The organism is Dactylosporangium darangshiense (genome assembly GCF_039537565.1).
Lineage (GTDB): Bacteria > Actinomycetota > Actinomycetes > Mycobacteriales > Micromonosporaceae > Dactylosporangium > Dactylosporangium darangshiense.
Genome location: NZ_BAABAT010000009.1, coordinates 55823 through 113037 on the forward strand (window position 1 = coordinate 55823; position 57215 = coordinate 113037).

Genomic DNA, 57215 nt, shown 5'->3' on the forward strand with positions numbered 1-57215 from the left:
AGGGTCACGGCGAGCGTGGTGGCCAGCGCCGAGGTGGCGACGGCGAGTGCGGCGACGAGCAGGCGTCTGGTCATGGCGTCACCCCGCGCTGCACGAGACGGTGGGCCAGGTCCAGGTGCCGTTGGCCATGATGGTCACCCCGAAGGTGTTGCCGCTGCCGTTCGGCTTGGCCACCATCACCTGCGCGCTGGGCCAGGTGGCGCTCGTGTTCCACGTCGCGCTGATCTTCTCGGGGCTCGGCACGTTCATCGTCACGGTCCAGTTGCTGCTGCCGGTGACCGCGACGTTGAGGTTGTACCGGTCGCTCCACTTCTGCCCGGCCGAGAGGGTGGCCGTGCAGCCGCCACCTCCGCCTCCGCCGCCGCCGGGGGTCGTCGGCGGCGGGGTGGTGCCGCCGATGGTGATGTTGGAGCTGCCGCTGCTCTGGTAGCCCTCGGTGGCCAGGATCATGTAGTTGAAGCTGCCGAGGTTCATGCCGTAGCGGGACCAGGCGTCGAAGTGGTTGCCGGTGGTGATGGTGCCGCCGGTGCGCTTGCTCTGCCGGACGCTCCAGTACTGGTTGAACGTCGCCGTGCCGATGATGGACGGCGCGTTGTACCGGGTCGTCTCGTAGATGTCGTAGGTGCCGCCGTCGGAGGTGACGGTGCCCTTGTACGTCCCGGTCGGGCGGTAGGTGCCGTAGTTGTCGACGATGTAGTACTCCACCAGCGGGTTCGTCGTCCAGCCGTACAGCGACAGGTAGGCGTTGCCGGACGGGTTGAAGCTGCCGGAGTAGTTGACGCTCATCCGCCCGCCGGTGCTCCAGCCCTTGCCGGCGACGAAGTTCCCGGCGTTGCTCCACGACGTGCTGTAGTTGCCGCCGGAGCCGAGGTTCATCGAGACCGAGCCGCTGCCCTCGGTCCAGAACGAGTAGAAGTAGCCGTTGTTGGTGCCGGTCTGGTTCGTGGTGATGGCCGCGTGGGCGGTGCCGGGGGCGAGCACGGCGGCGCAGGCCAGCGCCGCGACGGCGGCGCCGGTCAGCAGCCGGGCCCGGCGCCTCGGTCGGACAGGGGTGTCGTGCATGTGCGCGCTTCCTCCTCGTGCGCAGGGTGACGGGAGGCCCAGGCGGGGCGGCATGGTGCGGCACGGCGTGGGCGAAGCGGTCATGGCGGGTGACCGGATCGACGCCTCGTTCGAGGGCCGTCGATGGCGTCAGTATTCGACCGCTGTGGACGGCTGTCAATGTTTTCCGGAAGTCTTTCAGGCGGCTTCCGGCTGTTGCCGACCGTTGCGCACCCGTATGGTGCAAGCGTGAGCCAGGGGATTTCCGGAAGTCTTGCGGGCCGGGTCACCATCACCGCGATCGCGCGGGAGGCCGGCGTGTCGGTGCCGACCGTGTCGCGGGTGCTCAACGGCCGCGCCGACGTCTCGCCGGCCACCCGCGAGCGGGTCGAGGCGATCCTGCGCGAGCACGGGTACCGCCGCCGCCCCGCCCGCGGCCGGGCCTCCTCCGGCCTCATCGACCTCGTCTTCAACGACCTCGACAGCCCGTGGGCGGTGGAGATCATCCGCGGTGTCGAGGAGGTCGCGCACGCCACCGGCATCGGCACCGTCGTGTCGGCGATCCACGACCAGTCGGCCTCGGCCCGGCAGTGGCTGTCCAACCTGCGCGCCCGGGCCACCGACGGCGTCATCTTCGTGACCTCCGACGTGACCCCGCCGCTGCACGCCGAGCTGCGCCGCCTCGACATCCCGGTCGCGGTCGTCGACCCGGCCGGCGGCCCGGTCAACGACGTGCCCACGATCGGGGCGACCAACTGGGCCGGCGGCCGGGCCGCGACCGAGCACCTGCTCTCGCTCGGGCACCGGCGCATCGGCTTCATCGCCGGCCCCGAGCGGCTGCTGTGCAGCCGGGCCCGTCTCGACGGCTACGGCGCGGCCCTCGCCGCCGCCGGCGTCGCGGCCGATCCCGAGCTTGTCCGGCCGGGCGACTTCTACCACGAGTCCGGCTGGGCCGGCGCCGACGCGCTGCTGCGCCTGGAGCGGCCGCCGACGGCCATCTTCGCCTCCAGCGACCAGATGGCCTTCGGCGCCTACGAGGCGGTGCGCCGCCGCGGGCTGCGTGTGCCCGACGACGTCTCCGTGGTCGGCTTCGACGACCTGCCGGAGTCGCGCTGGGCCTCCCCGCCGCTGACCACCGTCCGCCAGCCCCTGGCCGAGATGGGCCTGCTGGCCGCCCGCACCGTGCTGCGCCTGGCCCGGGGCGAGGACCTCGAGACACAGCGGGTCGAGCTCGCCACGGAGCTCGTCGTGCGCGACAGCACCGCGGCGGCCTGAACGGCCAGGACCATCCTCGCGTTCGCGGCCGAGCTCAACCAGGTCTGGACGAACGGTCAGATCGCGAAGCCCTCTTCGAGCGCCGCCGGGCGCAGGGCCTCCAGCGCGGCGACGATCTCGTGGCCGACGTGCTCCGCGGGGCGCATCGCGTCGACCGGCAGCAGGATGCCGCGCAGCGCGTACCACGCCTTCAGCGGCGAGGTCGTCTCGTGGTAGCGGCGCAGCCGCTCCCGGATCACCGGCGCGGTGTCGTCGCTGCGCCCGCCCGTCGAGCCGCGGGCCAGCAGGCGGCGGGTCAGCTCCTCGTCGTCGGCGTGCAGGTGCAGGGCGACCTGCGGCAGCCGGCCCAGGTCCACCGCGAGCTGGTGCAGCCGTTCGGCCTGCGGCACCGTGCGGGGCATGCCGTCGAGGATGTAGCCGCCGTCCACCTCGCACAGCGCATGGCCGAGCGCGTCGAACACGATCTCGTCGGGCACCAGCCCGCCACGGTCCAGGTGTCCCTGAGCCGCCCGGCCGATGGCCGTGCGCCGGGCCACGTGGCCGCGCAGGATGTCGCCCGCGCCGATGTGCGGGACGTTGAAATGCGCGGCGATCCGCGCGCCCTGGGTGCCCTTGCCGGAACCTGGTGCACCGATCATCAGGACTCGCATCCGTCGGTTCTCCTCGTCGAAATGGCGACTGGTCGGGTGATGTCCTCGAAGCTACGGGCGGCGCAGAGCCCCACCATCGGCACAACTGCCGAACCTGGGCGTACGCGGCCTACTAGGCTGTTACGCCTACGCGCTACGGTCGATGGGTGCTGGAGCAAGAGGTTCTCCCGGCTGTCCCGGCATCCCCGGCGGCGCCGTCGGTGGCCTTCACCCCGCTGCTGCGCAACAAGCTCGTAGCGCCGCGGCTGTGGCCCGGCCATCTCGAACGCCCGCAGCTCGTGCGCCGCCTGGCCGACAGCGTGGCGCCGGGCCGCCTCACGTACGTCGGCGCGCCGGTCGGCTGCGGCAAGTCGACCCTGCTGGCCCTCTACGCGCGGCAGATCGCGCCGCAGGCCCGCCTGGCCTGGTACACCGTCGACGCCGCCGACAACATCGCCACCTCGTTCTGGGCCTACGTCATCGCCGCGCTCACGGAGGCGGTCGGCGACGCCGCCAGACGCGCCGGGCGGGTCCTCGCCGCGCCCGGCACCACCATCATCGACGACGTGCTGCCGACGCTCATCAACGACCTGACGCCGCTCGCCGACCCGGTGACGCTCATCATCGACGACTACGACGCGGTCACCGCCCTGGAGATCCACCGCACCCTGGGCTTCCTGGTGGAGCACCTGCCGCCGTCGCTGAGCCTCATCGTGGCCAGCCGCCAGCAGCCGCCCGCCTGCTGGCCGACCAGCCGACTGGTCGGGCGCAGCGTGCTGCTCGACCTCGGCCCGAAGGACCTGCGCCTGAGCCGCGAGGAGGCCGCCCGCCTGCTGGAGCAGGAGGTCGGCGCGCCCCTGCCCGTCGCCGACGTCGACCTGCTCTACGACCGCACCGAGGGCTGGTGCGCGGGGCTGCACCTGGCCGCGCTGTCGCTGCGCGGGCGGACCGACACCGACAGGCACGAGTTCGTCCAGGCCTTCTCCGGCACCGACCGGGGCATCGCGGAGTACCTGATGACCGAGCTCCTCGACCGCGAGCCGGCGCCGGTGCGCACCTTCCTGCGCCGCACCTCGATCCTGGACCGCTACTGCGCCGAGCTGTGCGACCACGTCACCGGCGACCGCGACGCCGGGCAGTACCTGCAGCGGGCCGAGCACGACCACCTGTTCGTCATCGAGCTGGACAACCGCGGCGCCTGGTTCCGCTACCACCGCCTGCTGCGCGACATCCTGCTGCGAGAGCTGCACCGCAGCGAGCCGGACCTCATCCCGCTGCTGCACAGCCGCGCCGCGGACTGGCTGCAGGAGCAGGGCCTGCTCATCGAGGCGGTGCGCCACGCCGTGGCCGCCGGCGACACCGACACCGCCGGCCGGCTCATCCGCGCCGACTACTTCCGGGTCGCCAACGACGGGGACCTCTCCACCGTCGTGTCGTGGTTCGACTCGATGGGCAGGTCGATCCTGCAGGCCGACGGGCGCCTGCTGGTGGCCCGCTCGATGACCGCGGTGCTGGCCGGCGACCTCGACGGCGCCCTGGCCTGGCTGGACGAGGCCTCCGGGTCGGACTCCATGAACGCCCGCCTGCGCAAGCGGGTCGACGCCAAGAAGGCGCTGCTGCACCAGATGCGCGGCTACGCCGCGGGCGACGTCGCCGAGGCGCGGCGCTGGTCGAACACCGCGCTGCACGACCTGCCTCGCGACACCGTCTGGTACGACCTGTCGCTCGTCCACACCGCCCTCGCCGATCGGCGCCGTGGCGAGTGCGAGGCGGCGCTGTACGGGTTCCGCCGGTGCCTGGCCCGCGCCGACGCGGGCGACCTGCACCTGCTGGCGGTGCAGGCCAAGGGCGGCCTCCTCCTCGCGTACTGCGACCTCGGCCGCCTCGAGACCGCCCGGGACTGGACCGAGCGCACAGCCCACGACGAGCGCTGGCGCCGCCTCGACGAGCATTGCATGACCTACGCCCGCCACTACGTCGCCGGCTGGCTCGACCTCGGCGACGACCGCCCCGACACGGCCGAGCCGCACCTGCGCCGGGCGCTGGAGCTGGTCCGCCGCGGCCCGTACCGCCTCGAGCTGGTCGAGGTGCTCACCGCCCTGGCGGAGGCCCGCGACCGGCTCGGCGACGACGAGTCCGCCGCCGCGTTGCGGGCCCGCGCCGGCCGGATCCTGGCCCGGTGCCCGGACCACGGCCGGTTGATGGGCCCGCCGACGCCCGCCGTCGAAGAGGAGCCCGCGCCGACGCCCGCCGGCCAGGCGCAGGGGGCGCAGGGCGACGGCCACGACCACGGCCTGACCGAGCGCGAGCGGATGGTGCTCGGCATCCTCGCCGAGGGCCTCACCAGTGCGCAGATGGCCCGCCGCCTGCACGTCAGCGAGCGGACCATCGCGGCACACCTGCGGGCGATCTACCGCAAGATCGGCGTCGGCAACCGCAGCGCCGCCACCCGCTACGCCCTCGATCACCACCTCGTTGCCGGCCGTTAACCGGGCCTGCGGCGCGCTGTCCTCTATCGGAACCTGGTGGGCGGCGCGGCGGCGGCCTCCGTCATGATGGGCCCATGACGGTGGACCGCACGCGTGCCGAACGCCTCGGCGACTTCCTCACCGCCTGGGTCGACCGGCTGCCGCCGCGGCTGCGCCGCTTCCTGCCGCGGGAGCTGGTCGGCTTCGCGATGCTCGGCGCGTTCACCTTCGCCATCGACCTGGGGGTCCTGACGGCGCTGCGGCACTGGACGCATTTGCCGATCGCCGTCGCGGTCGCCATCGCCTACATCGGCGCGTTCGGGCTCAACTTCGCGCTGAACCGGACCGTGAACTTCCGTTCGCACGCGCCGGTGGGGCGGCAGTTCCTGCGGTACGCGGCGGTGATGGTCGGCGACTTCCTCATCACCGTGTACGTCACGACCGGCCTGACCATGGTGGGCCTGGACTTCCGCGTCGCCCGGGTCGCCGCCTCGGCCGTCGTGGCCGTCTTCACCTACTCGGCGTCGCGCTGGTGGGTCTTCCGCGACCGCCCGGCCGCCGCGGTCCTCGCCCAGGACCAGGACACCGACCTGGACGCGGTGGGGGATCCGGTCGCCTGACGCCCGGGACAAGACCCTCTGGCAGGGCTGGTACGGCTACGCCTCCGTGATCATCGCCCCGATCACGGTCCTCATCAACCTGGCGCGCCGTGGGAAGGTCGCCAACCTGCCGGCGCGGCAGCTCGCGCCGGACGGCAGCGGCAAGGCCCCGATGGACCCGGGCAAGCCGCTGCTGGCCCGGCCGGGCACCATCATCGGCATCCTCATCCCGTTCGCGGTGGTCGCCCTGGTGCTGGTCGCGGCGACCCTCAGCGCCATGTCGGAGGCCTGAGCGCAGACGCTCAGACCGACAGGAGCCGGTCGAGCAGCCGGTGGTACTGCAGCACGGCGTCGCGCTTGCCCTCGGTGCTGTCCGAGCCCCGGGCGCCGGCGCGCGCCAGCTGATCCTCGCGCTCGTGGACGTTGTCGGCGAGGGACTGCACCGCCTCGTCGACCAGCTGCCGGGCCTCGGAGACCGTGGCCGACGGGTCCTCGACGAACCTGGTCTGCATCTCGCCCCAGCGCCGGCGTAGCTCGTCGGCCCGGCCCTGGTCCCAGATGGCCTCGTCGGCTCCCGTTTCCGTCCTGGTCGCGTTCACCGTCGTCGTGGTCGCCGGCTGGGTCCCGGTCTGCGGCTGAGCCGTGGTCGCCGGCTGGGCCCCGGTCTGCGGCTGCGCCTGAGTCTGCGGCTGGGTCCCGGTCTGCGGCTGGGCCTGAGTCTGCGGCTGGGTCCCGGCCTGCGGCTGGGTCCCGGTCTGCGGCTGGGCCTGAGTCTGCGGCTGGGCCCCGGTCTGCGGCTGGCCCTGGGTTTGCGGCGTCGGTGTCGCCGGTGGCATGGGGATCGCGGTTCCCCGTTCGTCCTGCATGGCGGATCCGCCTTTCCGGATTGGGTTCAGCGGCTTGGGTTTCAGCCGTGGCGCGGCACCGGGCCGCCGCCCGAGGCGTCGCCGACGAGCTCGGCGAACAGGATGCGGTAGTGCATCAGCGCCTGTCGCAGCTGCTCGGTCGAGGCCTGGCCGCGCTCGTTGACCTGGTTGATCTCGTGGGCCTCGCGGTAGTGGCCCAGGGTCTCGGCGTGCTCGACGCTGAGGTCCTGCACCTGGGTGTCGAAGTCGCCGACGGGGTACCCGCGATCGGCCATTACCTTCGTGACGAGCTCGTCGGCCTCCCGGGTGGCGATCTCCGGCTGCTCGACGAAGTGCGCCTGGGTGCGCTGCCACTGCTCGGCGTACCGCTGACGCTGATCGGGTTCGAGCTCCTTCAGCGACAGTTCGGCGTGCCGGCGCTCCCGGCCCTGCAGGTCGCGTTCGGCCGCTCGGCGGCTGGGCTGCTCGGCGACCACCCGCTCGTACTCCGGGCCGAAGCGCTTGCGCAGCTCCCGTGAGCGGCGGTACCGCCCGATGCCGACCACCACGGCGGCGATGACGATGAGCACGATCACGATGACCGCGAGTGCGGTCGTGGTCGACGACATAGCGACTCCCCTTCCGACTCTCCCACCTGCGACGCTAGCCCGGCCACCTTGCACCCGCCCTCACCCGCCGAGCCCGGGGAGTCCCTACCTAGTTTCCTAGGATGCGGTACACCCCGTGACGCGGCCGACGACGCTCACACCGACGACGACGGGGGAGAAGGCCCGGCAACGGCCGCCCCGCGCCCGCGGGACGGCCGTTGTGGTGCGGCGGGGTGTTACGCCCAGGAGCCGGTGACGACCCAGCTCACGTCGTCGGCCCAGAGGCCGGTGGCGTCGAAGGCGTTCGAGCCGCCGTTGCTGGCGATGTAGACAAGGTTGTTGTAGTGGCGTATGTAGCGGGTCGAGTAGTTCGACGAGGCGAACGAGTTGCCCTGGCCGTTCTTGCCGGCCTGCGGGCAGAACGTGGCGTCGGAGGCGAACAGGGCGCTGCCGTCGTTGGCGTGGACGTACAGCTGGTAGTTCTGGTGGCGCAGGTAGCTGCCGGCGGTGTTCTTCGACTCGAAGGAGACGCAGGAGCTGTTGGCCAGGCCGGCGCGCACGATCCAGGAGGCGTTGGCCTTGGCGGTGGCGGAGCTTCCCGAGTCGACGACGGCGGTGTTGACGCTGGCGCCGGAGTGGTTGATGTACCGCGTGGTGCAACAGGCGGTGGTGGCGCGCAACGAGATGCTGGAGCCCGGCGTGAGCAGGTTGTTGCCGGAGCCGCCCGGGGCGTAGCCGGCGGCGACGATGTTGGCCTGCACGGAGTTCTCGGTGGCCTCGGACGGGTAGCCCGACGTCATGACGCCCTCGTAGAAGGTGCCGGCGGAGCCGTTGCTGTTGTCGCCGCCGATGCCGAGGATGATGGCGCCCTCCTTCTTCATCGGGTTGTAGCCGGCGACGTTCGGGCGGGCGCCGTTGTAGTAGGTGGACAGGGAGCCGGTCTGCGCGTTGCCGGCCCGGATCGACCAGTGGTTGGGCTCGCCCTTGACGATGGCGGTCAGGAAGCGGTGGGTGACCGTCGGGTCATTGGCGTTGTAGCCGGCGTTGACGCCGGAGAAGAGGCCGTTCTCGAGGTCGGCCATGACCCAGGGGCCGTTGCCGGTGCCGTAGCCCCAGGCCTTGATGTTGCCGAAGTAGATGGCCTCCATGGTGCCGTTGCCGTTGTCGCGGCTGTTGCGTTCGGCGTTGCCGTAGTCGAAGCAGCAGCCGCCGTTGTAGTGGGTGCCGTCGAAGATGACGTACATGCCCTCGGGCTGGTCGCCGGTGGCGATGCCGTTGGTGCTGTTGTTGCGGTAGCCGGTGCCGGGTGCGACGAAGACGCCGTAGGCCTTGTGGCCGGCGACGGTGATCGGGGCGGCGGTGGCGTCGGCGAGGTCGTCGTAGCCGCCGGCAGCGGGGCCGTTGAAGCCGCCGGGGGGCGCCTGGGTCAGTCGGTTGTTGCGGCCGGTCTGGTCGTAGATGATCGTGATGACGCAGCTGGTGCCGGCGCAGAAGGAGTCCTGGGTGGCGGCGTTGACGTAGCCGCCGGCGCTGAGCAGGCCGATGTCGCGGGTGGTGTTGTCGGAGGCGCGGCGGACCTGGTAGAGCGCGCCGTTGTACGTTCCATAGAGCGCCCGGGTGGTGCTGTGCGCGGCGACGCAGGGCGTGCCGCCGGCGGCGTAGATGTCGCATGGCTGCGACGTGGCCGCCTGTGCGGTGCCGGAGCCCATGAGGACGCCGACGATGACCGCGCTCGCGGCGGTGAGGGCCATGGCGGCGGCCCGCAGGCGCCGGCCGGTCAGCCGTGGTGGCATTGGTGTCGACCTCTTCCATGTTGGCGGGCTGGCGACCGCGCCCGGGCACGGTGCATCGGCGCGCCGGGGCGCGGCGCGCGGGGAGAGGGCGGTTCGTCAGCATGGCGGTGCCGGGTAGCGCGCGGCGCGCCTCCTCTCGACGATGCCCATCGACCGCGCGCAATGTGAGCGCTAACATAGCGCAGCCGTGACGGGCCCGCAACGGCCGTGGCACGAAACCGGGAGCCGCGAAGATCAATCCGGCGGTACCGTCGCGGCATGGACGACACCGACACCTTCGACCCCTACGAGGGCGCCGAGGACTTCGACTGCGGCGACCTGCTCGCCGACGTCGCCGGCAACGACGTCGCCCCCGACGCCGCCGAGGACTGAGCCCGCACCGCCGCGAGGGTCAGCGCCCGGCGGCCCGTGCTGGAAGAATGCCGGGTATGGACTTCGATCTTGACGCCGCCGTGCGCTTCATGACGACCCATGCCCGCCTCCTCGACCGCCGCCGCCTGCAGTTCGCCCTCGGCGCCGGCGACCCCGACGACGTGCTCGCCGCCCTCGATCCCTACCGCAACGCCGACGGCGGCTACGGCTGGGCCCTGGAGCCCGACCTGCGCTCTGCGACCAGCCAGCCGGTCGCCGCCATGTGCGCCCTCGAGGTCCTCGCCGACGTGCGCGACACCAAGAGCCGCCGCCCGGTCGAGCTGTGCGACTGGCTCGCGCGCCAGACCCGCGCCGACGGCGGCATGCCCTTCGCCCTGCCGTTCACCGACACCGAGGGCAGCTCGCCGCACTGGGTCGGCGCCGACCCCGACGTCTCCACGCTGCAGATGACGGCGCAACTGGCCGCGCAGGCCCACCGCATCGCCCGGCACCGCGCCGACGTCGCCGAGCACCCGTGGCTGGCCGCGGCCACGGACTACTGCCTGCGCGAGATCGAGGGGCTCGACGAGGCACCGCACGCCTACGTGCTGATGTTCGCGATGCACTTCCTCGACGCCGCCGCCGGCCGCGAGCCGCGGGCCGAGCGGCTGATCGAGCACCTCGGGCAGTTCGTCGTCCACGACGGGCCGACGCCCGTGGCCGGCGGCGACGAGGGCGAGGTGCTGCGGCCGCTGAGCTTCACCCCGCACGCCGACGGGCCCGTGCGCGCCCTGTTCGACCCGGCCGCCATCGCCGCGGAGCTTTCGCGGGTCGCGGCCGAGCAGCAGCCCGACGGCGGCTGGCAGGTCGGCTTCCCCACCAACTCCGCGGCCGCCGCCGTGGAGTGGCGCGGCTTCGCCACCCTGCAGGCCCTCGCCGCCCTGCGGGGCGCCACCCTGTGAAGGAGCCCGGTCAGGTGACGACAACAGCGTTCGACGATCATGAGCGGTTGCAGTGGGCGGATCGGGCGGCGGCATACCAGGACAGCCTGGCTTCCTTGTGCGCCCAACCCGCCGCGGCCCTGCTGGACGCCGCCGGCGTCATGGCCGGCACCCGGCTGCTCGACGTCGGCACCGGCACCGGCACCGTCGCCGCCCTGGCATGCTCGCGCGCCGCACACGTCACGGCCATCGACGCCGAGCCCAGCATGCTCACGCTGGCACGCCGGCACGCTCCTGACGCCGACGTCCGCCACGCGACCCTGCCCGATCTGCCCTTCACCGAAGACTCCTTCGATGCGGCCGTGGCCAACTTCGTCATCAACCACGTCGGCGATCCCGCAGCCACCCTCGTCGAACTGCAGCGCGTCGTGCGCCCCGGCGGCCGTATCGCCGTGACGATCTGGCCGTACCCGCCACCTCCGGCCCAGCGGCTCTGGGGCCAGATCTTCGACGCCGCCGGCGTCGAGCGCCCGCTCGACCTGCCCAGGCTCGCACCCGACAAGGACTTCTCCAGAACCCGCGACGGACTGTCCGAGCTGCTGCATCGCGCCGGCCTCGACGACGTGCGCTGCGACACGATCACCTGGATCCACCGGACCGACCCCGAGGCGTGGTGGAACGGACCGGTCAACGGCATCGGCGCAACGGGAGCGCTCATGCGACGTCAGGATCCGGGCACGATGGAGCGCATCCGGCACCAGTACGAGCAGCACAGCACCGCCTACCGCGACCCCGACGGCAGGCTTGCGCTTCCCACCGCCGCCCTGCTCGCCTCCGCCTCAGTGGCCTGACCTGGATCCCGCGTGACGGCGGGGGTGACATCTGCCGTCACGGGGGAAGACGATGGCGGTGGAAAAGTCAACACCCGGTCGCACGACCCGGCGAATGAAAGCGCCGGCACTGCGTAGATGCGGTGGTGGAGCGCTCGCCGTGGTGCTGGCTTCGGCGCTGGTCGCCGGGTGCACGTTCGACCGGGCGGCGAATGCCGATGCGCAACGGGGACTGCGGCCATTCGCAGGTGGCGTGCGAGATTCGCCGGCCGAGCCGGATCCCACGGACTTCCGCGACGGACCGGCTGATCCGTCCGCGCGCGGTGATGCGCTGGTATCGGTCACCACACAGGTGCGGCACCTCGACATTCCTTGGGGCGTGACGTTCCTGGCGGACGGCGGCGCGCTGGTGACCGAGCGGCGCACGGCACGCATCCTCAAGGTCGGACCGGGTCGACAGCACGACGGCGAGCTGACGGTGGCGGTGGTGGCCACGATCACCGAAGCGAACTCGGACACCGAAGGCGGCCTGCTGGGCATCGCGGCCTCGCCGGCCTTCACCAGGGACCGGACGGTGTTCGTCTACTACTCCACGAAGACGGACAACCGCATCGCGAAGCTGCGATTGGGCGGGCGTCCCCAACCGATCGTCACGGGCATACCGAGCGGTGGCGTCCACAATGGTGGCCGGCTGGCCTTCGGCCCGGACGGGTACCTGTATGCCGGTACCGGCGACGCGTCGCACACGGAGGATGCGCAGAACCTGGGCAACCTCGGCGGGAAGATCCTCCGCATGACGGCCGACGGCAAGCCCGCTCCGGGAAACCCGTTCCCTGGCTCGCTGGTCTGGTCCTACGGGCATCGCAACCCGGAGGGCATGGCCTGGGACGGCCGCGGCAACATGTACGTCGCCGAGATCGGCGAGGCGGTGTGGGATGAGCTGAACGTGGTCCAGCCGGGCCGCGACTACGGCTGGCCGATGGTCGAGGGCATCGGCGGCAACCCGAAGTACGTGGACCCGGTGGTGACCTGGCACCCCGAGGTCGGCGTCAGCGCCGACGTGGCAATCAGCGGCCGGATCGCCGTCGTCACGTGTCTGCGAGGGCAGCGCATATACCTCGTCCTCCTCGACGGAGGGGTGGCGAGAGGCGCCGGCAGCCGGGCGGTCGAAGGTGGCGGGAACGACGTGGCCGGCATGCGGTGGCGTCCGGGGGCCGGAGTGGCGGGGCGCCCCACGGAAGCCCTGACGGCCGAGTACGGCCGGCTCCGGACCGCGATCACCGCCCCGGACGGCAGCATCTGGCTGACCACGTCGAACCGCGACGGACGCAACGATCGGGGGCCGTCGCTCGAGGATGACCGAATCCTGCGGCTGACATTGCGACCGGCCTCCGGTGCCGCAGGCGGCTGAGGCCGTCTGCGGCACCGGACCGTCAGTGGCCGGCGGTGACCAGCGGGCGTTGCGCCCCCGTCGTGGCCGGGAGGTCGTGCGAGACCCGCGGCAGCCAGCCCAGCCAGCGTGGCAGCCACCAGTTGCGCTCGCCGAGCAGCGCCATCACGGCGGGTAGCAGCACCGCCCGGACGATGGTGGCGTCGAGCAGGACCGCCGCGGCGAGCCCGACGCCGAGCTGCTTCGTGGATGCCAATGGCAGCGTGGCGAACAGCGCGAACACGGCGACCATGACCGCGGCGGCGCTGGTGATGACGCCGGCGGTACGGGTGATGCCTTCGGTCACGGCCCGTCGGGTGGGCAACCCGCGGTCGTGGCCCTCGCGGATGCGGCTGACCACGAAGACGTGGTAGTCCATCGACAGCCCGAACAGGATCACGAAGAGGAACAGCGGCATCCAGTTGGTGATGCCGTCGGCGGCGCGGAAGTCCAGCGCCTTCTCGAAATGGCCGTCCTGGAAGACGAAGACCAGCATGCCGTACGCCGCGGCGACGGACAGCAGGTTGAGCACCACGCCGGTGATGGCGACCACGATCGAGCGGAACGACACCAACAGCAGCAGGAACGCCAGGCCGAGTACGAAGGAGAAGACCAGTGGCATGCTCCGGGCGAGCTTGTCGTTGAAGTCTTTCGAGCCGGCGGTACTGCCGGTCACCCCGACCTGCGCCCCGGGCAGCCGCTCGAGCGTGGCCGGCAGGACGGTGCCGCGCAGCGTGGCGAGTGCCCGCTCGGAGGCCTGGTCGCCGCCGGTGCCGGACAGCCCGACGCTGATGACGGCGACCGTGCCGGCCGGGTTGACCTCGACGGTGATGGGTTCGTGCAGCTGGCCGGTGGCCAGGGCATCCCGCTTGAACGTGACGAGCGCGGCATCCCAGTCGGCGCCGGTGACGTGCGGCGCTCGGACCACGACCCGCGCCGGGTCGGCACCGCCGGGAAAGGCCCGCTGGATGGCGAGGAACGCCTTCGTGATCGGCGCGCTCGGGGACAGGTCCTCGATGCCTTCCGCCTTCGTGCGCAGGTGCAGTGCGGGCGAGGCGATCACGCCAAGTGCGGCGACCGCGACGAGCGCGGAGATGAGCGGACGGCGCAGCACCAGCCGCAGGAAGGCGCTCCAGGCGCGGCTCTCGGCGCGGGTGCGGTACAGGCCGGGGATCTTGCCGAGGTTGACCCGGTCGCCGAGCGCGGACAACAGGGCCGGCAGCACGGTGAGCGAGCCGAGGACCGCGGTCGCCACGACGAGGATGGTACCGATGGCGAAGCTGACGAACGTCGTGTCGCGGGTGAGGAACATGCCGGCCATCGCGACGATGACGGTGAGCCCGGAGATCCACACGGAGCGGCCGGAGGTCTGAGCGGCGATGGCGAGCGCACGGCGCGGGTCGGCGCCGTTGTGCCGCTCGTCGCGCTCCCGGCGGATGTAGAACAAGCAGTAGTCGACGCCCACGGCGAGGCCCACGAGCAGCATGACGTGCATGGTGGTGTCGACGGCCGGTGCGAGCCGGCTGGCGAAGGCGAGCAGGCCGATCGCCGCGACGACGGCGGTGACCGCGAGCGCGACCGGCAGCAGCGCCGCCACGACCGCACCGAACGCGATGAGCAGGATGCCCAGCGTCACCGGGATCGACAGCATCGAGAGCCGGTTCAGGCCGGCGTCGAGGTCGTCGCCGATCAGCTTGTCGCTGCTGGCGTCGCCGCCCTCGGCGATGTACAGCTGCGGATGCCTGCCCTGCACGCCGGCGACCGCGTCGAGGACCGGCCCGACCCGGTCCTTGGCCGTCTCGGCGTCGCCCTGCACGGTGAAGGTGAGCAGGGCCGAGTGGCCGTCGGCGGAGCGCAGCGGCTCCCCGACCTGACCGGTGACGCCGGTGCCCTGCACGGCGGCGGTGACGTCGGCGATCGCGGCGCGGACGTCCGGACTGTCGATCGTGGAGGTCTTCGACTGGACGATGACCATCTCGCCGGCCTGCCGGGGCGGAAAGCCGGCCTGCTCGACGATCCGGTCGGCGCGCCCCGAGTCACCGTTGCCGAAGTCGCCGTCCTTCGCCACGGTCGTACCGAAGTGTCCACTCAGGACGGTCACGAGGACGACGAAGGCCAACCAGCCGAGAATGGCCAGCCACCGGTGCCGGGCGCTCCAGATCGCGGCACGGGCCGCGATACCACTGACATGCTCCCTGGTTTCCATGATCCTGACGCTATGGACGCGGCGGCCCCGGTTCGATCCCGTGCACCCGCTGGTTCGTGGTAGGGACAGCCTCACCGGCGCGGCAGGCTGTCCCTACCACCGCGGCCAAGCGCCCTCGTTACGGTTAGGCGGTGACTGTGTCGCCGTCCTCACGCGCCGTCCGGCAGTACTCGACCACCAGTGACAACCTCACTGCCCGGATCGCGCTGCACGCATTCGGCACCAACTCCCAGGACTGGTACTCCTGGCTGGCTGAACGGCTGCCACTTGCGGGCCGAGTCCTCGAAGTCGGCGCCGGCACCGGCAAGCTTTGGCGCCATGTCGACCACCTCGCGCGGGGACTACGCCTGACCCTCACCGACTTCTCGCCGGCGATGTGTGAGCAGCTTCGCCTCGTCCCAAATGCCGAAGTTCAGCGGTGCGACGCCGCCGCACTGCCGTTTCGCGACGCCGGCTTCGACACCGTGATCGCCAACCACATGCTCTACCACCTGGACAACCCGGACACCGCGCTGCGCGAGTTCGCACGGGTGCTTCGCCCCGGCGGCCGGCTCGCCGTCGCTGTCAACGGCCACGACCACCTCAGCGAACTCAACGCGATCGGGCCCGCCATCGGCAGGCCCGACGCCACCGTGGGCGCCTACAACAACGACTTCACCGCCGAAACCGGACCCGAACGCGTGGGGCGGCATTTCACGGACGTCACCGTGGAACCCTACCCGTGCGACCTCGCCGTTCCCGCCGCCGAACCGCTGCTCGCCTACCTCGCCAGCGTCGTCGACGAACCGCTCACATCGGACCAGCGAGCGGCAGCACGCGAACACATCCAAACCCGGATCGACACCGCCGGCGCCTTCCGCATCCGCAAGCACACCGTACTGATCACCGCGACCAACGCAGCGAGCTAGCAGGCCTAGAGCGGAGCGAGCAGATGGCAACCGGTTGACAAAGGCGGGGCGGGGCGGTCGGATGGTACGCACCCGCCCGCCGACCGCAGGGGAACGTGCATGATCATCGACAGGGCCGAAGTCATCGTGACCAGCCCGGACCGTAACTTCGTGACGTTGCGGCTCACCACCGACGACGGGCTCACCGGACTCGGCGACGCCACGCTCAACGGGCGCGAGCTGTCCGTGGTCAGCTACCTGCGCGATCACGTGGTGCCGCTGCTCATCGGGCGCGACGCCGGGCGCATCGAGGACACCTGGCAGTTCCTGTACCGCAGCGCCTACTGGCGCCGCGGGCCGGTGACGATGGCGGCGATCGCGGCGGTCGACGTGGCCCTGTGGGACATCAAGGCCAAGGCCGCGGGGATGCCGCTGTACCAGCTGCTCGGCGGGGCCTCCCGCACCGGGCTGCTCGCCTACGGCCACGCCTCCGGCCAGGACCTTCCCGAGCTGTTCGACAGCGTCCGCAAGCACCTCGAGCTGGGCTTCCGCGCGATCCGTATCCAGTCGGGAGTGCCGGGGCTCAAGTCCATCTACGGCATCGCCTCCAACGCCACCGTCGAGACCATGGCGGGAGTGCGCTACGACCACGAGCCCGCCCAGCGTGGTGCGCGGCCGGCCGAGGAGGACTGGGACACCCGCGCCTACCTGCGGCATTTGCCGACCGTGTTCGAGGCGGTGCGGAGTGAGTTCGGGCCCGAACTGCCGCTGCTGCACGACGCGCACCACCGGCTCACCCCGATCCAGGCGGCGAAGCTCGGCAGGTCGCTGGAGCCGTACGACCTGTTCTGGCTCGAGGACTGCACGCCCGCGGAGAACCAGGAGGCGCTGCGGCTGGTGCGCCGGCACACCGTGACGCCCCTGGCGATCGGTGAGGTGTTCAACACCGTCTGGGACTACCAGCAGATCATCCGCGAGCAGCTCATCGACTACGTGCGCTCCGCGGTCACGCACACCGGCGGGATCACGCACCTGCGCAAGATTCTCGACTTCGCGGCGCAGTACCAGATCAAGTCCGGCATGCACGGGCCGACCGACATCTCGCCGGTGGGCATGGCCGCGGCGCTGCACCTCGGGCTGGCGATCCACAACTTCGGCATCCAGGAGTACATGCAGCACGGGGCGCGCACCGACCAGGTGTTCCAGCAGTCGTTCACGTGGTCCGGCGGGCTGCTGCACCCGGGCGAGCAGCCGGGGCTCGGCGTCGAGCTCGACACCGACGAGGCCGGCAAGTACCCGTACGAGCAGGCCTACCTGCCCTTCAACCGGCTCGCCGACGGCACCGTGCACGACTGGTGAGCGCGGAGCCAGCCGTGCAGGGGCCGGTGAAGGCGCCGACCATCTACGACGTGGCCCGGGCGGCCGGCGTGGCGGCCTCGACGGTGTCGCGGGCGTTCGCCCGGCCCGGGCGGGTCAACGCGGCGACCGCCGAGCGCATCCGGCGGGCCGCCGCCGAGCTCGGCTACCGCACCGGGCCGCTCGCCCGTGCGCACGACGCCGGGCGGACCTCGATGATCGCGCTGGTGCTCTCCGACGTGACGAACCCGTTCTACAACGAGATCATCCGGGGCGCGCAGGCGGCGGCGGCCGAGGCGGGGTACACGGTGCTGCTCACCGACGCCCAGGAGTCCGGCGAGCGGGAGCGCGAGGCGCTGCAGCGCACGATGTCGACGGTGGAGGGCATCGTGCTGGCCACGTCGCGGATGGCCGACCCGGCGATCCGCGCCGTGGCCCGGCAGCGGCCCGTGATCGTGCTCAACCGGGTGCTGACCGACCTGCCGTGCGTGGTGACCGACAACCGCGGCGGGATGCGCCGGGCCGTGGAGCACCTCGCGGAGCTGGGGCACCGGCGGGTCACCTACGCGGCCGGGCCGCAGGCGTCGTGGGCCGACGCGATGCGCTGGTGGGCGCTGCGGGAGGCCGCGGCGGAGCTGGGCCTGCAGGCGCGGCGGATCGGGCCGTTCGCGCCGGTCGTCGCCGGCGGCGCCCGGGCCGCGGCCGAGCTGTGCCGCGGGCCGGTCACCGCCGTGGTCGCCTACAACGACCTCATGGCCATCGGGGTCATCCGGGCGCTGAGCGCGGCCGGGGTGCGGGTGCCGGAGGACACCAGCGTCGTCGGCTTCGACAACATCTTCGCCGCCGAGCTGGTCACGCCGGCGCTCACCACCGTCGCGGCGCCCCTGCATGCCATGGGTTTCGCGGCGGTACGCAACCTGCTCGCACACACCCGCGGTGCCCGCACCGGGTCGAACGAGCCGGTGCGCCTGCCCTCAAGGCTCGTCGTGCGGGCGTCCACCGGACGGGGGAGCGGTTGAGCCGCGGTGCACGAACTCGGTGGCGAGCGGGGCCGGCACCGGTGGCTCCTCGCCGCGGCTCAAGGCGACGAGCCGGCGCACCGCGTCGCCGCCGAGGGCGCCGAGCGGGGTGCGGATGGTGGTGATCGGCGGCGAGGTGAAGTCGGATCCGAAGATGTCGTCGAAGCCCACGATGCTCAGCCGGCCGGGCACCGCCACGCCGGCGTCGCGGCAGGCGCGCAGCAGCCCGATCGCCATCAGGTCGTTGTAGGCCAGCACCGCGCTCGCGCCGCTGGCGAGGACCCGGCGCAACGCCGCCGCGCCGCCGTCCATCGTCGGCGCGCCCGGCCCGATCTCCACGATCGACAGCCCGCGCCGCGGCGCCTCGTCGAAGACGATGTCCCAGCGGGCGTGGCTCATCCACGACGTCGCCGGGCCGGACAGGAACGCCGCCGAGCGGTGCCCGGCCGCGGCGAGGTGGGCCAGGGCCGCGCGGATGCCGGGCGCCACGTCGGGCACGAGGCACTCGACGCCGTCGACGGCCCGGTTGACCGCGACGACAGGCTTGCGCCCGGCCAGGCCGCGGATCTCGGCGTCGGGGAGGCGGGAGGCGACCAGGACGAACCCGTCGACCGACGGCACGAGCCGGTCGGCGGTGTGCCGCTCGAGCTCCGGCGACTCCTGCGACTCGGCGAGCACGAGGGTGCAGCCCTGCTCGGCGGTGACCCGCTCGGCGCCGCGGATGAGGTCGAACCAGACCGGGTTGGTGATGTCGGAGAGGATCAGGCCGAGGGTCCCGGTCCGCCCGGTCGGCAGGGCCCGCGCCAGGGGATTGATCCGGTACCCGAGCGCGTCGGCCGCCGCCCGGATGCGCTGCTCGGTCTTGGCGTTGGTGCGCCCGGGCTTGTGCAGCGCGCGCGACACCGTCGACGGGCTCACCCCGAGCGCCCGCGCGATGTCGTAGATGGTGGTCGGCGAGCGCCGGCCGGGCCCGTCCTCGGCCACGGTCCCTCCCACCTGGCAACTCGGCAACCGGTTGCCAGACGATACCAGCCCCGGCCGCGGCGGCGGCAAGTCCTGGCAACACATGGCAACCGTTTGGCGCGCGGGCCGCTGGGGGCGCAGGGTCGGGGCATGGCGAAGATCCCCGCACCCCTGCGGCTCGACCCCGACCGGCTGCTGCCGGCCGCCGAGGCGGTCCGGCCGGTGGCCCGCCGCCTGTACGAGGCGGTGCGCGACCTGCCGATCATCTCGCCGCACGGGCACGTGGACCCGCGGATGCTTCGCGACGACGAGCCGTTCGCCGACCCGGCCGCGCTGCTCGTCCAGCCCGACCATTACGTGACGCGGATCCTGCACGCTCATGGCGTACCGCTGGATCGCCTCGGTGTCGGCGAAGGACCGCTGCCCGAGCAGCGCGCGCGGGAGGTGTGGCGGCTGCTGTGCACCAACTGGGCGGCCTTCCGCGGTACCCCCGTGCAATATTGGCTCGCCACGGAACTGCACGACATCTTCGGCGTCGCCGAGCGCCCCGACACCGCGGACCCCGACGCCCTCTACGACCAGGTGGCGCAGCGGCTGCGCGAGGACGCCTACCGGCCGCGGGCGCTGCTGCGCCGCTTCGGCATCCGGTTCCTGGCCACCACCGACGACCCCGCCGACGGCCTCGAGGCGCACGCCGCCCTGGCCGCCGACCCGGACGTGAGCACCCGGATCGTGCCCACGTTCCGCCCGGACCGCTACCTGGAGCCGGCCGGCACCGGCTGGGCCGACGCCGTGAAGCGCCTCGGCGCCGTCGCCGACGCCGACACCGGCCACTACGACGGGTTCGTGGCGGCGCTGGAGGCCCGGCGGCGGTACTTCATCGAGCACGGCGCCGTCTCCACCGACCACGGCCACGTCGACGCGGTCGCCGCGCCCCTGGAACGCGCCGACGCCGGACGGATCTACGCCCGCGCGCTGGCCGGCGAGGCCACGCCGGCCGAGGCGACCGCGTTCCGCCGGCACATGATCCTCGAGATGGCGCGCATGTCGTGCGACGACGGGCTCGTCATGACCCTGCATCCCGGCGTGTACCGCAACCACCACCCGGCGTCGCTGGCCGCCTTCGGCCCGGACACCGGCCACGACATCCCCGTCGCCGCGGAGTTCACCCGGGCCTTGCAGCCGCTGCTGGCCCGCTACGGCACGCACCCGAACCTGCACCTGGTCCTGTTCACCGTCGACCCGTCGGTGTACGCCCGCGAGATCGCCCCGCTCGCCGGCTTCTACCCGGCCGTGTACGCGGGCGCCCCGTGGTGGTTCCTGGACAACCCGGCCGCCATCCGCGGCTTCCAGGAGGCGGTCACCGAGATCGCCGGCTTCGCCCGCCTGTCCGGCTTCATCGACGACACCCGGGCGTTCTGCTCCATCCCGGCCCGCCACGACATGTCCCGCCGCCTCGACGCCGGGTTCCTCGCCGGTCTCGTCGCCGAGCACCGCCTCGACGAGGACGAGGCCCTGGACACGCTGACCGCGCTCGTGACCACCCAGCCGGCGAGCGTGTTCAAGCTGTGAGCCGCATCGTGCACCTCGGGCTCGGCGCCTTCTTCCGGGCCCATCAGGCGTGGTACACCCATGCCGCCCCGGACGCCGCCGACTGGGGCATCGCCGCGTTCACCGGCCGCTCCGCCGCCCTCGCCGACGCGCTGCGCGCACAGGGATGCCGGTACACGCTGGTGATCCGCGGCCCCGAGACCGACGAGACCGTCGAGGTGACGTCGATCAGCGAGGCGTACGCGGGCACCGACGCCGAGTCCTGGCGCCGCGTCTGGGCGGACCCGGACACCGCGATCGCCACCATGACCGTCACCGAGGCCGCATACGCCGACCCGGCCGTGATCGCCCGCCTCGTCGACGGCCTCGCCGCCCGCCGCGCCGCCGGCGCCGGCCCCCTCGCGATCGTCCCGTGCGACAACCTGCCCGACAACGGCGACGTCGTGCGCCGCGCCATCCAGGCGCAGACGGCCGAGGATCCGGGCCTGGACCGCTGGATCGCGGGCCATGTCTCGTTCGTCTCGACGATGGTCGACCGCATCACCCCGGCCTCCGCGCCCGGCGAGCCGGTCGTCACCGAGCCGTTCCACGAGTGGGTCCTGGCCGGCGACTTCCCGGCCGGCCGCCCGGCGTGGCAGGCGGCGGGAGCCCGGTTCGTCGCCGATGTCCGCCCGCACGAGCAGCGCAAGCTGTGGCTGCTCAACGGCGGCCACTCCCTGCTCGCCTACGCCGGCGGCGCCCGCGGCCACGAGACCGTCGCCGACGCCGTGTCCGACCCGGCGTGCCGGGCGGAGCTGGAACGCTGGTGGGACGAGGCCGCCCGGCACCTGCCGCTGCCGGCGGCCGAGGTGGCCGAGTACCGGGCGGCGCTGCTGGAGCGCTGGTCGAACCGGCGCATCCGGCACCGCCTCGAGCAGATCGCCATGGACGGCTGGCAGAAGATCCCGGTCCGCATCCTGCCGGTACTGCGCCTGGAGCGCGGGGCGGGCCGCCTGCCGCCCGGCGCCGTGCACGCCCTCGCCGCCTGGGTCCGCCACCTGCGCGGCGGCGCGTCCTCGGCCCGCGCGGTCCTCGCCCGCCTGGACCCGGCCCTCGCCGAGGACCGCGACCTCGTCACCGCCGTGACGGCCGCGGTCTAACCAGCGGCGGCGACGGCCTCGGCGACGACGAGGTCCTGCCATGCCATGCCGGACCCCTTGAAGAGCACGACGCCGCCGCCGGGCCGTTCGGCGGCGCGGACCGCCGCGCGCATCGGGGTGAGCCGGTCCGGCGACAGGGCGCCCTCGGCGATCGCGAGGACGACGTCACCGCATTCGCGCAAGGCGGTGGCGACGTCCTCGACGACAACGGTGGCGCGGGCACACAGGGCCGCGTCGACCTCGCGGGCGTCCGGCTCGTGCGAACCCACCGCGATGACCACGGCGGTGTCGCGCAGCAGCGCCGAGTCGAACAGCGGGGTGCGGGCCGTCGTCGCGCACACCACCACGTCGGCCGCCGCGAGGGCGGCCGCCACCTCGGGCGTGCCGGCCCGCAGGTCCTGGGATCCGGCCCGGGGGTTGCGCACGACGACGTCCACCGTGGACAGTGACGCGACCGCGGCGAGGGCCGCGACGTGGCCGGCGCCCTGCGGGCCGGCGCCGAAGACCACGGCCCGCAGCGGGCCCGGGGGCAGCGACGGGCGGACCGCGGCGACCGACACGGCGGGCGTGCGCAGCGCGGTCAGGGCGGCGCCGTCCAGCAGCGCGACCGGGCGCAGGGTCGGGCCGTCGAACAGCACGTACACCGCATTGATGCGCGGCAGGCCGCGGTCCGGGTTGGCGGGCGCGACCGTGGCGAGCTTCACGCCGGCGTGCGCGGCGGAGGAGGCCGGCATGAGCAGCAGCTCGCCCGCGGGCAGCCGCACCGACGTGCGGGGCACGCCGGCGGCGGGGTCGACGTCGCCGCGCAGCGCCGACTCGATCGCGGCCACCGCGGCGGCGGGGGACACCCGGCGGGCGATCCCGGCGGCGTCGAAGTAGGGGATCATCGCAGCACGAACCCGGGGACGAGGGGGTCGTCGGGGTCGACGACGAAGTCGTGCTCGCCGGTCGGGTACGCCATCCCGGTGATGACGGGGGAGGGCTGCGCCAGCGCGGTGAACCGCGAGCCGACGATCGAGTCGTGGATCAGGGTGCCGCCGGGCGGCAGCTCGCCGGAGGCCATCAGGGTGGCGACGCGGGCGGCGGTGCCGGAGCCGCAGGGGGAGCGGTCCAGCTCGCCGTCGGCGAAAATGGTGACGTTGCGCTGGTGCAGCGGGCCGAGCCGTTCGTAGAGGATCGTGCCGTAGATGCCGCTCAGCCGGTCGTCGGCCGGGTGGCGGGCCACCGGGTGGTCGTTGAGCGCCCACTTCACCTCGCGGCCGAGCGCGATGAGCTCCTGGTGATGCTCCGGGGTCACGGCAAGGCCGACCGAGGCGGCGTCGACCTGGGCGTAGATGGCGCCGCCGTAGGACACGGCCGCCTCGACCACGCCGCGGCTGGTCGGCACCTCGACGGCGGCGGCGATGAGGTACGACGGGACACTCACGAAGTCGACCGAGCGCACCCTGCCGCCGGCCGTGTGCACCCGCGCGGTGACCCGGCCCGACGGCACGTCGATGACGACGTCGGTGGTGCCGCCGGCGGGAGCGGGGACCCGGCCGGAGCGCACCGCCCAGGCGCCGAGCGCGATGGTGCCGTGGCCGCAGGCCGTCGAGAAGCCGTCCTTGTGCCAGAACAGCACACCGAGATGCGCGCCGGCGTCGTCGGGCGGGACGAGGAACCCGCCGTACATGTCGGCGTGGCCCCGCGGCTCGAAGCACAGCAGCCGCCGCAGCCCGTCGACGGCCGGGTCACCGATCGCGAACACCCGCCGCTCGGCCACGGTCGCGCCGCGGATGTCCACGGGCGGCTCCGGCACGATCCGGAACGGCTCCCCGCCGGTGTGATAGTCCACGGTGCGCACGAGCCGAGGCTACCCGCCCCGGTCGGGATAGGCCGTCGTCATCCGGTTGATGAGCTTTAGCGAGGTGGCACCAGCGGTGATGCTCATTTCACCGGAGAGTGGGCACGCGTCGCCGCACCGCGATGTCGGCCAATCGCGAAAGCATCTCGGCGCTGCGCGGCCCCAGCAAGGCCGACTGGATCCGGCGGGGCACAAACCGGCCGATGCCCGCAGTCAGCTCGTATGACAGTGTCACTCGGGTGCGCGCGTCGACCGGTTCGAGGTCCAGCCGGACCGTCGCCTCGCCGAGTGGCCACGCTCGGGCGTGGAGCTCGAGCATCCGTCCGGGATCCACGGCCTGTACCGAAGTGACATCGTTGATGTGCAGCGGCCACGGCCCGACCTGGTGATGAAGCCGGGTGCCGACAGCCGGCCAGCCATCGTCGACATCACGGATGTGCGAGGCGCCAACCACCCAGCTGGCGTAGCTCCAGCCGTCGGCCAGCACCGCGAACACGCGATCGGGAGATGTGTTGACAAGTCTGCGTCGCTTGGCCATTGCCGCCTCCCTTCGACACCGTGGTTGGCTCTCTTCCCGGTCCTGACCGGGTTAAAAGCTCAGGTGGTGCGGGTGAGCTTCCGCTTTGATGCAGCGGTGGGTACCTGCGGCGTCGGCGCGGTGGCGCACCAGCGCCGCGTCGGAGGCGCCGCCGCGACCGGGCTTGACCTGCTTTGAGTGCGGCGCAACGAGGAGCGCATTCACGACCGTGACAGCTTCGCGACTGAACCGGGCCGTCGCCCTCGGTGAGCATGGGGCGGGTGAAACAACCATTGCTGATCATCGCCGGGATTCTCGGCGGCATCATAGTGCTCTGCCTGGCCAACGTCTTCGGCCCGCACCTCACGCCGTTCAGCGCCACCGACTCGCACTACTCCGACCCGAAGGACGTCTGCGCCGCCGTCGAGGTCGCCTCCATCGGGCAGCTCGGCGAGGTGAGCCGGCGGCGGCCCGAGCCGCTCAAGTTCAGCACCCATCCGTACCAGACGTGCGTGCTCACGCTCGCCACGGGGCGGACGGTCACCGTGGCCGTCGACACGTCCTACACCGATAAGGACGTCAAGGCGCACTACAACGTCGTGCACGACGGCGCGGGCAACGACGGGTCCAAGGTGCAGAACATGGACGACCTGGGCGACCGGGCCTTCGTGGCGTACACGCTCACCGACGACCAGCTCGTGTACCTGCTCGCGGTCCTGGACGGCAACCTGTACCTGAGCATCCAGCTCGTCTGCAACCCCGGGCCGCGCCCGGCCGACGTGCGCGAGCAGCTACGCACCGTGGCCACGGAGGTGATGACGGCGCTCAAGGGATAGCCGCAGTTCCGGCGGCGTTCACCGGGCGGTGGCACGCTCTGCGCCCATGGACCTGCCCTTCCCGGCCCTCTGGCTGCGCGACAACTGCCCCTGCCCGCTGTGCCTCGACCCCGGCAGCGGGCAGAAGCTGCACACCGTAGCGGACCTCGACGCGGAACTGACCGTGACCGAGGTCCGCGACGGCGCCGACGGCACCGTCGCGGTCGCGTACTCCGACGGGCACCGCTCCGCCTTCGACCGGGACTGGCTGGCCGCGCACGAGGCGGTCGACGAGGCCGGCGACGGGCGCACCGAGGCCGGCAAGGCACTGTGGGACCACGTCGAGCCGCCGGCCGCCGCATGGGAGGAGTTCCGCGCCGACCCCGCGCCGCTGCTGCGCCACGTGTGGAAGACCGGGTTCGCGCTGGTGCGCGCAGCGCCCGTCGAGCCGGGCACGGTGCTGGCGATCGCGCGCACGTTCGGGTACGTCCGCGAGACCAACTACGGCGAGCTCTTCGACGTGCGCGTCGAGCCCGACCCGGCCAACCTGGCGTTCACCGGGCGGGCCATCGCCCCGCACACCGACAACCCCTACCGCGACCCGGTCCCGACGATGCAGCTGCTGCACTGCCTGCGCGACGCGGCCGACGGCGGCGGCGAGTCGGGGCTGGTCGACGGCTTCCGGGCCGCGGCGCTGCTGCGCGAGACCCACCCCGGGCACTTCCGCATGCTGTCCGGCACGCCGGTCACCTTCGCCTGGGGGCGGCTGCGGGCCCAGCGGCCGATGATCGGCGTGGACGAGGCCGGTCGCATCCGGGAGATCCGCTACAACAACCGCTCCCTGCGGCCCCTCGCCGGCCGCGAGGACGAGCTGGCGGCCTTCTACGCGGCGTACCGCGCCTTCGACGCCCTGCTGAACCGCCCCGGCGCCATGGTCACCTTCAAGCTCGCGCCCGGCGACTGCGTGATCTTCGACAACACCCGGGTGCTGCACGCGCGCACCGCGTTCGCCGATGGGGCCGGCGCCGGGGACCGGCACCTGCAGGGCTGCTACGCCGACCTCGACGCTGTGCAGTGGATCACTTCGTGATTCGCCGCCCCCGTTCGGTCAGGTAGTTGACAGCGTGGGCGACCCTGCGAGGTATGCCGAGGTATATGCGCCGGGTCACCCGCCGCCCGGGCAACGCGCCGCCCACCGAGTCGGAGCTGATCGAGCGGGAGATCCAGCAGGAGGAGCTGCGGTACAACCACGAGCAGCGCGTCATCGCACAGCGCTGGGCCAATCGGATGGTCCTGGCGTGGGCGCTCGGGAAGGGCACCTTCCTGCTGCTGGCGTTCATCGTCGCCGTGAGCCCGGTCGCCGCGATCTTCGTGGCCGCCGCTTCGACGGTGGTCAACGCCGTCGCCGCCTACGGGATCGGCAAGGCGGCCCTCGTCGCGCCCGACCGCTTCCCGGTGCGCTACTTCGGGCGGCTCGGCGGGCCCAGGGGCAAGGTCGCGTCGGGCTGCGTCGCCATCTCCTCCTTCGCGCTCATGGTCACCGCCGCCCTCTACGTCCTCGCCAGCTGAGGGGGATCGCTAGGGGGCGCCCGGGATCGTGAACGGGACGTCGGTGTCCTGCGTCACGCGGGTGTACAGGCCGCGGTACCGCAGCCGCAGCTTGTAGTTGCCCGGCGCGTCGGCGATGACGAAGGTGACGTAGAGCCCGCGCTCGAAGTCCCCGCCGCTGAGGCTGATGACCTTCGCGTCCTCCGGCGCGACCTCGGTGCCGTCCGGGCGGATCAGGCGGTACGCGCCCGCACCGGCCTCGATGCCGATCTCGCTGCCGGTGTAGCCGACGTCGAAGGTGCAGTGCACCGAACGGTCGCCGGACTTGACCTGCCGGAAGAGCTCGGGGACGGCGGCGCCGGTCGCGCACTGCACGTTGGTGAACTTGAGCCCGTGCATCTCCACCTGCGTCGGGCTGAGCACGGGCTTCGGCTCGAGGCTGACGAGGCCGTTGGTCCCGGTGAGCGGGACGGTCGCGAGCTTGTAGGAGTTGGCGCCGAGCACAATGACGCCGGTCGCCGGGTCGACCCGGTCGCGGACGCGGAACCTGATCGTCACCTGGACGTAGGAGCCGGCCGGCACCGTCGAGGTGCGGTCGTAGCTGCCGCTGTACGGCTGGGAGCCGAAGCGCACCGACACCGGCACGTCGTAGTCGACGCTCTCGTCTTTGGAGGCGTGGTTGGTGGCCCTGGCGGTGAGGACCAGCTCCTCGTCGGTCTTGGACGGGTCGTAGACGGCATCGTCGAGGTGGAGCTGGAACCCGGCGTACCAGGCGTCCTTGTCGATGTGGAAGGTGCGCCCGCCGGCCGGTGCGGCGGCCGTGCCGGTGCCCTGCCCGGCGGCGCTGTCGCCGTGCAGGCCCGCCCCGCCGTTGCCGCGGTTGCCGCTGTCACCGCCGAACCAGCCGGGGCCCCAGATGATCAGGCCGGCGGCGAGCAGGAGGGCGACGACGCCGGCGACGGCCAGCCCGCGCCCGCGCGGCGGCCGCTGTGCCACCTGGGCCGCGGTGCCGAACGGCGGCGCGGATGCGGGGGAGGTCGCCGGGCGAGGCGGCGGGGGCGGCGGCAGCGGGTCGGCGGCGACCACGCGCGTGCCGGCCGCGAAGACGCAGCCGATCGCCACGACCAGCTGCGGCTCGTCGACCAGCGCCGGCGCCAGCGCGAAGCGGCGGTGCAGCATCGTGGCGACGAGCGGGATGCGGCTGGAGCCGCCGACGAGGTACAGCGCCGTGAGCCCGCCCGGGTCGACGCCCGCCTGGCGCAGCACGGCGTCGAGCAGGTCGACGGTCCGGGTGATCAGCGGCGCCGCCACCGCCTCGAACTCGTCGCGGGACAGGTACGCCTCGGCCTCGAGCAGCGGCACCCGCACCGTCGCCGACGTGGTGCGCGACAGCTGCTCCTTGGCGCCGCGCACGTCGTCGCGGAAGCCGCGCAGCGCCCGCCGCCCGGCCGGGTCGACGGGCTCCAGGAGCCGCCGCCATCTGCGCGGGTCGGCGGCCCCGGTGGTGCGCCCGATGTGATCGGCGAGGGCCGCGTCGAGGTCGATCCCGCCGACGTCGTCGAGCCCGGAGCTGGCCACGATCTCCCACCCGTCGGCGGTGCGCCGCAGGACGGAGACGTCGAAGGTGCCGCCGCCCAGGTCGTACACCATGATGACGGCCCCCGGCGGCAGCGGCCGCCCCGAGGCCCGGGCGTGGAACGCGGCCGCCGCGACCGGCTCCAGCACCAGGGTCACGTCCGGCAGCCCAGCCTCCTGCGCCGCGCGCATGAGCACGTCGCGCCGGTACGCCGCCCACGACGCCGGATACGTCAGCACCGTGCGCCCGACCGGCAGCCCGGCGTGGCGGACCGCCTCGTCGAGCACCCGCCGCAGCACCGCGGCGATCACCTGGTGCACCGGCACCTCGACGTCGCCGAGCAGGATGTTCCCGTCGTCGATGCGCAGCTTCGGGTTGGGCTCGCTGCGCCCCGGGTCCGACAGCGCGCCGCGCGCCGCGTCCCGCCCGGTGAGCAGCTGCCCGTCGGGCGCGAGGTGCACCCCGGACAGCAGCAGCGGCGACGCGTCGAAGAGCAGGGGCACGGGCGCGCCGCCACCGTCGGGCTGGAACAGGACGGCGGCGGTGTGCGTGGTGCCGAAGTCGATGCCGAGCAGCATCCGACCCCTCGCAGTGTGTAGGAGGTGTGAGGCCCCGCGGCCCAGATGCTACAGACCCCCGCCAACCCGTTAGCCGCGGTGGGCGATTCCCCATCGTAAATGCATCATGGGCTCGACCCTAGCGTCGGGCACCATGGGTGTGTGATGAGTATTGAGCTGGCGATCGAGCTGCGCGACGCCGGGCTGGACTGGCGGCCGCGGCCGGGTGACCGGTTCGTGATTCCGGACCGCGGGCTCGACGACCAGACGTTCGTGCTCAGCGACATGATCGCCCAGGTGCACGAGCTGCCGCGCGGCACGGTGATCGGGTTCAACGGGACCACCGAGTGGGCGCTGGACGACGTCGAGCGCGACGAGGCGATCTGGCTGCCGCGCGAGGACCAGCTGCGCAACCTGCTCGGCGAGGGGTTCCGGAGGCTGGAGCGGGCCGGCGACGGGTGGCGGGTCACTGTCGACGGGCAGGCCGACACGCTCGGCGCCGGGCCCGAGGACGCCTACGCGCTGGCGGTGCTGCGGCGGCTGCGCGAGCGGGGGGAGTAGCCTTCCGCGTCGTGGATCTCCCCGAAGGCCTGCTCGAACTGCTGGAACGGCCCAGCCTCTGCTACCTGACCACCCTGATGCCCGACGGCTCGCCGCAGATCACCCAGACCTGGGTCGACACCGACGGCAAGCACATCCTCATCAATACCGTCCGCGGGCACCAGAAGGTGCGCAACATCGAGCGCGACCCGCGCGTCGCCGTCGCCATCGGTGACAGCGACGAGCCGCGGCGGTACTACCAGGTCCGCGGGCGCGTGATCTCGATCGACGAGGAGGGCGCGGCCGAGCACATCGACAAGCTCGCGCACCGCTACCTCGGCGGGCCCTACCCGTGGTTCGGCGGCCGGGACCAGGTTCGGCTGCTGCTGACGATCGAGGCGCAGCGCATCACCGGGCGCTGAGCCGCTCCCGGGCCTCGGCGGCCGCCGGGTGGCCGAGGCCCTCCAGCAGCTCCAGCGCGCGCCGCCAGTCGGCACGGGCCGCGCCGGGGTCGCCGGACGCGGCGCGGGTGTCGCCGAGGTGTACGAGCACCTCGCCCAGCGACGCGCGGTCACCGAGCTCGTCGAAGAGCCGGATCGCCTCCTCGTAGCCGTGCCGGGCGGCCTCGAAGTCGCCGAGGCGGTGGTGCGCGAAGGCGATGCTGTCCCAGTTGCCGGCCTCGGCGTGCCGGTCGCCGACCTTCTGCTGCAGCGCCAGGGCCTCCAGGCACACCTCGAGGCTGTGTGCGTGGTCGCCGAGCTGGGCGTGCAGCCAGCCGGCGGCGCCGAGGGTGCGGGCATGCCACAGTAGGTCGCCGGCCGCGCGGAAGCGCTCGACGGCCCGCTCGGCCTGTGCGAGGGCCTCGCGGTGGCGGCCCTGCTGCATGAGCATCCAGCCGACGCTGTGGTGCACGCGGCCCATCCCGACCTGGTCGCCGAGGCGCTCGTAGAGCTCCAGCGCCTGGCGCAGGTGCGCCTCGGCCTCCTCGTGGCGGCCGAGGCGGGCGAGGGTGCGGCCCAGGTCGCGGTGCACGTGGGCGCGCCCGGGCACCTCGTCGAGGCGGCGCAGCGCGTCGAGGGCGGCGAGCTGGGTGGCGACGAGGTCGTCGAAGCGGCCCTGCCAGTCGAAGTACGTGGTCAGCGTCCACGCCAGCCGCCACGCGTGCGCGTCGAAGCCGTCGTCGGTGGCCCGCTGTACCGCTGCCGTCAGCACCCGATGGTTCGCGGCGAACCAGTCCAGGGCCCGGTCCGGCGTGTCGAGCCGTGGGATGGTCACCCCGGGCCGCGGCGGCGCCGGCTCGACCGGGCGGCGGGCCGGGTCGATGAGCAGCGCCGCGGCGTGCGCGGTGTGCAGGTGGTGGTCGAGGACCCGGTGCGCCGCCTCGCGCCGCTCGTCCGCCGCGTCGGTGGCGAGGGCCCGTTCGGCGGCGTAGCTGCGCAGCAGGTCGTGGAAGGCGTAGCGGCCGGGCGCGTGCTCGGTGAGCAGGTTCGCCTCGACCAGCCGGCGCAGCAGCATCCGGGCCCGGGGCAGCGGCAGCCCGGCGAGGCTGGCGGCGCCCGGTGCGGTGAGGTCGGGCCCGGGGTGCAGGCCGAGGAGCCGGAACAGCCGGGCGGCGGCGTCGTCGAGGGCGCGGTACGACCAGGAGAACACCGTCCGCACGTCGGTCGCGGGATCGCCGCCGTCCAGCGCGTCGAGGCCGCCGGCGGCGTCGCGCAGCTGCGCGGCCTGCACCGACAGCGGCGAGCCGGGCCGGGTGGCCGCGTGCGCCGCCGCGATGGCGAGGGCGAGGGGCAGCCGCGCGCACCGGGCGATGATCTCCTCGACGGCGCCGGGCTCGGCCGCGACCCGCTCGGCGCCGAGGCGGCGGGCGAGCAGGTCGCGGGCCTCGCCGCCGGTGAGCAGGTCCAGGGCGAAGGGGTGCGCGCCCTCGGCGGCGACCAGCGGCGTGAGCTGCTGGCGGGCGGTGACGAGGACCAGGCAGCCGGCGGTGCCGGGCAGCAGCGGCCGGACCTGCTCGGCGTCGCGGGCGTTGTCGAGGATCAGCAGGACCCGCCGGCCGGCGAGGATGCTGCGGTAGAGGGTGGCGAGGGCCTGCGGGTCGGGCGGCAGCGCGTCGGCGGCGACGCCGAGCGCGCCGAGGAAGCCGCGCAGCGCGTCGGCCGGCTCCTGGTCGCGCAGGTTGACGTACAGCTGCCCGTCCGGGAACTGCCGCGCGGCACCGTGCGCCCAGTGCACCGCCAGGCTGGTCTTGCCCACGCCGGGCGGGCCGGTCACCGCGCAGACGACGAGGGCGGCGGGGTCGAGCAGCGCGTCGAGCCGGGCGAGCTCGGCGTCGCGGCCGGTGAACCCGCGCACGGCCAGGGGGATCTGGGCGGGCACGGCCGCGGCCGGGCGGGGCGCGGCGAGGTCCAGCGCCGGGTCCTGGCGCAGCACGGCGGCCTCGAGGTCGCGCAGCGCCTGGCCGGGGTCCAGGCCGAGGTCGGCGGCGAGGGCCCGGCGCAGCCGCCGGTAGGTGGCGAGGGCGTCGGCGGGGCGGCCGCTGCGGTACTGCGCGAGCATGAGCTGCCCGTGCACGCGCTCGTCGAGCCGGTGGTCGCGGGCGAGGCGCTCGAGGTCGGGCAGCACCTGGGCGTGCTCGCCGAGCAGCAGCCGGGCGTCGACGAGGGCGGTCTGCGCGCCGATCCAGAGGTTGTCGAGGCGCTCGGCCTCGGCGTCGAGCCCCGCCAGGCCGGCGAGGTCGTCGAGGGACCGGCCGCGCCACAGCGCCAGGGCGGCGCGCAGCAGCCCGGCCCGCCCGGCCGGGTCGGCGGCCCGCTCGGCCTCGGCGATCAGGCGCTCGGCCTGGGCGGCGTCGGTCGGGTCGGCGCCGCCGAGGTCGAGGACGTAGCCGGGCGGCCGGGCCCGGATGGCGTCGCGGTCGCCGAGCACCTGCCGCAGGTGGGACACGTGCCGCTGCAGCGTGTTGAGCGCGGTCGCGGGCGGGTCGGCGCCCCAGACCACGTCGATGAGCCGGTCGGTGCTCACGACCTCGCCGTGCGCGACGGCGAGGGCGGCGAGCACCGCCTTGCGCCGCAGCCCGGAGACCTCCACGGCGCCGCCGCCGATGGCGACGTCGACCGGGCCGAGCAGCCTGACCTGCATAACCTCACGCTATCCACGGCCCTGGGCGGCCCGGGCCGTCCGGTCGACGTTCGGACAATCCGGGCGGCGGTATTACGGTGGCGCGGTGGAGTACCTGACCGGCTTCGGCCGACCCATCGGCACCTGCCCACCCCGCGCCACCCTGGACAGCGACGCCCCTCGGCTCCTGCTCAACGGCGCCTGGCGCTTCCGGCTCGCACCGACCGTCGCCGACGCCGCCGACGGCTTCTGGGCCGCCGGCTTCGACGACTCGGGCTGGGACGAGCTGCCGGTGCCGTCGAGCTGGCCGATGCACGGGCACGGCCGGCCCGCGTACACCAACGTCGTCTACCCGTTCCCGGTCGACCCGCCGCACGTGCCCACCGACAACCCGACCGGCGACCACCGCTACGCCTTCGACGTGCCGGCCGCGTTCGGCGGCGCCGGGATCGAGAGCGTGCGGCTGCGTTTCGACGGCGTCGACTCCTGCGGCCGGGTCTGGCTCAACGGCGTCGAGCTCGGCGTCACCCAGGGCAGCCGGCTGCCGGCCGAGTTCGACGTCACCGCGGCGCTGCGCCCGGGCGAGCGCAACGTGCTGGCCGTGCGGGTGCACCAGTGGTCGGCCGGCAGCTACCTCGAGGACCAGGACATGTGGTGGCTGCCGGGCATCTTCCGCGACGTGACGCTGCTGGCCCGCCCGGCCGGCGGCGTCGAGGACGTGTTCGTGCACGCCGGCTACGGCGCCGACGGCCGCGGCCGGCTGCGGGTCGAGGGGCCGGCCGGGGCGCTGGTCGGCGTGCCCGAGCTGGGCCTTTCCGGCCTGCCGACCGGCGCCGCGCACGACGCCGGGCCGGTGGAGCCGTGGACGGCCGAGACGCCGCGGCTGTACACCGTCACCGTCGCCACCCCGGCCGAGACCGTGACGCTGCGGGTCGGCTTCCGCACGGTCGCGATCGAGGACGGCATCCTGACCGTGAACGGCCGGCGGATCGTGCTGCGCGGCGTCAACCGCCACGAGTTCCACCCCGACCTCGGCCGCGTGGTGCCCCTCGACGTGGTGCGCGCCGAGCTCGAGCTCATGCAGCGCCACCACGTCAACGCGATCCGCACCAGCCACTACCCGCCGCACCCGGCGGTGCTGGACCTGTGCGACGAGCTCGGCTTCTGGGTGATCGACGAGTGCGACTACGAGACGCACGGCTTCGAGCTGCTCGGCTGGCGCGGCAACCCCAGCGACGACCCGCGTTTCGCCGAGGCCCTGGTGGACCGGATGCGGCGCATGGTCGAGCGGGACAAGAACCACCCGTCGGTCATCATGTGGTCCCTGGGCAACGAGGCGGGCGTTGGGGAGAACCTGGCAGCGATGGCCGCCTGGGCGCGCGAGCGCGACCCGGGCCGGCCGCTGCACTACGAGGGCGACCGCAGCTGCGCGCACGTGGACGTCTACAGCCGGATGTACGCCGGCCATGAGGAGGTCGACGCCATAGGACGCGGCGAGGACCACGTGCCGCACCTGCCGTTCATCCTGTGCGAGTACGCGCACGCCATGGGCAACGGCCCCGGCGGCCTCGCCGAGTACGACGCGCTCTTCGACCGCCACCCGCGCTGCCAGGGCGGCTTCGTGTGGGAGTGGATCGACCACGGCATCCGCACCGATCGGGGCTTCGCCTACGGCGGCGACTTCGGCGAGCCGCTGCACGACGGCAACTTCGTCATCGACGGCCTCGTCTTCCCCGACCGCACCCCGTCGCCCGGCCTCGTCGAGCTCGCCGCCGTCTACGCACCGGTCCGCATCGACGTGCGCGCCGGCGAGGCGACGATCCGCAACCGCTACGCATTCCGCGACCTCTCCCACGCCGCGCTGCGCTGGCGGGTCACCGCCGACGGCCGGGAGGTTTCGGCCGGCGCCGAGGTCCTGCCGCACGTCGGGCCCGGCACGGCCGTCGTGGTCGCCCTTCCCTCCGCTGTGGTACCCCATGAGCCGGCCGAATCCTGGCTCGACGTCCACATCACCGACGCGACCGGCCTCGTCCTCGGCGCCGGACAGGCCCGGCTGCGCGCGGCCCCGCCGCCGTCCCGCACCGCCACCGCGGTCGGCGCCCGCGTCGACGGCGGGGCCATCCGGCTCGGCCCGGCGCGGTTCGAGCCGGTGCACGGCCGGCTGGTGCGCCTCGGCGGCCTCGACCTGCGCGGCCCCGTGCTCGACGTGTGGCGGGCGCCGATCGACAACGACCGCGTGGGCCCCGACCCGGTCGAGCGCCGCTGGCGCGCAGCCGGCCTCGACCGCATGACCCACCGCCTGATCGGCCTGGACCCGACCGGCGACGGCCTCGTGGTCCTGACCCGCGTGGCGCCGGGCGGGGCGGGGCGGGCGCTGCTCACGGCGTACACCTGGAAATGCTTCGACGACGAAACGGTCGAGCTGACCGTCGCGATCGAGCCGGAGGGCGACTGGGACGTGCCGCTGCCGCGCCTGGGCGTGCGGCTGGAGCTGCCCGGCGCGCTCGGCGCCGTCGAGTGGTTCGGCGCCGGGCCGGGCGAGGCCTACCCCGACTCCCGCACGGCGGCGCTCGTCGGCCGCTATTCGTCCACGGTGGACGACCTGTCGACGCCGTACGTCTACCCGCAGGAGAACGGCAACCGCGCCGACGCGCGCTGGCTCACCCTCACCGCGCCGGACGGCCGCGGCCTGCGCGTGCAGGGGCGCCCGCACATCGACTTCACCGCCCGTCGCTGGTCGACCGCCGCGCTGGACGCCGCCCGGCACACCGCCGACCTGGTGCCCTCCGGCGCCGTCCACCTGCACCTGGACCACGCGCACCACGGCCTCGGCAGCGCCTCCTGCGGGCCCGGCCCGCTGCCGCAGTACGTGCTGCACGCGGCGCCGGCCACGTTCACCGTCGCCCTGTCAGGCGTTGGCGCCGCGAGCTGACACCGGCCAGCGCTCGACGACGGCGCCGCGGCGGACGGCGAGCAGCTCGTCCACGAGGTTCACCGCCGAGCACACGTGGTTGGGCGCCACGGTCACGACCGCGCCGAGGCCCGGCCCCCGCACCCCGGCGGGGAGCCGGACCACGGCGTGGTGCTCCCACAGGCCGGTGACCGTCGCGCCGGGGAACATCGGCAGGTACCCGTGGCCGTCCACCCACGGTGACCGGTCCGCGCCGAGCACCTTGCTGCCGGCGTCGAGCACGAACCGGTCCGGCGCCGGCACGCTGACCACCGTCGCCGCGGCCGCCAGGGCCAGGTCCTCCGGCCCGCAGGTGCCGATGCCGAGCTGGATGGCGTCGTTGAACACGTAGACGCCGGGCCGCAGCTCGCCGACGACCCCGGGCCGCCACTGCCCGGCCGTCGGGGTCGAGCCGCCGCTGACCACGCGGGCCTCCAGGCCGTGCCGGGCCAACGCGTCCACGGCCTCGGCCAGGGCCCGCTCCTCGTCGCGGGCGGCCCGCTCCCGTGCGGCCGGGTCGTGGCCGTATCCGTGCCCGGGAAACGTGAACACCCCGGCGACCGCGAGCCCGGCGCCGGCCGCCGCCGCGGCGACCGCGCCCGCCGCCGCGGGCTGCACGCCGGTGCGTCGGCACCCGCAGTCGACCTCCACCAGGGCCTCGACCGGGCGGGCGCTGCCGCGGACGGCGGCGCCGAGCCGGCGGGCCGCCTCGGCGGAGTCCACGCCGACCCGCAGCGCCACCGTCTCGGCGAGCAGCCGCAGGCGACCGGCCTTGCCGTCGTCGAGCCACAGCGGGTAGGCGATGAACAGGTCGTCGACGCCGGCCCGGGCGAACGCCTCCGCCTCGCCCAGCGTCGCCACCGACAGCCCGATCGCGCCCGCCGCCAGCTGCCGCGCGGCCACGTCGGCGCTCTTGTGGGTCTTGCCGTGGGGCCGCAGCGCGAACCCGCCCGCCCGCGCGGCCGCCGCCATCCGGGCCACGTTGCCCTCGAACGCGTCGAGATCCACCACGAGCGCGGGCGTCGCGATGCCGCCCGGCAGCTGCACTTCGTCGCGGCTGAACATCGCGTCACACTACCGGCCGCGGCCCGCCCACCGGACCCGGACGGGGGACGTCGCGGACTCGGTCGTGTTGCTGACAGTCGGCGCCGTATCACCCGCTGTCGCCGGGCGTCTTCCTGACCGCTTGCACACGGCGGCGGGGCTACGGAGGGAGCGGCGATGCCTGAGGGAGTCATCTCGGCCACGACCGGGGCGCTGCTGCGGTGGGCGGCCGGGACGGGCCTCACGGTCGCGGCCGGCCCGCCCCCGCCCGAGCCCGTGCCCAAGGGGCAGGCGGCGCAGGCGCACTGCTGGCTGCTGGCCCTGCTCCCCGAGCAGGAGCTGCGGCCGGGCGCCGGGGCCAATCCGGTGCGGCTGCGGCTGCGGTACCTGCTGTGCGCCGCCCGCCCGGGCGACCTCGAGCCGCTCGACCGGCTGCTCGTCGCGTGCGTCGGCGGGCTGTACCAGCCCGTGTTCGAGGCCGTGCCGGCGCCGCTGTGGGCGGCCGTCGGCGCACCGCCGCGACCTGCGTTCTTCGTCGAGGTCGTCGTCCACGTCGACCGGCCGCGGCCGGCCGTGCCGCGGGTCACCGAGCCGCTGCGGCTGCACGCGGTGGCACTGCGGGAGGTCGCCGGGGTCGTGCTCGGCCCGGGCGACGTGCCGCTGCCGGGCATGCGCGTCGAGGCCGGCGACGGGCTCGCCGCGGCCGACACCGACGCCGGCGGGCGGTTCGTGCTCCCCGGGCTGCCCGCCGGCCGGCCGTTCACGCTGCGGCTGTCCGGCCGCGGTCGGCGGTTCCACCACCAGGTCCCGGCGGACGATCCGCGGCCCGCGGTCATCCGCTGCGAGTTCAGAGAGGACTGACATGCCACACTACGCATCCCCCGGCGTCTACGTCGAAGAGGTCAGCGGCGGCACCCGCCCGATCGGCGCGGTCGGCACCAGCACCGCCGGCTTCGTCGGCACTGCGCCGACCCAGGACGCGCGCCGCAACCAGGCGGTCGCGATCGGGTCCTGGTCGGAGTTCCTGCGCATCTTCGCCGCCGGCGACCGGCCCGCCGGCACGCCGCTGTCCCGGGCCGTGTACGGCTTCTTCGACAACGGCGGTGGGCGCTGCTACGTCGTCAACGTCGCGCCGGGCGAGCCGATCAGCGGCACCGGGCGCACCCGCAGCGGCCTTGCCCTGCTCGAGGCGATCGACGAGGTCGCGATCGTCGCCGCGCCCGGCTACAGCGACCCGCTGTCGCACGAGGACCTGCTCAAGCACTGCGAGCTGATGGGCGACCGGGTCGCGATCCTCGACCCGCCGGAGGAGATCACGGACGTCGAGCGGCTCACCCGGGTCGCCTCGGCCACCCCGAAGGCCAAGCCCAAGGCCAACGGCGGCGACCAGCCGGCGCCGGCCCCGGCCACGCCCGACGACGGCGGCCAGCGCCCGCGCCAGTCCGACTACGGCACCTTCTACCTGCCGTGGCTGGTCGTGCGCGACCCGATCAGCGGCGAGGTCGTGCCCACCCCGCCGAGCGGCCACGTGGCCGGCGTGTGGGCCCGCACCGACACCCTGCGCGGCGTGCACAAGGCGCCCGCCAACGAGCCGGTCCGGGGCGCGGTCGACCTGACGTACCGCATCACCCGAGCCGAGCAGGAGCTGCTCAACCCGGCCGGCGTCAACTGCATCCGGTACTTCCCGGCCGAGGGCATCCGCATCTGGGGCGCCCGCACACTCGCCGCGGAGGCGTCCGAGTGGCGCTACCTCAACGTCCGGCGCCTGTTCAGCATGCTCAAGGAGTCCATCGCCGACGGCACCCGCTGGATCGTCTTCGAGCCGAACGACGAGCAGCTGTGGCGCTCGATCCGCCGCGACATCGGCGCGTTCCTCACCCGCGTGTGGCGCGACGGCGCCCTCATGGGCAGCACCCCGCAGCAGGCCTTCTTCGTCAAGTGCGACGCCGAGACCAACCCGCCGGAGGTGCGCGACGCCGGCCAGGTCGTCGCCGTCATCGGCGTGGCGCCGGTCAAGCCGGCCGAGTTCGTCGTGTTCAAGCTCAGCCAGTCCTCCGTCGGCACCGAAGCCCAGTAAGGGAGCACAGCGATGACCATGCCCGCCCCGGTGGCCGCGACCCCGTCGGCCCAGCCCGGCAACTGGGTCGACCCCTACCGCGCCTACAACTTCAAGCTGCTCATCAACAACGTGACCGAGGGCCACTTCACGGAGGTCACCGGCCTGGGCGTCAAGGTCGAGCGCATCTCGTACCGCGAGGCCGGCAACAACAGCATCGTCCGCGCGATCCCGAGCCGGGTCACCTACCCGCCCGTCACGCTCCGCTTCGGCCTCACCAACTCCGTCGACCTGTGGGAGTGGCTGATGACCGCGGTCGAGGGCCGCGTCAGCCGCCGCAACGTCTCCATCGTCATGCTCGACGCGGCCGGCGCCACCGAGGTCCTGCGGTGGAACCTGGTCAACGCCTGGCCCCAGGAGTGGTACGGCGCCCCGCTCGACGCGATGAGCCGCGAACTGGCGATCGAGACGCTCTCGCTCGCGCACGAGGGCCTGCAGCGGGAGGCCGGCGGTGGCGGGCCCGCTGCGTAGCGCATTCGCGGCGTTGCGCCAGACCTTGACCCGATCGCCGGGACCGGCACCCGAGCCGGCCCCGGCCCCGGTCGAGGCTCCGGACCTTTCCGGAGCACCCGACCATTGGCTCGCCACGGTCGGCGAACGAGCACCGCAACTGTCCACAGGCGGCCGGATCGGCGGGGTGATCCCGCCCCCGCGCAAGGCCCCGGAGCCGGACGCCGAACCGTCGCTCTCGAAACCTCCCGCAGCCGACGAGGCGGAACCGAGCCGCGGCGCGGTGATCGAGGAGACCGAACCGCTTGTCGAGTCCGTGGCCCGTGTGCCCGTGCCGGCGCCGGCCGTCCGGGAGGTCTGGGCCCGGTCCGGGGCCGCGGTCGGACAGCGAACGCCCGGTCAGCGTGAGGTCCGGCGGCGCTCGGCATTGGTCGGGTCCGGAGGGATCGAGCCGGAACCGGGTCTCGGCGCCGAGCGGCGGGAAGCGCCGGTCGAACCGACGCCTCCGAGCGAGCGCCGGTCGGCGGAACCTACGCCCGGGAGCGGGCATTGGCCGGCGGAACCCGCGCCCGTGTGTGAGCGGTGGCCGGACGAACCCGCGCCCGTGCCGGCTCGGGGTCGCGAGCGGGCCGCGGTCGGAGCCGTGGGCGGGCGGTGGCCTGTGCTGCCGGATGACACACCACAGTGGACGGTCGTGGTGCGGCGGGACGGCCGTGAGCGCGATCGGTACCTGGACGAGGAACAGCGAGGGCTGCCATGGAACGCGTAGCGTTCATCGTCGACGCCACCGGCGAGCGGATCGACTGCCTGCTCAACCCGGAGACGTTCGAGGTCAAACGGCTCGCCGGCATCCGGGCCTCGGCGGCCGGCGGGGACCGGCTCGTCGGGCGCGGGCGCGCCGACGACCCGGTGCGCTTCACCGGCGGCGGGCGGACCGAGCTGCTGCTGGACATGGTGTTCGACGTCGAGCTGGTCGAGTCGGCCGGTGCGCCTTCGGACGTGCGGCAGCTGACGGCCCGGCTGTGGAACCTCGCCGAGAACTCGGCGCAGGAGCGCGGTGCGGTGCGGCCGCCGCTGGTGCGCCTGGTGTGGGGCAAGTCGTGGAACGTGCCGGGCGTGGTGTCGGCGATCGCCGAGCGGTTCGACGCGTTCAGCGCTACCGGGGCGCCCGGGCGCTCGTGGATGCGGCTGAAGCTGCTGCGCGTCGACGAGCCCGAGGACGGCGCCGCGCGCTCGTTCGACGAGGAGCTGGCGCACGCCGCCGTCGCCGCGCCAGACGCCGAGCGGCCCGCGGCGGTGCAGGTCGTCGGCGGCGGGCAGGCTGTCGGCGGGGGAGAGGGCGACGGCGGCGGGAGCGGGGTGCGCATCGACCTGCTCGCCGCCGAGGCGCTGGGCAGCCCGATGCGCTGGCGGGAGCTGGCCGAGGCCAACGGCGTCGACGACCCGCTGAACGTGCCGGCGGGCAGCGTGCTCGCGGTACCGTCGCCGGGGAGCCCGGCATGATGCCCGCGGTCGACGTGACGGTCGCCGGCGCCCCGCTGGCCGCCACCTGCCGGGTCGTCGCCGTGCGCGTCGCGGCGCGGCTGTCGCGGCCCACGCAGTGCGAGCTCACCCTCGACGACCCCGACGCGCGGGCGCTGGAGCTGCTCGGCGCGCCGCTGGTGCTGCGGGTGGCGGGCGACGACGGGCCGCTGTTCGACGGCGAGGTCACCGGCGTCGACCTGGTCCGCGGCGCCGACGGTGAGACCGGGACCCGCATCGTCGCCTACGACCGGCTGCACCGGCTGCGCAAGCGCCAGACCCTGCGCTGCCTCGAGCGGCTCGACGCCGCCGACCTGGCCGGCGTGGTGTGCGACGGGCTCGGCGTGACGGTGCGGGCCGAGGAACGCGGGCCCCGGTTCGAGCGGGTCGTGCAGCACCGGCGGCGCGACCTGGAGCTGCTGACCGAGACCCTCGAGCGGGTCGGGCTCTACGTCGCCCTCGACGGCGACGAGCTGCGCGTGCTCACGCTGGAGGGGCACGGGGCGCCGCTGGCCCTGCGGTACGGCCGGAACCTCCACCGCGTCGAGGTCAGCGCCAGCCTGGAGCGCGCCGCGGCCGTCTGCGCGGCAATGGCCTGGCGGCCCCGGACCGCCGACGTGCTCACCGCGAGCGCCGAGCATCCGCGCGCCGGGCGGGACATCGCGCTGCGGCCGCGGCCGGCGACCGACGGCGGCGCGGCGACGCTGACGCTGGTCGACGAGGCCGCCGCCAGCGACGACGAGCTGCTCGCCGTGGCGCAGGGCGCGCTGGATGCGAGCGCGGCGCGGACCGTCGTGCTCGACGCGGTCGCCGCCGGCGACGCCGCGCTGCGGCCCGGACGGCGGGTGCGGGCCGACGGCTTGGCCGAGGCCCTCGACGGCACCTACGTGCTGACCGAGGTCGTCACGACGATCGACGCCGACGGGTACCTGGCGGAGCTGTCCACCCGGCCGCCCGCCCGGCGGCTGCCGAACGCCGCCACCTCGCTGAGCCTGGGCGAGGTCACCGACGTCGCCGACCCCGACGGCTGCGGCCGGGTCCGGGTCGCGCTGGGCGCGCACGGCGGGCTCGACCTCGGCTGGCTCGCCGTGCTGGTGCCCGGCGCCGGTGACGGGCGCGGCCTGGTCGTGCTGCCCGACGTCGGCGACCCGGTGCTCGTTGCGCTGCCGCACGACGCGACCGGCGACGCCGTGGTCCTCGGCGGGCTCTACGGCACCACGCCGGCCCCCGACCGCGGCGGCGTCAGCGGCGGCGGCGTGCGCCGCTGGTCGATGCGCACCGCCGGCGGGCAGAGCGTGGTCGTCGACGACGAGCGCCGGTCGCTGCGCCTGCAGAACGCGGCCGGCTCCTACGTCGAGCTGACACCGGACCTGCTGCGCCTGCACGCCGAGACCGACCTGCTGCTGGACGCGCCCGGCCGCGGCGTCACCGTGCGGGCCGCCTCCGTCGACTTCGACCATTCGCCCATCGCCATTCCCGGAGGTACCGCATGAAGGTCGTGACCAACACCGCGGTCGTGCGCTGCGGGCACGACGGCCGCGTGCAGAACGTGGCGTCCCAGCACTGGGTGCGCATCGGCGGCAGCGAGGTGCTCGTCGACAGCGACCCCGAGGCCCGCGCGATCGCCGGCTGCCCCAACATCGGCCCGACGATGAAGCCGTGCACCACCACCCTGGCGGTGATCTCCGGCTACAGCTCGTGGGTGCGCATCGGCGGCAAGGCGATCGTCATGTCCAACCTGGACGGTCTCACCGACGGCACCGTCCCCGGCACCGTGCACTACACGGTCCGCGAGCCCGGGCAGACGCACGTGGCGGTGGACAAATGACCGCACCCCAACGGGCGATCCGCTTCGCCGGGGCCGGATTCGCGGGCTACGGTGCGAGCACCGGCCCGGTGCTGACCGCCGCCGGTTCGCTGTCCATGGTGGACGGAGACGCCGCGGTACGGCAGGCGCTGCTGCTGCTCCTGTCGACGACGCCGGGGGAGCGCCTCATGCGGCCCGAGTACGGCTGCCACCTCAACCGGCTGCTGTTCGCACCCAACGACCACACCACCGCCGGCCTCGCCGTGCACTACGTGCGCCAGGCCGTGCAGCGGTGGGAGCCGCGCGCCGACGTCGTGGAGCTCGACGCGGCCGCCGACGCCGACGTGCCGACCCGGCTGAACATCAGGCTGCGCTACCGGGTGCGGGCCACGGCGTCGCTCGACGTCATGGACCTACCGCTGGACCTCGGTCCGGCCCAGCACGGGAGCCAGTCATGACCCTGCCCGTCCCGAACCTCGACGACCGCTCGTTCGTCGACCTCGTCCGCGACGCCCGCGAGCGCATCGCCCGCACCTGTCCCGAGTGGACGGACCTGTCGGTGCACGACCCGGGCATCACGCTGGTGGAGACCTTCGCGCACCTGACCGAGGTCCTGCTGTACCGGCTGAATCGCGTGCCGGAGAAGGCGTTCGTGGAGTTCCTGAACCTGCTCGGGGTGACCCGGCGCCCGCCGGCCGCTGCCTGGGCGGAGCTCACGTTCACCCGCACCGGGCCGGAGACGCCCCGCGTCGCCGTCCCGGCCGGCACCCGGGTCGCCGCCGCCGGCGCCGCCGACCCGCGCCCGGTCGTGTTCGTCACCACCGAGTCGGTGGTGCTCGACGCCGGCGCCGCCGAGGTGCGGGTGCGGGCCTACCACTGCGAGGTCGTCGCCGCCGAGCTGCTCGGCCTCGGCACCGGCCGGCCGGGCCAGGTGCTGCGCACCGGGCAGGCGCCGATCGTCACCACCACCGAGCCCCTCGACGTCATGCTCGGCGTCGAGACGCCCGCGGCCGAGGCGGGCGAGGGCGCGCCGGTCCGCGACCACGACGGGCGCTCGTTCGAGATCTGGCAGCCCGTGGCCGGGTTCGCCGGGGTGGCGCCGGGCGCCCGCGTGTACCTGCTGGACCGCAGCACCGGCACCGTGACGTTCGCGCCCGCCGTCGACGCGGGCGGGCAGCCGGTCGCCGCCGTGCCGCCGGCCGGGCGCGAGGTGCGGATGTGGTACCGCACGGGCGGCGGCCCGGCCGGCAACGTCGCCGCCGGCAGCCTCACCGCCCTGCGCGAGCCGATCCCGGGCGTCGCGGTCACCAACCGCGAGCCGGCGTTCGGCGGCCGCGAGCTCGAGGCCACCGACGCGGCGCTGGTGCGCGGCCCCTACGAGTTCTTCGCGCTGCGCCGCGCCGTCACCGCCCGCGACTTCGAGCTCCTCGCGACCGCCGCCTCCGCCGCGGTGGCCCGGGCCAAGGCGTTCACCCGCAGCACCATGTGGGCCTTCGCCCGCCCCGGCGAGGTCGAGGTCGTGCTCGTGCCGCACGTCGGCGCCGAGTCCCGCCCCGACTGGCGGCTGCCGCTGGCGGCCATGCTGCGGGTGCAGACCGACGACGTGCGCGCGGAGGCGCAGCGCGACCTCGACGCCCGCCGGGCCCTGGGCACCCGGGTCGTGGCCGGCTGGGCCCGCTACAAGGCGGTCTCCGTGCGCGCCAGGGTCGTCGTCGGCGCGCACGAGGACGTCGACGCGGTCCGGCGGCGCATCAACGACCGCCTGCACGCCACCGTCAGCCCGCTGCCGACGCCGCTCAACCCGGCCGGCTGGGCGTTCGGCGAGCCGCTGCGGGCCTCCAACGTGTACCGGATGCTCGAGTCCGCCGAGCCCGGCGTGCGCTACGTCGACGACGTGCGGTTCGTCGTCGACGAGGTCCCGGACGGGGCGGTGCGCACCGTGGTCGCCGACCGGTTCCAGCGCGACACGTGGTACGCCGGCTGCGGCGAGCTGGTGTTCCGCTCCAGCAACGGCGGCGACGGCTGGGAGACCGTCGGGCGCTTCACCGGCGAGGAGGTCCGCCGCGTCGTGGCCGCGCCCGACGCGCGGCGGCCCGGAGTCGTGGCCCGCCCCGGGCACCTCGCCGTGGTGACCCGCACCGAGGACGGCGGCTCGGCGATCCGCCTGTCCGCCGACCTCGGCGAGACGTGGACGCTCGTGGCCGTCCTGGAGCCCGCGGTCGCCGACATCGACTGGATCGACCGCGAGGGGGTGGCGACCCTGCTGTGCGCCACCGACAGCGGGCTCTACGAGGTGCCGGCGGTCGCGGGCGGGGTACCGCTGCAGCTGCTCGTCGACGCCCAGGACCCGGACCGCGGCTTCGCCGGCGTGCGCTCGTTCGTGTCCGAGCGGGGCGTGCACGGCGTGGCGGTGACCGCGCAGGCGCAACAGGGCGTGTACCTGTCCGTCAACGGCGGCAGCGCCGGCACGTTCACCCACGTCGGGCTGCGCGGCGTCGACGCACGGGCGATCGAGGTACAGCTGGACGGCTCCGCCACCGTGCTGTGGGTCGGCGCCGGCGAGTCCGACCCGAGCCGCCCCGGACAGGGCTGTCACCGGGCCCGGCTGTTCGAGGCCGACGTGCGCTGGGAGCGCATGAACGCCGGCTGGACCGGCGGCACCTGCTGGGACCTCGACTTCGACGGCCGGACCGTCGTCGCGGCCACGCAGAGCGCCGGGGTGCTGCGGCTGGACACCTCCGCGGCGACCCCGCAGTGGCAGGCGTCGTCGGTCAACGCCGGCCTGCCGCTGCGCGACCGCACCCGGTTCGAGCCCGTCGAGACCCTCGCCGCCGGCGGCATCGGCGGCCCCGAGCACCGCACCCTGGCCGGCACCCGCCGCGGCGTGTTCCGCAGCGAGGACGGGCAGGCGTGGGCGTTCGTGGCGAACCGGGAGACCCGCCAGCCGGTGACGATCCCGGAAACCTGGCTGCTCTGCTCCGCGGAGCACGACATCGAGGTGGTGCGTGAGGATGCGACGAGCGGACATTGAGCGCCTGCTGCCGGCGGTGTACCAGCACGCGGCCGGCCCCGGCGGCGCGCTCGCCGCGCTGCTGTCGGTGATGGAGGGCCTGCACGAGCCGGTCGAGGGGCGGCTGGCCTCTATCGAGGACCTGTTCGCGCCCTACCGCGCCCCGGCGGAGTTCCTGCCGTACCTGCTCGGGTGGCTGGCGATGGACCACGTCGGGCGGTCGCTGCCGCCCGGCCGCCAGCGCGACCTCGCCGCCCGGGCCGGCGAGCTGGCCCGCGCCCGCGGCACCGCGGCCGGGCTGTGCGCCCTGCTGGAGACGCTGACCGGCGTGGCCGGCTTCGCCGTCGAGGAGCCGGCCGACCGCCCGTTTCACATCGTCGTGCGCATCCCGGAGGCGGCGCGCGACCAGACATACCTCGTCGGGCTCGCGGTGGAGGCGGAGAAACCGGCCTCCGTCACCGCCGAGCTCGCCTGATCACCAATTCATAGGAGCCGTCATGCCCACCAACTGGGTGGTCAACACCGCCGCCGAGCGCATCGCGCTCAACGAGGCCAAACAGGGCGAGACCACATTCACCGTCACCAACCCCGGCTCGCGGGTCGACCGGGTCGTGTTCGAGGCGGTGCCCGGACAGGGCGCCGACCCGTCCTGGTTCACCGTCGACGAGCCCCAGCGCCGCGTCGCGCCGGCCGCGTCCGTGTCGTTCCTGGTCAAGACGAAGGTGCCGGACGGTACCGCGCCCGGCACCTACGAGCTGCAGGGCCGCGTCTACTCCGCCGACTCCGCGCCCGAGGAGTCCTCGGTGCTCAGCAGCCGGGTCGTGTTCGAGATCGCCGCGCCGCCACCGCCGCAGAAACGGCGGATCCCGTGGTGGATCGTCGCGATCGCGGCCGGCCTGGTCGTCATCACCGCCGTCACGGTCACGCTCGTGCTGACCCTCGGCGGCGGCAGCGGCACCTCCGAGCAGGCCAGGCCGCAGCCCTCGCCGTCGGCGTCAGGGCCGGTCGCCGTGCCCGACCTGGCCCGGCTCAACGAGACCCAGGCCGTCTTCGCGCTCAAGCAGGCCGGCCTCGTGGCCGGCACGATCCGGCACAAGAACGACCCCGCGCACGCCGAGTCGGTGCTCGAGCAGTCGGTCAACCCGAATACCCAGGTCGCCAAGGGCACCGCGATCGCGCTCGTCATCGCCGTCAAGCTCACGCAGCCGACGCCGAAGACCGCGCAGAACGCCCAGATCAAGTCGGTCTCCGGCAGGCTCGAGTGGGACCAGGCCGAGCCGTATGTCACCGCCTGGGCGCTCAGCGTCTCGCCGATCGTGTGCGTGTTCGTGAACACCGGCAATGCCTCGTCCAACGCCTGCCTGCCGGCGTCGGTGGTGACCGCGCGCACCGACACGAAGTCCTACGCGCCGCCGCTGCGCAACGTCCTGTTCCAGGTCGGCTATGCCCAGCTCAACTTCACCGGGCAGTTCCAGTGGAACGTCGCCGCGGTCGACGACTTCGGCAACGTCGGGCCCTACAGCCCGGTCCTCGCCGCGACGATGGTGGCTTGACATGCGCCGCTACCTGACGCAGCCGAGGATCGTCATCGGCGTCCTCGTCCTGCTCGCCGTGCTCTTCGCGCTCGCCACGACCCACCGCGCCGGCGGCGACGGCGACCTGTCCCACCCGGGCGGGTTGGTCGGCTGGCTCGGTCACCGCTTCGGCGGCAGCCCCGACGCCGACCGCGCCGATGTCAGCGCGCCCTGCCTGCAGCAGGACACCCTGACGGTCAAGGACGGCACCTGCACGGTGACCGTCGCCCGCTCCGACGCCGGGCAGCGCAACGTCCAGCTGCGCACCGACAGCGACGTCGCCGTGCAGGCCCCCGCGCCCGGCCGCGACACGCTGGTGCGCAGCGACGTCGAGGCCGGCGCCACGGTCAGCGTCGCCGTCGGCGGCGACGGCGCCGACATCGACGTCATCTGCGCCGGCAACCGCACCTGCACCCTCACGCTGGTCACGGGCGGGTGAGCGCGATGGACCGCCTGCGCACCCCGTTCTTCCTCGTCGCCCTCGTCGCGATGGCCCTCGTGGTCTGCGTCGAGCTGGGCGAGCACCTCATCGTCGGCGGCTTCGACGCCGGCGGCGCGCTCACCGGCCAGGCCGCGGCGGCCGGGCTGCAGGTGCCGGCCGGCGGGCAGGTCGAGCGCCCGGCCGGCCTCGGCATCCCGTACCTGGCCCTGGTCGACGCGGCCGCCCTGTTCACCGTCGCGCTCATGGCGGCCGGCCTCGTCGTGCCGCAGCGGCTGCGCGGGCGGCTGCAGGGGATCGTGACGCTCGTGTTCGCGTTCCTGCTGCTGCTGACCGCGATCGGGCTGCTCGTGCTCGCCGTCGCCAAGCTGATCCTCATGGTGACGCTGCTGCTGGCGTTCCCGTTCGGCACGATCGCGTACCTGATCGGGTTCGGGTTCTTCCCCCGCGGTACCGCGGCGGTGATCCTGTCCCTGATCATGTTCCTGAAGTTCGTCTTCGCCGGCGCGCTCACCGCCGCGCAGCAGCGCTTCCTGCAGAACAAGGGCCTGGTCCTGCTGACCCTGACCTCGCTGCTGGTCACGATCGTGGTGTCGTTCCTGCACGGCATCGTGCCCGGCGTGCTGGTCAGCATCACCGACGCGATCGCCGGCATCGTGTGCGCGATCGCGGCGATCATCTGGGCGATCGTGCTGCTCGTCGGCGCGGTCGTGGCGATCGTGACGGCGGCGCGGGCCACGGCGGACACGGCCCGCTCGACGGCGCTGGCCGCGGCGACGCCCGGCTGACGCCATGGCGTAGCAGGCGCGCGTGCGCCGCGGGTTCGCCGGCTGGCCCGCCCACTCGCCGCCCGCACGGCATCGCGAAAAATCACGCCGCTCCGCGACATGATTTTTCGGACTTTTCGCCCGACAGGGTATTTGTCCCGATGCCCGGGCGGGCGATACAGCCCGCCCCGGCGCAGCGCTGGGCGCTTGGCGGGTGCCGGGACAGTGCTGGCACCGGGACGGCGTTTGGCGGGGTGCGGGGACGGCGCTTGGCGGGTGCCGGGGCAGTGCGGGCGCCGGGGCGGCGCTCAGCCGGCGCCGAAGCAGACGGACGCCGCGGTGCTGCACCGGGCTTGGCGGGTGCTGGGCCTGCGTTCAGCGAGTGCCGGGATGGCGCTTGGCGGGTGCTGGGTCTGCGTTCAGCGTGTGCTGGCGCCGGGCGGCGCTCAGCCGGCGCCGAAACAGACGAACGCCGCGGTGCTGCACCGGTGCGCCGGATCCGCGGCGAGCTGCGCGGCGGCCAGGGCGGCCGCCGCGCCCCCGCCGGCGGCGAGGCGCTTGTGGAAGTCGGTCATGAGCGCGCGGGTCGCCTCGTCGTCGACGGGCCCGGTGCTCGCCACGACCGTGCGGGTGCCCAGCTGCAGCAGGGCGCTGGTCAGTCCGAGTAGTTCTTCCCCCGGGTGTACCGCGGAGACGCCGGTGTCGCAGCCGGACAGCACGAGCGTGCCGGGTGCGGCGCGCAGGGCGGAGAGGTCGTAGATGGTGAGCGGGCCGTCGGCCAGGCGCAGCGCCGAGAACAGGGCATTGTCGCTGCGGAAGTCGCCGTGGCAGGCGATGTGGCCGATGCGGGCGCCGTCCAGGGCGGCGAGCACGGCGGCCACCCGGGCGTCGGGGCCGCGCAGCAGCCGGGAGCCGGGGGAGTACTGCGCGATCTGCTCGACCTCGGCCAGCGCGTGCGGCGGCTGCGGCGCGCCGATGAACGCCGCGACGCCGGACGGCTCGGCGGCCCGGTGCGCGCGCCACCACATGGCCGCCGAGGGCGCCACCCGCACCGGGCGGCCGCGGCAGGTCGGCAGCAGCGGCCACGGCAGGGCCTGCAGCTGCGCGGTCGGCGCGAGGACGAGGCCGCGGTCGCCGATGAGGTCGGCCAGCGGGGCCAGCAGCGCCCGGTCGAGGGCGTCGGCCGCGTACGCGGCGGCGGCCGCGGCCGAGGCGGCGTGGCCGCGGCGGGTGACCAGGCGGCGCTGGGCGAAGCGCAGCCCGGTGAGCTCGTCGACGACGGGCTGCAGCGGCCCGAGCGGGCGGTGCGCGACCCGGCCGCCGGCCACCACGAGCGCGTGCAGGCACCCGTCGACGGCGAGCAGGTCGACGAGCGCGGTGTCGCCGAGGTCCGCGGCCAGCCCGGCGGCGAACCGCGCGGGCGCCGGGTCGTGCCCGTGCCCGTGCTCCGGTGCCGGGTCGTGCGCCGTGCCCTGGGCCCGCCAGGACCGCTCGCGGATGCGGGCCTCGAGCTCGTGCTGGCGCTGCATCAGCCGGCCCGTCTGTGCGGCGCTGGTCGGCGTCGCCGAAAGGTCGGCGTGCAACCGGCGCAGCAGTGTCAGCCCGCGCGCGATGACCGGGTCGCCGCTGGGCCGCGCCGGCGGCAGCCACAGCGCCGCGGCCCGGCAGCGCTGCGCCGCGGCCAGCAGCCGCTCGGGGCCCTCGTGGCCGGCGGCCAGGCGCAGCCGGAACTCGGCCAGCTCGGCGACGGTCGCGCCGCTGCGCACCCGCAGCTCGGTCGCGCCGAGGCTCGCCCGGTGCGCCTCGAACTCGCGCAGCCCGGCGTCGGCGGCCCGGATCGCGCCGGACACGTCGCCGCCGGCGAGGCCGGCCAATGCGCGCAGGTGCCACAGGCGGGCCCGCAGCGCCGCCGGACCGCGCCGTGCTGCTCCGGCCGCGCGGATGAGCCCGTGCTGTACCGCTGCCGGATCCCGCAATGCGACGGCCAGCTGGGCGGCGTCCAGCCACGCCTCCCAGCCCGGGATGAGCCACCCGGCCCGGGTCAGCGCCGCCGCGGTCTCCTGCAGCCGGCGCAGCGTGCCGCGGTTGGCCCGCCCGGCCGCGACGCTCGCGGACAGCTCGACCGCCCGCGCCCGGATCGCCAGCAGCGCCCGGCCCTGTTTGGCGAACGCGCGCCGGGCCGTGCGGGCCACGGCGAGCGCCTCCTCCGCCTTGCCGCGGGCCAGCGCGATGCGGGCCAGCAGCAGCGCCGCCTCGCCGCGCACCGCCCACAGCCGGCCGCGGCGGCAGGCGTCGAGGGCGTCCTGCGCGGCCCGGTGCGCCTCGGGCAGCAGCCGCACCGACTGCAGCAGCTCGGCGCGGTCGAGCAGCCCGATCGGGTCGGAGCCGGTGCGGGAGAGCTCCGGGCGCGCCCGGGCGTAGCGGGCCAGGGCCTCGGGCACGTCGCCGGCCTGCGCGGCCACGAACCCGAGGTTGTGCTGCACCTGTGCCGCCGCGACGGGCAGGTCCATCTCGGCGTAGAGCTCGGCGGCCCGGTCCAGGTCGGCCTGCGCGAGACGGTGGTTGCCGTGGTAGCCGTGCAGGATGCCGCGGTTGTTCAGCGCGCGCGCCTGCCACAGCCGGTCGCCGCTGCGCCGGAAGACCGTCAGGGCGGCGCGGTAGCCCTGCATCGCCTCGTCGTCGTGGCCCATGCGGCGCAGGATCAGCGCCCGCTGCATGACCGCCCGGGCCCGGCGCAGCCCGCGCAGGCCGTGTAGGGCGGCGTCGATCTCCTTGACGGCGGCGGCGGGGCGGCCGAGATCCTCCAGTACCAGAGCCAGGCTCATCCGCGCCTCGGCCGCAAGGGTCAGCCGATCGTGTCGCCGCGCGACGTTCAGTGCCGTTCGGAGGTGTTTTGCGGCGGTATGTGCGTCATATGACGCCAGGGCGGCGAGGCCCAGCGCCCGGTGCGCCACCGACGTGGCGTCCGCGTCCCGGGCCCGCCGCGCCGCGGCCAGCGCGGCGCTCGCCAGCGTGCGGGCCCGCCGCGGGTCGCCGGCCACGGCGTCGACCGCCCGCGTCGCCAGCGCGATCGGCGACCCCGCAGCTTCCGTCACAGGGCAGATCCTGCCATCGACGGCGACTGTCGCCCAGGCGACGTATCTGATGGATGAATCCACCGTCTTCAAGACAACGAACCGTTCCGAAGGAGGACCCGTGAACGCGACCGAACGGTTGGACCGGTGGCGGCGCCGCCGCGCCGAGCACCTGGCCGCGCTGCCCTGGCTGGCCACAGAGCCGGCCGCGGCACGCCCGGTGCGTTACGTCGCGGGTGAGCTGCTGGCCGTCGACGAGCACTACGACGACGCCCGCTCGGCCGTCTCCGCGCTCGGCGTGTCCGCCCGCGACCTCACCGAGGACGTCCCGGTGCCGGGCGTGCGCCGCCTGCGGGCCACGGGCCTCGACCCGCTCGCCGCCACCCGCCGCGTGCGCGGCCGCTCCGGCGCCGGCGCCCTCGTCGGCCCCAACCACGTGCTGCTCGGCTCCCCGCACGAGCAGGGCGGGCCGTTCGGCCGCCCGGTCGCCGCGCAGGCCGGGGCGATCGACGCCGCGGGCGCCGACGCCGGGGTGCGGGTGGTCGTCATGGACACCGGCGTGTGGGCCGACAGCCCGCTGCCGCCGGCGCGGTACCAGGTCCTCGACGCCGACTTCGAGACGGTGGTCGACGCCGACGGCGACTCGGTGCTGGACTCCGACGTCGGGCACGCCAACTTCATCGCCGGCGTGATCCTGCAGGGCTCGCGCCGCGCCCGGGTGCGCATCGTCAAGGTCCTCGACTCCTTCGGCGTGGGCACCGAGCTCGACCTGGCCCGCCGCATCGCCCGCCTCGACGACGCCGACGTGCTCAACCTGTCGCTGGGCGCGTACACCGTCGACGACCAGCCGCCGGCGCTGCTGCGCTGGGCCCTGGAGCGCTTCCTCGCCGGCCACGACCGCCTCGTCGTCGCCGCCGCCGGCAACGACGGCATCTGCGGCGCCCCCTTCTGGCCGGCCGGGTTCGCCGGCAGCGCCGTGCCCTGGAAGCAGCAGGTGATCGCGGTCGCCGCCCACGACGGCAGGACGATCTGCCCGTGGAGCAACACCGGCCCGTGGGTGACCCTCGCCGCGCCCGGCGCCGACGTGGTGAGCACCTACATCAACCACAGCGACTTCACCACCGGCTGGGCGGCGTGGAGCGGCACGTCGTTCGCCACGCCGCACGTGGTCGCCGCGATCGCCGAAGCCGCCGGGCCGGCCGGCAGCCTGTGCGGGGCGGCGAAACAGGTGTCGTCCTCCGCGGCCGCCTTCGGCGGGTACCCTGCAATACTGTGACGGCATTCGATCCGACCATCGCGCTGATCGAGGCGGCGGACGGGGATCAGCGGGCCTGGGATCTGATCGTCTCGCGGTATTCCGGCCTGATCTGGGCCACAGTGCGCGGATTTCGCCTCGGCGAAGCCGATGCCGCCGACGTGTTCCAGGCGACCTGGTTCCGGCTCGTGGAGAAGCTCAACCAGATCCGCAACGGTGACGGCCTGGGCGCCTGGCTCGCCACGACCGCGCGCAACGAGGCCATCGACCTGCTGCGCCGCCGCGGCCGGGAGTCGCCGGCCGAGTTCGAGGACCAGCTGGCCGGGGCTCGCTCGACCGCCGGCCTGCCGGAGGAGAGCGTGCTGCGGGCCGAGGAGGACCGCCTGCTGTGGGAGGCGGTCCACCGGCTGCCGGGCCGCTGCTCGCGGCTGCTGCGGGCGATGGGCGCCGACCCGGCGCCCACCTATGCGGAGCTGGCGGCGGCGCTGGACATGCCGATCGGCAGCATCGGACCGACTCGGGCCCGATGCCTGGAGAACCTGCGCGGACTGCTGACCACGTCGGGAGGGGAACGCTCGTGACCGGCGACGAGCTTGGTGCGGCGGTTGCGCGGATGTACAGCGCCGCGGACCCGCCGCCGCCGCACCTTCTGGCGGCGGCCTCGGCCCTGCTGTCGTGGCGCGACCCCGACGCGGAGCTCGCCGCCCTGGTGGTGGACAGCGCCGTGGCGGGCGAGGCGGCCGGTATCCGCTCGGGCTCCGACTCCCCGCGAATGCTCAGTTTCGCCCTCGGCGACGTCGTGCTCGACGTCGAGCTGGTCGTCGACGACGGCACCGTGCGCCTGGTCGGCCAGGTCAGCGCCCCGGAGGTGGCGCCGATCCAGGTCCGCCACCGCGAGGGCACGTGGACCGGCGCGACGGACGAGCTGGGCCGCTTCGCGGTGTCGGGCGTCCCGGACGGCCCGCTGCGCATCACGTGGGGAGACCCACCGGTCTCCAGCCCGACCATCATGCCGTGACCGCTGCCGCGTACGACCCTGGTCGTACGCAGAAGTGCATTCCGTGGCATGACGACGATCCCGGCCCGGCGCGGAAGTATCGATCCCATGTCCTCGCCCTACCGTTACGTCGTCCCCGTCACCAGGCGCGCCGCCACCGGCAGCGTGGCCGCCGTCTACTCGCGCTCGTCCCGCGAGCTCGGCGCCCTGTTCGCACCCCACCTGTCGGTGGTGCCGCCGCTGCACGCCGCCCTGTGGGCCCTGCTGCGCGAGTCGCTGCTGGTCGGCGCCGCGCCCAGGGCCCGCAAGGAGGCGGTCGCGGCGGCCGTGGCGGTGGTGAACCGCTGCCCGTTCTGCATGGACGCGCACGCCGCGATGCTGCACGCCACCGGCGAGCACCGCCTGGCCGCGGCCGTCATGCGCGGCGACACCCCCGACGACCCGGCCGACGCCGCCATCGTGGCGTGGGCCCGCTCCACCCGCGGCCCGTCGCCGCTGCCGTGGCCGTTCCCCGCGTCGCTCGCACCTGAGTACGTCGGCACCGCACTGGCCAACCACTTCATCAACCGCATGGTGGACGCGCTGCGCCCCGGCGGGCTGCTGCCGGAGGGCGCGCTGCAGGAGCCGTCCCGTCGCGCTGCCGGCCTGGCCCTGTCCCGCACCGTCCGCCGCACCGTGGCCCCCGGCGAGAGCCTGTCGCTGCTCGACCCGGCGCACTTGGCCGACGAGCCGGCCTGGGCCGCCGGCACCCACGTCGGGGCCGCCTGGTCGGCGTTCTCGCACGCCGCACTGTCCGGCGGCGAACTGCTCGGCAGCGCCGGACGGGCCGCGCTGAGTGCCGCCGTGGCCGCCTGGGACGGCGGCCACCCCGACCTGGGCAACGCGTGGCTGGAGGCGGCCCTGATCGCGGTGCCGCCGGACGAGGCCCCGGCGGCCCGCCTGGCGTTGCTGGCCGCGTTGGCCCCCTATCGCCTGACCGATTCCGCCGTCGCCGCCTGGCGCAGCTCGATCGGCCCGTCCGGCATGGCGCGCGGCGACGCGGAGCTGGTGCGGCTGCTCGCGTTCGGCGCCTTCACCGCCGTCGACCACCTGAGCCGGGCGCGGGCGGTCAGCCGGTGACGCGGAAGGCGTTCGCGCCGAGGGTCAGCTCCCGCCCGGGCGCGTGCTCAACCGGGTGCGGCTCGGTGAACGCGGCCGTCGTGAACGTGACGCGCCCGGGTCGCTCGAACTCCAGCGCGCGGATGGCCCACGGCCCGCCGCCGTCCGGCACGGCCAGGTTGACGATCGCGGTGGCGTCGCGCGCCAGGCCGTAGTGGTCGTGCGCCGCGGTGTACGAGGCGAGGGTGAGCTGCGCCTGGTTTGGGAGCTCCTGGTCGGGCCTTGGCGTGCGCTCCGAGATTGCTGTGCGTGCCCAGTGCCCGTCCGGGACGAGGTCCGCGACCCGGTCGGCCAGCACCGGGCTCGCCGCGACCCACCCCTCAGCGAGTTCTCGGAACGAGCCGCCGGCGAGCACCTTTGCGCCGGCGCCGGCGAGGGCTTCGCACAGTTCGCGCACCGGCACCTCGCCGACGAGCCGGGAGTAGCGCACCGACCGGATCTCCAGCATCGCCTGGCGCAGCACCAGCGCGGCGTCCCCGGCCGCGCCGCCCGCCAGCCGCCACTGGACCGGCCGTCGCTCCCGTCGCTGGTCGCGGCCGCGGGGCACGGCCGCGTCCGCCGCGCGCCCCGCTCGCGACAGGTGCCACGCCATGTCATCGAACCCGACGCTCGCCTTCCCGGCGCGGAACCGCCCGTTCTCGCCGATCCGTATCTCCTGGCCGATGCTCACTCCGGCGGCGTCGTCACTGTCGAACTCGGCGGTTCGGACGTCTTGCAGGAACAGCTCCACGATCGCGTCCGCCTCGTATCCGGGCGCCTCGAATCGCCGCGGCGAGGCGAGCGCGAGGTAGGCGGCGAGTCCCTGCTTGTGGCGCTCGACCCGCACCGTGCGCACCGTGGCCCGGTCGAGGTCGTAGTCCTCGGCAACGCTCTCGGTCAGCGGGACCACCGTGGCGCGCACCTCGCCGCGGTAGTCGCGAAAGTGCGCGGGCCGCTCGACCGGCGGGCCCAGCAGCGGCTCCAGCCGGTGGCCGGCGATCGCGGCCTGCTCGATCATCCACGCCCGCCGGCTCGGGCCGAGGTCCGCCATCCAGCGCAGCGCCGCTCGGGCTCGCCACTCGGCGATCCAGCGCGGCCGGGTGAGCGCCACGGCGAACAGCGGGAACAGGTTGTTGTCCCAGATGTCCGCGATCTCGGCGATGCCCTGCCGGTCGAAGTCCCGCCCGTCGGCGGCCAGCTCGCCGATCCGCGCGACGGACCGGTCGAGCAACGCCCCGAACGCCGCAACCCCCGACACCCCGCCGATCCTATGCCGCCTCGGCCTCGTGCGCGTCGACGAGCTTGGCGACCGCCAGGTATCCGTCATGGCCGAGGACCTGGGCTCCGATCCGGGCGAGCGACTCGGCGCCGATAGCGGCGCGCACTTCGGCAAGGCGCTCGAGGTCGACGGACGCCTGCGTCGTGTCGATGGTGGCGCGGATGAGGACGGCCCGGAGGTGGAACCCGGCGGCCTCGCCGGTCCGATCGGTGGCGGCGCACAGGGTGCCGAGCTGGCTGAGGTTGGTGGCGATGCCGGCCTGGTTGCCGAGTCGTTCCTCGATGGCGAGCGACCGCCGGTAGCAGCGCTCGGCCTCCGCATGGTCCCCTCGATCCTGCGCGAGCAGGCCGAGTTGGTGGTGCGTGCCGGCGAGGCCGCGCTGGTCGCCGATGCGCTCGCGGATGGCGCGGGCCTGCTCGTAGCGATGCTCGGCCTCCGCGTAGTCGTGCTGATGGTGGGCCACCATGCCGGCCAGCTGGTGGCCGGCGCCGAGGCCGTCCAGGTCGCCGACCCGCTCGAAGATGGCCATGGACTGCCGGTTGCGGCGCTCGGCCTCGGCGTAGTCGCCGCGCCGCAGGGCGAGGTTGCCCAGTTCGTGATCGGTGACCGCGGCGCCGGCTTCGTTGCCGAGCTCTTCCTCGATGGCGAGGGACCGCAGGTATTGCCGCTCCGCTTCGTCGTAGTCGCCCCGCTCCTTGGCCAGCGCGCCGAGTTGGTGGTGGGTGCTGGCAAGGTTGGCCCGGTTGTCGAGCTGCTCGAAGATGACCAGCGCCTGCCGGTAGCGCTGTTCGGCTTCGGAGTAGCCGCCGCGGTCGTGGGCCAGCATCCCGAGCACGAGATAGGTGCTCGCGCGGTTGGACTGCTCGCCGCGTTGCTCGAAGATGGCCAGCGCCTGCCGATAGCGCTGCTCGGCCTCGGCATAGTCGCCCAGGCGGTGCGCGAGCGTGCCGAGCTGGTGGATGTAGTCGCCGAAGTACGCAGCTTCGCCGGGCAGCCACCGCAGCGTGTCGTGGATGAGCACGGCGGCCTGGTCCCAGGCGCCGGTGCGCTCCAGCCGCCTGCTGATCGTCCTCGTGACGGTTGCGGCGGCGTCGAGGTCTCCGGCGGCGAGCAGGTGGTGGCGGGCCTCGGTCAGGGCGTGCAGGTCTCCGTCGCGCTGCTGCCAGTACTCGGCGGCGGCGCGGTGGGCGAGCAGGAGCGGGTCCACGTCCGGCCCCAGGCAGCGGTGCAGTTCGATAGCGGTCCACCGGTGCATGAACACCAGTTCGCGTTCGGCGTCGTGGTGGACGAGGCTGCTGCCGACCAGCGCGTCCAGCAGGCCGGCGTCGAGTCCTGGCGCAACGGCGGAG

At 74.2% G+C, this 57215-nt stretch carries 51 protein-coding genes (2 of these 51 running past the window's edge); 34 read left to right on the forward strand and 17 right to left on the reverse strand.

From position 1 onward, the window contains the following. Together ABD901_RS18710 and ABD901_RS18715 are read right to left on the reverse strand one after the other, a co-directional pair. Positions 1-74, reverse strand: the start of a protein-coding gene (locus tag ABD901_RS18710; RefSeq protein ID WP_345128280.1) for a polysaccharide deacetylase family protein. It extends 916 nt beyond the left edge of the window; only the first 74 of its 990 coding nucleotides appear in the window; it begins with the start codon at positions 72-74; its stop codon lies off the left edge, out of view. 4 nt (positions 75-78) lie between these two features. Then, positions 79-1062, reverse strand: a complete 984-nt coding sequence (locus tag ABD901_RS18715; protein ID WP_345128281.1) for a glycoside hydrolase family 11 protein — start codon at positions 1060-1062, stop codon at positions 79-81. Between the two features lie 228 nt (positions 1063-1290). On the opposite strand from ABD901_RS18715, the gene ABD901_RS18720 reads away from it, so the two are divergent. Then, on the forward strand, positions 1291-2316 hold the full coding sequence (locus ABD901_RS18720) for a LacI family DNA-binding transcriptional regulator (protein WP_345128282.1): 1026 nt from the start codon (positions 1291-1293) through the stop codon (positions 2314-2316). 56 nt (positions 2317-2372) lie between these two features. Here the strand turns inward: ABD901_RS18720 and ABD901_RS18725 are convergent, their stop codons facing one another. Further along, the gene (locus tag ABD901_RS18725; protein ID WP_345128283.1) at positions 2373-2966 is read right to left on the reverse strand and encodes an adenylate kinase family protein; all 594 of its coding nucleotides are present in this window, start codon (positions 2964-2966) and stop codon (positions 2373-2375) included. Positions 2967-3112: 146 nt separating this feature from the next. On the opposite strand from ABD901_RS18725, the gene ABD901_RS18730 reads away from it, so the two are divergent. The 3 genes from ABD901_RS18730 to ABD901_RS18740 all read left to right on the forward strand — a co-directional run bounded on the left by ABD901_RS18730 (position 3113) and on the right by ABD901_RS18740 (position 6304). Further along, positions 3113-5434, forward strand: coding sequence for a helix-turn-helix transcriptional regulator (locus ABD901_RS18730; RefSeq protein WP_345128285.1), 2322 nt, complete (start codon positions 3113-3115; stop codon positions 5432-5434). 74 nt (positions 5435-5508) lie between these two features. Next, a complete protein-coding gene (locus ABD901_RS18735) occupies positions 5509-6033 on the forward strand; it encodes a GtrA family protein (RefSeq protein ID WP_345128286.1) in 525 nt (174 codons plus the stop codon). A 46-nt stretch (positions 6034-6079) separates the two neighbouring features. After that, complete coding sequence (locus tag ABD901_RS18740; RefSeq protein ID WP_345128287.1) at positions 6080-6304, forward strand: hypothetical protein; 225 nt, start codon at positions 6080-6082, stop codon at positions 6302-6304. A 10-nt stretch (positions 6305-6314) separates the two neighbouring features. On the opposite strand, the gene ABD901_RS18745 is transcribed toward ABD901_RS18740, so the two are convergent. The 3 genes from ABD901_RS18745 to ABD901_RS18755 all read right to left on the reverse strand — a co-directional run bounded on the left by ABD901_RS18745 (position 6315) and on the right by ABD901_RS18755 (position 9258). After that, positions 6315-6878, reverse strand: a complete 564-nt coding sequence (locus ABD901_RS18745; protein WP_345128288.1) for a hypothetical protein — start codon at positions 6876-6878, stop codon at positions 6315-6317. Between the two features lie 41 nt (positions 6879-6919). Then, positions 6920-7486: a hypothetical protein gene (locus tag ABD901_RS18750; protein ID WP_345128289.1), complete on the reverse strand. Its 567-nt coding sequence runs from the start codon at positions 7484-7486 to the stop codon at positions 6920-6922. Between the two features lie 215 nt (positions 7487-7701). Next, positions 7702-9258: an alpha-L-arabinofuranosidase B gene (locus tag ABD901_RS18755; protein ID WP_345128290.1), complete on the reverse strand. Its 1557-nt coding sequence runs from the start codon at positions 9256-9258 to the stop codon at positions 7702-7704. Positions 9259-9686: 428 nt separating this feature from the next. Between ABD901_RS18755 and ABD901_RS18760 the strand changes: the two genes are divergently transcribed. The 3 genes from ABD901_RS18760 (at position 9687) to ABD901_RS18770 (ending at position 12791) form a co-directional block, all read left to right on the forward strand. Next, on the forward strand, positions 9687-10571 hold the full coding sequence (locus tag ABD901_RS18760; RefSeq protein WP_345128291.1) for a prenyltransferase/squalene oxidase repeat-containing protein: 885 nt from the start codon (positions 9687-9689) through the stop codon (positions 10569-10571). A 14-nt stretch (positions 10572-10585) separates the two neighbouring features. Beyond that, positions 10586-11401, forward strand: coding sequence for a class I SAM-dependent methyltransferase (locus tag ABD901_RS18765; RefSeq protein WP_345128292.1), 816 nt, complete (start codon positions 10586-10588; stop codon positions 11399-11401). Positions 11402-11633: 232 nt separating this feature from the next. Then, positions 11634-12791, forward strand: a complete 1158-nt coding sequence (locus ABD901_RS18770) for a PQQ-dependent sugar dehydrogenase (protein WP_345128293.1) — start codon at positions 11634-11636, stop codon at positions 12789-12791. A gap of 22 nt (positions 12792-12813) precedes the next feature. On the opposite strand, the gene ABD901_RS18775 is transcribed toward ABD901_RS18770, so the two are convergent. Continuing rightward, on the reverse strand, positions 12814-15015 hold the full coding sequence (locus ABD901_RS18775; RefSeq protein ID WP_345128295.1) for an MMPL family transporter: 2202 nt from the start codon (positions 15013-15015) through the stop codon (positions 12814-12816). 131 nt (positions 15016-15146) lie between these two features. Between ABD901_RS18775 and ABD901_RS18780 the strand changes: the two genes are divergently transcribed. The 3 genes from ABD901_RS18780 (at position 15147) to ABD901_RS18790 (ending at position 18277) form a co-directional block, all read left to right on the forward strand. After that, positions 15147-15923: a class I SAM-dependent methyltransferase gene (locus ABD901_RS18780; RefSeq protein WP_345128297.1), complete on the forward strand. Its 777-nt coding sequence runs from the start codon at positions 15147-15149 to the stop codon at positions 15921-15923. A 99-nt stretch (positions 15924-16022) separates the two neighbouring features. Next, the gene (gene manD / locus ABD901_RS18785) at positions 16023-17261 is read left to right on the forward strand and encodes a D-mannonate dehydratase ManD (protein ID WP_345128298.1); all 1239 of its coding nucleotides are present in this window, start codon (positions 16023-16025) and stop codon (positions 17259-17261) included. Further along, positions 17258-18277, forward strand: coding sequence for a LacI family DNA-binding transcriptional regulator (locus ABD901_RS18790; protein ID WP_345128299.1), 1020 nt, complete (start codon positions 17258-17260; stop codon positions 18275-18277). The genes manD and ABD901_RS18790 overlap by 4 nt, the downstream gene beginning before the upstream one ends. Here ABD901_RS18790 and ABD901_RS18795 read toward each other — a convergent pair. Beyond that, a complete protein-coding gene (locus ABD901_RS18795) occupies positions 18233-19261 on the reverse strand; it encodes a LacI family DNA-binding transcriptional regulator (RefSeq protein WP_345128300.1) in 1029 nt (342 codons plus the stop codon). The two genes, ABD901_RS18790 and ABD901_RS18795, sit on opposite strands and share 45 nt — an antisense overlap. A gap of 129 nt (positions 19262-19390) precedes the next feature. Here ABD901_RS18795 and uxaC point away from each other — a divergent pair, with 129 nt between their 5' ends. Further along, a complete protein-coding gene (uxaC, locus tag ABD901_RS18800; RefSeq protein WP_345128301.1) occupies positions 19391-20812 on the forward strand; it encodes a glucuronate isomerase in 1422 nt (473 codons plus the stop codon). After that, the gene (locus tag ABD901_RS18805) at positions 20809-21930 is read left to right on the forward strand and encodes a mannitol dehydrogenase family protein (protein ID WP_345128302.1); all 1122 of its coding nucleotides are present in this window, start codon (positions 20809-20811) and stop codon (positions 21928-21930) included. Before uxaC ends, ABD901_RS18805 begins: the two co-directional genes overlap by 4 nt. On the opposite strand, the gene ABD901_RS18810 is transcribed toward ABD901_RS18805, so the two are convergent. The 3 genes from ABD901_RS18810 to ABD901_RS18820 all read right to left on the reverse strand — a co-directional run bounded on the left by ABD901_RS18810 (position 21927) and on the right by ABD901_RS18820 (position 24311). Next, complete coding sequence (locus ABD901_RS18810) at positions 21927-22817, reverse strand: ornithine cyclodeaminase family protein (protein ID WP_345128303.1); 891 nt, start codon at positions 22815-22817, stop codon at positions 21927-21929. The genes ABD901_RS18805 and ABD901_RS18810 overlap by 4 nt on opposite strands. After that, a complete protein-coding gene (locus ABD901_RS18815; RefSeq protein ID WP_345128304.1) occupies positions 22814-23773 on the reverse strand; it encodes a proline racemase family protein in 960 nt (319 codons plus the stop codon). The genes ABD901_RS18810 and ABD901_RS18815 overlap by 4 nt, the downstream gene beginning before the upstream one ends. An 88-nt stretch (positions 23774-23861) precedes the next feature. Then, the gene (locus ABD901_RS18820; protein ID WP_345128305.1) at positions 23862-24311 is read right to left on the reverse strand and encodes an SRPBCC family protein; all 450 of its coding nucleotides are present in this window, start codon (positions 24309-24311) and stop codon (positions 23862-23864) included. Between the two features lie 260 nt (positions 24312-24571). Here ABD901_RS18820 and ABD901_RS18825 point away from each other — a divergent pair, with 260 nt between their 5' ends. Genes ABD901_RS18825 through ABD901_RS18835 form a run of 3 tightly spaced genes read left to right on the forward strand, consistent with a single transcriptional unit; the run spans position 24572 to position 26674 of the window. Then, positions 24572-25126, forward strand: coding sequence for a hypothetical protein (locus ABD901_RS18825; RefSeq protein WP_345128306.1), 555 nt, complete (start codon positions 24572-24574; stop codon positions 25124-25126). A gap of 46 nt (positions 25127-25172) precedes the next feature. Beyond that, positions 25173-26195, forward strand: coding sequence for a TauD/TfdA family dioxygenase (locus ABD901_RS18830; protein WP_345128307.1), 1023 nt, complete (start codon positions 25173-25175; stop codon positions 26193-26195). Between the two features lie 53 nt (positions 26196-26248). Further along, positions 26249-26674, forward strand: a complete 426-nt coding sequence (locus ABD901_RS18835) for a hypothetical protein (protein WP_345128308.1) — start codon at positions 26249-26251, stop codon at positions 26672-26674. Between the two features lie 9 nt (positions 26675-26683). Here the strand turns inward: ABD901_RS18835 and ABD901_RS18840 are convergent, their stop codons facing one another. Continuing rightward, positions 26684-28807, reverse strand: a complete 2124-nt coding sequence (locus tag ABD901_RS18840; protein WP_345128309.1) for an Hsp70 family protein — start codon at positions 28805-28807, stop codon at positions 26684-26686. 144 nt (positions 28808-28951) lie between these two features. Between ABD901_RS18840 and ABD901_RS18845 the strand changes: the two genes are divergently transcribed. Both ABD901_RS18845 and ABD901_RS18850 read left to right on the forward strand, forming a co-directional pair. Continuing rightward, on the forward strand, positions 28952-29347 hold the full coding sequence (locus tag ABD901_RS18845; RefSeq protein ID WP_345128310.1) for a pilus assembly protein CpaE: 396 nt from the start codon (positions 28952-28954) through the stop codon (positions 29345-29347). 11 nt (positions 29348-29358) lie between these two features. Next, positions 29359-29748: a PPOX class F420-dependent oxidoreductase gene (locus tag ABD901_RS18850; protein ID WP_345128312.1), complete on the forward strand. Its 390-nt coding sequence runs from the start codon at positions 29359-29361 to the stop codon at positions 29746-29748. On the opposite strand, the gene ABD901_RS18855 is transcribed toward ABD901_RS18850, so the two are convergent. After that, positions 29735-32467, reverse strand: a complete 2733-nt coding sequence (locus ABD901_RS18855) for an AfsR/SARP family transcriptional regulator (RefSeq protein ID WP_345128313.1) — start codon at positions 32465-32467, stop codon at positions 29735-29737. The two genes, ABD901_RS18850 and ABD901_RS18855, sit on opposite strands and share 14 nt — an antisense overlap. 85 nt (positions 32468-32552) lie before the next feature. On the opposite strand from ABD901_RS18855, the gene ABD901_RS18860 reads away from it, so the two are divergent. After that, positions 32553-35378, forward strand: coding sequence for a glycoside hydrolase family 2 TIM barrel-domain containing protein (locus tag ABD901_RS18860; protein ID WP_345128314.1), 2826 nt, complete (start codon positions 32553-32555; stop codon positions 35376-35378). On the opposite strand, the gene ABD901_RS18865 is transcribed toward ABD901_RS18860, so the two are convergent. Beyond that, entirely contained in the window at positions 35355-36461 is a 1107-nt protein-coding gene (locus ABD901_RS18865) for an alanine racemase (protein WP_345128315.1), read from the reverse strand. The genes ABD901_RS18860 and ABD901_RS18865 overlap by 24 nt on opposite strands. A gap of 156 nt (positions 36462-36617) precedes the next feature. Between ABD901_RS18865 and ABD901_RS18870 the strand changes: the two genes are divergently transcribed. The 12 genes from ABD901_RS18870 to ABD901_RS18925 all read left to right on the forward strand — a co-directional run bounded on the left by ABD901_RS18870 (position 36618) and on the right by ABD901_RS18925 (position 48145). After that, entirely contained in the window at positions 36618-37301 is a 684-nt protein-coding gene (locus ABD901_RS18870) for a carboxypeptidase-like regulatory domain-containing protein (protein WP_345128316.1), read from the forward strand. A 1-nt stretch (position 37302) separates the two neighbouring features. After that, positions 37303-38517 (forward strand): phage tail sheath family protein, encoded by a 1215-nt coding sequence (locus tag ABD901_RS18875; RefSeq protein ID WP_345128317.1) that lies wholly within the window; start codon positions 37303-37305, stop codon positions 38515-38517. A 12-nt stretch (positions 38518-38529) separates the two neighbouring features. Next, positions 38530-39027: a phage tail protein gene (locus ABD901_RS18880; RefSeq protein ID WP_345128318.1), complete on the forward strand. Its 498-nt coding sequence runs from the start codon at positions 38530-38532 to the stop codon at positions 39025-39027. Positions 39028-39762: 735 nt separating this feature from the next. Further along, positions 39763-40509, forward strand: a complete 747-nt coding sequence (locus ABD901_RS18885) for a CIS tube protein (protein WP_345128319.1) — start codon at positions 39763-39765, stop codon at positions 40507-40509. Next, positions 40506-42020, forward strand: a complete 1515-nt coding sequence (locus ABD901_RS18890) for a phage baseplate assembly protein V (protein ID WP_345128320.1) — start codon at positions 40506-40508, stop codon at positions 42018-42020. Before ABD901_RS18885 ends, ABD901_RS18890 begins: the two co-directional genes overlap by 4 nt. Next, on the forward strand, positions 42017-42355 hold the full coding sequence (locus ABD901_RS18895; protein ID WP_345128321.1) for a hypothetical protein: 339 nt from the start codon (positions 42017-42019) through the stop codon (positions 42353-42355). The genes ABD901_RS18890 and ABD901_RS18895 overlap by 4 nt, the downstream gene beginning before the upstream one ends. Then, on the forward strand, positions 42352-42792 hold the full coding sequence (locus ABD901_RS18900; protein ID WP_345128322.1) for a GPW/gp25 family protein: 441 nt from the start codon (positions 42352-42354) through the stop codon (positions 42790-42792). Before ABD901_RS18895 ends, ABD901_RS18900 begins: the two co-directional genes overlap by 4 nt. Next, a complete protein-coding gene (locus ABD901_RS18905) occupies positions 42789-45365 on the forward strand; it encodes a putative baseplate assembly protein (RefSeq protein ID WP_345128323.1) in 2577 nt (858 codons plus the stop codon). The genes ABD901_RS18900 and ABD901_RS18905 overlap by 4 nt, the downstream gene beginning before the upstream one ends. Then, complete coding sequence (locus ABD901_RS18910) at positions 45346-45819, forward strand: phage tail protein (RefSeq protein WP_345128324.1); 474 nt, start codon at positions 45346-45348, stop codon at positions 45817-45819. The genes ABD901_RS18905 and ABD901_RS18910 overlap by 20 nt, the downstream gene beginning before the upstream one ends. A gap of 22 nt (positions 45820-45841) precedes the next feature. Next, complete coding sequence (locus ABD901_RS18915) at positions 45842-46897, forward strand: PASTA domain-containing protein (RefSeq protein WP_345128325.1); 1056 nt, start codon at positions 45842-45844, stop codon at positions 46895-46897. 1 nt (position 46898) lies between these two features. Next, positions 46899-47357, forward strand: a complete 459-nt coding sequence (locus ABD901_RS18920; protein ID WP_345128326.1) for a hypothetical protein — start codon at positions 46899-46901, stop codon at positions 47355-47357. 5 nt (positions 47358-47362) lie between these two features. Further along, positions 47363-48145 (forward strand): hypothetical protein, encoded by a 783-nt coding sequence (locus ABD901_RS18925; protein ID WP_345128327.1) that lies wholly within the window; start codon positions 47363-47365, stop codon positions 48143-48145. 425 nt (positions 48146-48570) lie between these two features. On the opposite strand, the gene ABD901_RS18930 is transcribed toward ABD901_RS18925, so the two are convergent. Next, positions 48571-51219, reverse strand: a complete 2649-nt coding sequence (locus ABD901_RS18930) for a CHAT domain-containing protein (RefSeq protein ID WP_345128328.1) — start codon at positions 51217-51219, stop codon at positions 48571-48573. Positions 51220-51319: 100 nt separating this feature from the next. On the opposite strand from ABD901_RS18930, the gene ABD901_RS18935 reads away from it, so the two are divergent. The 4 genes from ABD901_RS18935 to ABD901_RS18950 are packed head-to-tail and all read left to right on the forward strand — an operon-like array spanning position 51320 to position 54569. After that, positions 51320-52474 (forward strand): S8 family peptidase, encoded by a 1155-nt coding sequence (locus ABD901_RS18935; RefSeq protein WP_345128329.1) that lies wholly within the window; start codon positions 51320-51322, stop codon positions 52472-52474. Continuing rightward, positions 52471-53034 (forward strand): RNA polymerase sigma factor, encoded by a 564-nt coding sequence (locus tag ABD901_RS18940; protein WP_345128330.1) that lies wholly within the window; start codon positions 52471-52473, stop codon positions 53032-53034. The genes ABD901_RS18935 and ABD901_RS18940 overlap by 4 nt, the downstream gene beginning before the upstream one ends. Beyond that, entirely contained in the window at positions 53031-53471 is a 441-nt protein-coding gene (locus ABD901_RS18945; RefSeq protein WP_345128331.1) for a hypothetical protein, read from the forward strand. The genes ABD901_RS18940 and ABD901_RS18945 overlap by 4 nt, the downstream gene beginning before the upstream one ends. Before the next feature lie 48 nt (positions 53472-53519). Further along, positions 53520-54569: a carboxymuconolactone decarboxylase family protein gene (locus ABD901_RS18950; RefSeq protein WP_345128332.1), complete on the forward strand. Its 1050-nt coding sequence runs from the start codon at positions 53520-53522 to the stop codon at positions 54567-54569. Here ABD901_RS18950 and ABD901_RS18955 read toward each other — a convergent pair. Together ABD901_RS18955 and ABD901_RS18960 are read right to left on the reverse strand one after the other, a co-directional pair. Then, positions 54559-55845 carry a hypothetical protein gene (locus tag ABD901_RS18955; protein WP_345128333.1) on the reverse strand — a complete coding sequence of 429 codons (1287 nt, stop codon included), beginning with the start codon at positions 55843-55845 and terminating at the stop codon, positions 54559-54561. The genes ABD901_RS18950 and ABD901_RS18955 overlap by 11 nt on opposite strands. A gap of 10 nt (positions 55846-55855) precedes the next feature. Beyond that, positions 55856-57215, reverse strand: the 3' portion of a protein-coding gene (locus tag ABD901_RS18960; protein WP_345128334.1) for a tetratricopeptide repeat protein. Its footprint extends 398 nt past the window's final position; 1360 of the gene's 1758 nt are visible here — the last part of the coding sequence; its start codon lies off the right edge, out of view — the gene reads right to left on this strand; its stop codon occupies positions 55856-55858.

Coding starts and splice junctions, on each gene's coding strand:
- ABD901_RS18845 (WP_345128310.1), top strand. CDS start 28,952: ATGAGTATTGAGCTGGCGATCGAGCTGCGCGACGCCGGGCTGGACTGG.
- ABD901_RS18925 (WP_345128327.1), top strand. CDS start 47,363: ATGGACCGCCTGCGCACCCCGTTCTTCCTCGTCGCCCTCGTCGCGATG.
- ABD901_RS18840 (WP_345128309.1), bottom strand. CDS start 28,807: ATGCTGCTCGGCATCGACTTCGGCACCACGCACACCGCCGCCGTCCTG.
- ABD901_RS18760 (WP_345128291.1), top strand. CDS start 9,687: ATGGACTTCGATCTTGACGCCGCCGTGCGCTTCATGACGACCCATGCC.
- ABD901_RS18830 (WP_345128307.1), top strand. CDS start 25,173: ATGGACCTGCCCTTCCCGGCCCTCTGGCTGCGCGACAACTGCCCCTGC.
- ABD901_RS18750 (WP_345128289.1), bottom strand. CDS start 7,486: ATGTCGTCGACCACGACCGCACTCGCGGTCATCGTGATCGTGCTCATC.
- ABD901_RS18870 (WP_345128316.1), top strand. CDS start 36,618: ATGCCTGAGGGAGTCATCTCGGCCACGACCGGGGCGCTGCTGCGGTGG.
- ABD901_RS18855 (WP_345128313.1), bottom strand. CDS start 32,467: ATGCAGGTCAGGCTGCTCGGCCCGGTCGACGTCGCCATCGGCGGCGGC.
- ABD901_RS18890 (WP_345128320.1), top strand. CDS start 40,506: ATGATGCCCGCGGTCGACGTGACGGTCGCCGGCGCCCCGCTGGCCGCC.
- ABD901_RS18835 (WP_345128308.1), top strand. CDS start 26,249: ATGCCGAGGTATATGCGCCGGGTCACCCGCCGCCCGGGCAACGCGCCG.
- ABD901_RS18875 (WP_345128317.1), top strand. CDS start 37,303: ATGCCACACTACGCATCCCCCGGCGTCTACGTCGAAGAGGTCAGCGGC.
- ABD901_RS18810 (WP_345128303.1), bottom strand. CDS start 22,817: ATGATCCCCTACTTCGACGCCGCCGGGATCGCCCGCCGGGTGTCCCCC.
- ABD901_RS18880 (WP_345128318.1), top strand. CDS start 38,530: ATGACCATGCCCGCCCCGGTGGCCGCGACCCCGTCGGCCCAGCCCGGC.
- ABD901_RS18950 (WP_345128332.1), top strand. CDS start 53,520: ATGACGACGATCCCGGCCCGGCGCGGAAGTATCGATCCCATGTCCTCG.
- ABD901_RS18745 (WP_345128288.1), bottom strand. CDS start 6,878: ATGCAGGACGAACGGGGAACCGCGATCCCCATGCCACCGGCGACACCG.
- manD (WP_345128298.1), top strand. CDS start 16,023: ATGATCATCGACAGGGCCGAAGTCATCGTGACCAGCCCGGACCGTAAC.
- ABD901_RS18885 (WP_345128319.1), top strand. CDS start 39,763: ATGGAACGCGTAGCGTTCATCGTCGACGCCACCGGCGAGCGGATCGAC.
- uxaC (WP_345128301.1), top strand. CDS start 19,391: ATGGCGAAGATCCCCGCACCCCTGCGGCTCGACCCCGACCGGCTGCTG.
- ABD901_RS18915 (WP_345128325.1), top strand. CDS start 45,842: ATGCCCACCAACTGGGTGGTCAACACCGCCGCCGAGCGCATCGCGCTC.
- ABD901_RS18865 (WP_345128315.1), bottom strand. CDS start 36,461: ATGTTCAGCCGCGACGAAGTGCAGCTGCCGGGCGGCATCGCGACGCCC.
- ABD901_RS18755 (WP_345128290.1), bottom strand. CDS start 9,258: ATGCCACCACGGCTGACCGGCCGGCGCCTGCGGGCCGCCGCCATGGCC.
- ABD901_RS18775 (WP_345128295.1), bottom strand. CDS start 15,015: ATGGAAACCAGGGAGCATGTCAGTGGTATCGCGGCCCGTGCCGCGATC.
- ABD901_RS18820 (WP_345128305.1), bottom strand. CDS start 24,311: ATGGCCAAGCGACGCAGACTTGTCAACACATCTCCCGATCGCGTGTTC.
- ABD901_RS18735 (WP_345128286.1), top strand. CDS start 5,509: ATGACGGTGGACCGCACGCGTGCCGAACGCCTCGGCGACTTCCTCACC.
- ABD901_RS18910 (WP_345128324.1), top strand. CDS start 45,346: ATGCGACGAGCGGACATTGAGCGCCTGCTGCCGGCGGTGTACCAGCAC.
- ABD901_RS18905 (WP_345128323.1), top strand. CDS start 42,789: ATGACCCTGCCCGTCCCGAACCTCGACGACCGCTCGTTCGTCGACCTC.
- ABD901_RS18715 (WP_345128281.1), bottom strand. CDS start 1,062: ATGCACGACACCCCTGTCCGACCGAGGCGCCGGGCCCGGCTGCTGACC.
- ABD901_RS18900 (WP_345128322.1), top strand. CDS start 42,352: ATGACCGCACCCCAACGGGCGATCCGCTTCGCCGGGGCCGGATTCGCG.
- ABD901_RS18920 (WP_345128326.1), top strand. CDS start 46,899: ATGCGCCGCTACCTGACGCAGCCGAGGATCGTCATCGGCGTCCTCGTC.
- ABD901_RS18725 (WP_345128283.1), bottom strand. CDS start 2,966: ATGCGAGTCCTGATGATCGGTGCACCAGGTTCCGGCAAGGGCACCCAG.
- ABD901_RS18895 (WP_345128321.1), top strand. CDS start 42,017: ATGAAGGTCGTGACCAACACCGCGGTCGTGCGCTGCGGGCACGACGGC.